Below are 56841 nucleotides of genomic sequence, written 5' to 3'. Positions count from 1 at the left end.
TGTCCGACCCGGCGCGCTCGCGGATGCTGGCCGACATGGCCCGCAGCTGGGCGCTGCAGGCACTGGATTTCTTCGACGAAACCGCGGTACGCCGGCAACTGCACGCCTTCGTGGTGCAGCAGCTGCGGCAGTGGAATGCCGCTGCCACCGCCGGTGAACTGCTGGCCCTGCTGACCGCCGATGGACGCCACCAGCGCGTGCTGGACGAGGGCCTGCAGCGGCTGGGGCGCTGGCTGGAGCAGCCGGAGGTGAAGGAACGCGCCTCGCAGCTGATCGTGCGCTACATCCAGCGCGAATGGCCGACGCTGTCGAGCACGGTGAACTGGGTCAAGCCGATCGACGAGATCGGCGACAGCCTGGCCGAGCGCCTGGCGCGGGCGGTACTGGAAGAACTGCAACAGGTGCTGGCCGAGCCGCAGCATCCGCTGCGCCAGGACTACGAGACCTGGCTGCAGAACTACGTGCAGCGCCTGCGCGAAGACCCGGCGCTGGCCGAGCGCATCGAACAGCTCAAGCAGGACATGATCGACCACCCCGCCCTGCAGGACTACGTGCAGGGGCTGTGGGCGCGCATCCATGCCAGCCTGCGCGCCGACCTGCAACGCGAGGACTCGGCACTGGTCGGCCACCTGCAGCGCAGCCTGGCGTCGCTGGGCAGCAGCCTGCAGGCCGACCCGGCCCTGCGCGAGGCCCTCAACCAGCACCTGCTGGAAGGTGCGCAGCGCCTGACCGGGCGCCTGCGCGAGGGCGTGACCACGCATATCGCGCAGACCGTGAAGGGCTGGGACGAGCGGCACCTGGTCGAGCAACTGGAACTGAGCGTGGGTCGCGACCTGCAGTTCATCCGCTTCAACGGCACCCTGGTGGGCGGGTTGATCGGCCTGCTGCTGCATGCGGCAACCGTGGTGTTCAGGTTCTAGCCCCGGCCAACGCCCACGATCAGCACGCTTGATTCATAAAATGCGAATACATATCATTTACTGATCGGTTGTACGCTTAGCCAAACGGGCACGAAGACGTGCCCATCGCCCGTGTACTGCCCCGACTTCTGGGCTGCCCGTCTGCGCGGGCAGTGCTTCGTCGATGGGACACGCTGGGCGACATGCGCAGGGCGCAAGGGGGCCGCGGACGCGTTCCATCCCTTCTCCTACCTGCAGGAACGCCGTGGACCGCTCGCCCACCCCCGCCAGCCCCCGCACCTTGTTCTCCAACCCGCGCTGGGGCGTGCTGTCACGCGCTTTGGCCGCGATTTTCGGCGGCTATGCGCTGGCCTCGATGACCAGCGTGTTCTGCGCGGTGGCGTTGCCCGGCGCGCGCGGCCAGACCGTGCTGACCGGCATGCTGCTAGCCATTGTGGTGGCTGCCTGCGCGGCGCTGTGGGCCTTCGCCACCCGCAGCGCGCTGCGGGCCTGGGTCGGCATCCTCGCCCCCGCCCTGCTGATGGCGGCGGTCGCACGCCTGTTGGGAGCCTGGGCATGAAGAACGGATTCCGCCAGTCGATGGCCTGGCTGCATACCTGGACGGGCCTGCTGGTCGGCTGGTTGCTGCTGCTGATCTTCATGGCCGGCACGGCCAGCTACTACCGCGAGGAAATCAGTCGCTGGATGCGCCCGGAGCTGCCGTCCAGCAACGTCAGCATCGACGTGGCCGCGCAGCGCGCGGTGGACTACCTGCAGGCCAATGCGAGCCACGCCGAGAACTGGTTCGTCACCCTGCCGCAGCCGCGCAACCCGGCCATGCAGCTGTTCTGGCGGCTGCCACCGGAACTGGCTGACCCCAGTCGTGGCCGTCGCGGTGGCTTCGGCGACGCCACGCTCGACCCGAACACCGGCCAGGCATTGAAGGCGCGCGAGACCCGTGGCGGCGACTTCTTCTACCGCCTGCACTTCGACCTGCACTACATCCCGGTGTACTGGGCGCGCTACCTGGTCGGGTTCTGCGCGATGTTCATGCTGGTGGCGATCATCACCGGCGTCATCACCCACAAGAAAATCTTCAAGGACTTCTTCACCTTCCGCAAGGACAAGGGCCTGCGGTCCTGGCTGGATTTCCACAACGTCAGCGCGGTGATGGCCCTGCCGTACCACGCGATGATCACCTACACCGGCATCGTCACTCTGATGATCATGTACCTGCCGTGGGGGGTGAAAGTTGCCTACCCGCAGGACGAGGACAAGTTCTTCAGCGAAGCCTTCGGCGGCATGCCAGAGGTGACCGCGCCGGCACAAGGCCGCGCCACGCCGCTGCCGATCGCACAGCTGCTGGACAGCGCGCGTGCACACTGGCACGGCGTGGAAGTGGCCGGCTTCACCGTGTCCAACCCGGGCGCTGCCAATGCGGTGATCGACATCCGCCAACGCGACGGCAGGCGTTTGTCCACCGACACCCCGGCGCTGCGCTACAACATGGTCAACGGTGCGCTGCTGGAAGAGACGCCGCCGTCCGGCGGCGCCACCGCCACCCGTGGCGTGCTGTATGGCCTGCACCTGGCGCGCTTCGCCGACTGGGGCCTGCGCGCACTGTTCTTCCTGTCCGGCCTGGTCGGCTGCCTGATGGTCGCCAGCGGCGTGGTGCTGTGGGCGGTGAAGGAGCGTCCCAGGCACGCCAAGAACGGGCGTACCGGATTCGGCCTGCGCCTGGTCGATGCGCTGAACATCGGCACCGTGGCCGGCCTGCCGATCGCCTTCGCGGCGTACTTCTGGGGCAACCGCCTGCTGCCGCTGCAGATCGCCGAGCGCTCCAGTGCCGAGGCCAACGTGTTCTTCTACGCCTGGGGCGGCGCGCTGCTGGCCGCCTTCATCTGGCCGAAGCGGATGATGTGGGCGTGGCAGCTCTATCTGGGTGCGGCCGCGTTCGCGCTGGTGCCGGTGGTCAATGCGCTGACCACGCACGCGCATCTGGGCATCACACTGCGCAGCGGCGACTGGGTACTGGCCGGCGTCGATCTTTCGATGATCGCGTTCGGCGCGATGCTGGCGCTGTGCGGCTGGCGCATGCAGCGCTGGACGCCACCGCTGAGTGCGGCCGAGAAGAAGAAACGTGCGGCCGCTGCGGCTGCACCGAAGGCATCGGTGAACACTGCGGAAGCGGCCGAAGCGGAGGCCAGCGCATGATGCTGCTGGCACTGGCGCTGTCGTTCTCTGCGTTCACCGCGCTGTCGCTGTCGATGGAAAAGCACCAGCACGACCTGCATGGCAAGGCCGCGGCCGCACCCGCACGGCGGATGCAGTGGCGGGTGCTGGGCTGGGCGCTGCTGGCGGCGGCGTTCGCACTGTGCGTGGCCGACCACGGCTGGGCGATGGGCCCGGTGCTGTGGCTGGGGGCAATGACCCTGGCCGGCGTGACGCTGTCGTTCGGGTTGTACCCGTATCGTCCAACATGGATTGCGCCGCTGGCGATCGCGCTGCCGGTGCTGGGGTTGGTGCTGGAATTGCTGTAGCCGCAGGACGGGGACAGCGGCATCCACGCATGGCGTGGATCTACAATGCCCGTATGGATAGCATGCTGCAGCGGATTTCTGGAATCGGCTTTTTTTCCCGGTTGGGTGAAACACTGCCCATAACGGCCGGCGTCGTCGCCGTTCGGTCGCTGGCCGAAGCACTGCGGACCATCGATACCGATGGTTTCGAATGGATGCCCACCACACTGGGCGATTCGGATCCGTTTCACGGCGCCCTGCCCCATCCAGCCGAACTCGCCGACGCCCGACGCGAACTCAACCGCACGTTGATGCGCGCGCTTTCGGCACTGGATCTGCCGGCACTGCGCTGTGGTGCACATGACCTGCAGCTGGTGGCGCGCGATGGGGCGATGTTCGCCTTCCGGCAACGCCTGCTGGAGATGCATCTCGGCCTGCCGGCACACTGGGAGCCTGTGCTTGCGCTGTACGAACAGGGCCATTGGCCCCTGGCCCATGCGCCGGGGCGATTGTTGGTGCTTTAGGCCGATCCACGCATGGCGTGGATCTACGGACCAGACGCGGTAATGCCGGCCGCTGGCCGGCATCCCGCGGACCTTCCACGGTTCTGACGCAGTTGCCGGCCAGCGGCCGGCACTACCGGGCTTACCCCAACCGCTTCAGTTCCCACGCGCGGTGGATGCGCGCGTTGCGCTCGAAATCCGGACCAATCGTGCGTGCGGTGATCTCGCGGCACTGGGCGAACTCGGCGATGGCGTTCTCTTCCAGCTTGAAGCGGCGGAAGTTGTTGGAGAAGTACAGCACGCCACCCGGTGCCAGCCGCGCCACCGCCGCACGCAGCAGCTTCAGTTGTTCGCGCTGCACGTCGAAGTCATCGGCGCGTGCGGAGTTGGAGAAAGTCGGCGGGTCACAGAAGATCACGTCGTACTGGCCACGGTCGCCTTCCAGCCACGCCATCGCGTCGGCCTGGACCAGCAGGTGCTGGTTGCCCCCCTGTCCGTTCAACGCCAGGTTGTCGTAGCACCATTGCAGGTAGGTAGCCGACAGGTCGACGCTGGTCGTGCTGGCGGCACCCGCCACGGCGGCCTGCACGCTGGCCACGCCGGTGTAGCAGAACAGGTTCAGGAAACGCTTGCCACGCACCTGCTCGGCCATCATCCGGCGCAGCGGGCGGTGGTCAAGGAACAGGCCGGTATCGAGGTAGTCGAACAGGTTCACCTGCAGCAGCGCGTTGTTCTCTCGCACCACGATGAACTCGTCGCGCTGCTCGAAGCGGCCGTACTTGCTGCCGCCCTTGCCGCGCTCGCGCGATTTCATCGACACCTGCTCCGGCGGCACGCCGAATACTTCGCGCGCGGCGGCCAGCAGCTCATTGCGGCGGCGGCGCACGTCGTTCTCGGGAATCGCCGCCGGTGCCGCATATTCCTGCACATGCAGGAAGGTACGCCGCCTGCCAGCCTCTTCCTCGTAGACGTCGATGGCCGCCGCGTACTCCGGCAGGTCGGCGTCGTAGGCGCGGAAGCAGGTGATGTCCTCGCGGGCACGCCAGCTCTTGAACTTCTTCAGGTTCTTGCGCAGGCGGTTGGCCACCATCTGCGCGCCTTCGCTCAGCTCGCGGGGCTGTGCCGGATCACGGCCCGGCACAGCGATCGGATCGCAGACGATCAGCGCGCATTCCAGCGCACCGTTGAACATCTGGTACTTCTTGCTGGCGCGCAGGCCGGTGGCAAAGGCCAGTTCGTCATTGCCACACAGCAGGCTGGCGCGCCACTGCGGCACCGCCTTCTGCAAGGCATTGCCCAGTGCACGATACAACGCTGGATCGGCGGCCAGGCGCTCGTCGTACGGCGGGTTGCAGACCACGGCACCGATCTCCTGTTCCGGCGCGGCCAGGTCGGCGACATCGGCGCGGGTGAAACGGATCGCGTGGGCGACGCCGGCGACCTCGGCATTCTCGCGGGCCGCCTGGATCGCAGCCGGGTCGATGTCGCTGCCGTGGATGACCGGCTTCAGCGCGGCCAGGCCGGCCGCTTCGCGCTCACGTGCTTCGCTCTGGATGGACTTCCAGGCCGCCTTGTCGAAGCCCAGCCAACGGCTCGGCGGCAGGCTGCCATGCCGCATCAGGCCTGGGGCAACGTCGGCGGCCATCAGCGCGCCTTCGATCAGCAGCGTGCCGCTGCCACACATCGGGTCCAGCAGCCCACCGCCGGCGGCATGCAGGCGCGGCCATTGCGCGCGCAGCAGCAGCGCGGCGGCCAGGTTTTCCTTCAGCGGCGCCTCGTGGGCGGCACCGCGCCAGCCGCGGCGATGCAGCGGGCCACCGCCGAGGTCGATCGACAGCGAGGCGCGGCCCTTGCGCAGCGAGAGGTTGACGCGCACGTCGGGCAGATCGGTATTGACCGAGGGCCGCTCCAGGCCTTCGTCGCGCATGCGGTCGACGATCGCATCCTTGATCCGCTGCGCGGCAAAGCGTGCATGGGTGATCTTGTCGCCGGACACGTGCGCATCCACCGCCAGGGTCATCTCCGGCGAGATGTGCTCGTGCCACGGCAGTGCACGCACGCCGTCATACAGGGCCTGCTCGTCCGGGCAGTCGAACTCGTCGATCGGCCACAGCACCCGGCTGGCCAGGCGCGACCACATCACGATCCGCAGCGCCTGCGCCAGTTCGCCGTCGGCGTTGACGCCGGCAATGGTGGCGGTGGCCTTGCCAAGGCCCAGGGCCGACAGTTCATCGGCAAGCAGGTATTCCAGGCCCTTGGCGCAGGAGACGAAGAATTTCACGGGATCGGTTCGCAGGTGGTCGGGCGCGGCACAGGGGCCGGGCCGGTCGGAAAGGAGGGCCGTAGGCACGGCCGGCAGGCCCGCGCCGGGGGCGGCGGGGCTGCCATTGTAGTCAATGCGGGCGGGCGCGCCGTGCGCCCTGGCTTCACAGTTGCCGCAGCAGGCGCTCGAAGGCCTGCGCGGAGGCCTCCACGTGGCGCTCCAGGCGGTGACCGTCGTCAACCAGCAGCAACTGCGCCGAACGCGCCTGCGCCCAGGCAATCACGCCGGCAGCCGGTACCACATCGTCATGCCAGGCCTGCACCACCGTGGTCGGCACCGCAGCGGCGTCCAGCGCCGGCATCGGGCCCATGGTGGTCGGTGGCACCATCAGGAACAGGCCGGCTACCGGCACCTGCAGCGAGGCGATGGCGGAGATGTAGGCGCCCAGGCTGGAGCCGGCCAGCACCACCGGCCCCTGACGGGCCGCGATGGCGGCGCGTTCAACCAGACGGCGCAGGCGGGTCGGCACGTCGCCCACCCGGCTGACCTCGCTCATCGCGTCCAGGTCGGTGTAGTCGGGGCGCTCGTGGGTCCAGCCCAGGCGTTGCGCCACCTCGGCCAGCGCGGTGACCTTGGTCGCCTCCGGGCCGCTCTCGAAGCCATGGGAGAGGATGCAGTGGCCGCGGCTCATGCGCGTGCTCCGTGGGCGCGGGCCGGCGAGGAAAGGGAAGGCAGGTTCATGCCGCAATGCTAGCATCGCCGGATGCCCAACCCGCTCCTGCCCGGCCTGCAGCTGCAGCCCCTGCCCTATCACGACCGACTGCCGCTGCGGGATCCCGCCTCGCTGGAAATGGTAGTGATCCACTGCACCGAGCTGCCCGATCTGGCGATGGCCCGCGAGTACGGCGAGCGCGTGCTGTACGACAGCGGCGCCGGCAACAGCGGGCACTTCTACATCGACCGCGATGGCAGCTTGGTGCAGTACGTGGCGCCGGAACGCGTGGCCCATCACGTGCGCGGCATGAACGCGCATACGCTGGGCATCGAGCTGGTCAACCGCGGGCGCTATCCGGACTGGTTCGACAGCCGCCACCAGGCGATGGACGAGGCCTACACCGAGCCACAGCTGGAAGCGCTGGAGCGGCTGCTGCTGGCGCTGGTGGCGCGCTATCCGTCGCTGCGGCGGATTGCCGGGCACGACCAGCTGGATCTGGAGCAGGTGCCGGCCAGCGACGATGCGGCGCTGACGGTGGCGCGCAAGCGCGATCCGGGGCCGCTGTTCCCGTGGGCGCGGATCCTGGCCAAGGTGCCACTGCAGCCGGTTGGGTAAGCGGCAGGGCTGCGCCCTGCACCTGCAGAGGCAACGTCAACGTCAAGAGCTGGCATTCCGGGGGATGGCGGGTTGGATCCGATTGCGGGGGACGCCGTAAAGCCATCCATGGCGGCTTGGCCGCGGCATCCATGCCGCGGACACCTCCGCAACCGGACCCACCCCGCCTTCGACAGTTCTCCGCGATCCTTCGAATCGACACGGGGGCGGCTCCCGTTGCTGCGCAACGGGCTCTGACCCCGATTTTCGGTTGGTGGGGTCAGAGCCGTTCTCCGTTGGAAAACGGATCCGACCCCGCGCGGCTCAGGCGCCGGTCGCCACCGGGCGGCTGCTGTCGCTCACCCAACCACTCCAGGAATCGGCATAGATGCGTGCGCCGCTCAGGCCGGCCGTTTCCATCGCCAGCAGCAGGTGGCAGGCGGTCACGCCGGAACCGCACATCAGCACCACCTGCTGCGGATCGCGGTTGCCGATCACGCCCTGCAGTTCGGCGCGCAACTCCTGTGCGTCGCGCAGGCGGCCGTCGAGCACGTTCAATGCGAACGGGCGGTTGACCGCGCCCGGCACATGCCCGGCCACCGGGTCCAGCGGCTCCACTTCACCACGGAAGCGTTCACCCGCGCGCGCGTCGACCAGCCAGCCCGGCGCATGCTTCAGCCGCGCGGTGATTTCATCGGCGTTGGCGATCTGGGTGGTGTCGAAACGGCCTGGGTAATCAGGCAGCGCGTTCACCCCAGCCTGGCCGCTTTCCAACGCGTGGCCGGCGGCCTGCCACGCGGCGATGCCGCCGTCGAGTACGGCCACCCTGCTGTGACCGATCAGGCGCAGCAGCCACCACAGGCGCGAGGCGGCCATGCTGCCGTCGCTGCCATCGTAGACCACGACCTGGGTGTCGGGGCCGATGCCCCACTGCCCCAGCTTCGCAGCAAAGGCATCGCTGTCCGGCAATGGGTGGCGACCATGGCCGACGCGGCTGAGATCGGACAGATCACGGTTGAGATCGGCATGCACCGCAGTCGGGATATGCCCTGCCAGGTACTGGCCGCCCGCAGCCTGCGGGTCGGCCAGCGAAGCACTCGCATCGACCACGCGCACGGCGGTACTGGCGGTGGCGCGCGCGTCGACCACCCGCACGCCGTCGCCCAGCGCAGCGGCAAGGGTGGCGACATCGACCAGGGTGGTCCACGGCGGATCGATCGGCTTCATTGCACTTGCTCCAGGCGGCGACGCAGGTTGTAGAGAATGGCGGCGGTCGCCCCCCAGATGCGCTGGCCCGGCCAGCCATACTCAAGGACGTGGCGAACCCGGCCGCGATGATTGATTTCGACCTGGCGCAGGCTGTCGGGCGCCATCAGGTAATCCAGTGGCACCTCGAATACCTCGGCCACTTCACTGGGCTGCGGGACCGGCACGAACTCCGGATCGACCACCGCCACCACCGGCGTGACCCGGTAGCCGGTGATCGTCACGAAGGGATCGAGATAGCCCAGCGCCTGCACCTGGCCGGGCGCCAATGCGATTTCTTCCTGGCTCTCGCGCAGCGCGGCCGCCAGCGCGTCGCGGTCATCGGGTTCGGTGCGGCCACCGGGGAATCCGACCTGGCCACCATGGGTGCGCAGTGTTTCGGTGCGACGGGTGAGGATCACCTGTGCGCCGTTGGCGCGCGGCACGATGCCGGCCAGCACCGCAGCCTCCACCGGAGGCCCGGGCGGTAGCAGGTCGACCAGCTCACTGCGGTTCCAGCCGTCGCCCGCAGGTGGTTGGGCCAAGGGGTGCAGCGCCCGCATCAGTCGCTCGTGGTCGGCCAGCGAGCCACGCAGCGATTGCTGCAGTTGTTCGCGCAGGGGCTGCACGCGATGCAGGATGCGGCTGCGTTCCTCGTTGCTCATCGACGACCACCGCGCGATCTCATCGATATGCCGCCCGCAGCCGGTGCATTGCCGGTGCGGATCCAGCATGCACACTCCGATGCAGGGACTTGCGACAACACGCGCCGTTTCTTCCATTGTTTGCACCCGCCAACAGTAGCGCGATCGGGCTGAATTTGCGCGGGACGATACGACGCCCATGGCGCAGCGCTACAGGTCGCGCACTGCGCAAACAAAAACGCGCCGGTGGGGTCACCGGCGCGTTTGGTTTGCTGCTTCGATTTACTTGACGCTGACCAGCTTGATCTCGAACTGCACAGCCACGTTCGGCGGGAACGGAGTGCGCGGATCGGCACCGTAGGCCTGGTCCGGCGGCAGGGTGACTTCCCACTTCGAGCCTGCCGGCATCTGCAGCAGGGTCTCGCGCATGGCCTTCATTTCGACTTCGCTGACCTTGATCGACGGGATCTGCTGGGCCGGGCGGGCTTCGGTCGGGCGCTGGCCGTACGGGAACGGACCGGCCACTTCCAGCTGCACGGTGCTGGCCTGGGTCGGCTTGGCGCCCTTGCCGGCCTCGATCACGCGGTACTGGACGCCGCTCGGCAGGGACTGCACGCCGGCCTTGGCCTTGTTCGCCGCGATGAACTGGTCGCTCTTGGTCTTGTTTTCGGCAGCCGCCTTTTCGTACTCGGCCTTGGCGGCCTGGGCACGGCCCTGCTCGCGCTTCTGGAACGCTTCAACGGCCGGCTTCAGCTGCTCGGCGGTGATCGCCGGCTGCTTCTTGGCGTAGGCATCCTGCAGGCCCTTCACCACCGAGTTGATGTCCAGCTGCTCACCACGACCGGTCAGCTCCGCCAGGTTGTTGCCGTAGTCGTAACCGAAGTAGTAGCTCAGCTTGCCCTTTTCGGACGAGACGTCCTGGGCGAAGGCATTGCCCGTCAGGGCCAGGGCCGCGACGGCGACCGCGATAGAACGCAACTTCATCAAACAGTTCTCCAGGGGTGGTAACTCAGGGACGTTCTGCGCCGCCCTGAGGCGACGGGTTAGGATAACGGGCGCAACGTGTAACCGCTACTCACGATGCAGGCTATGACCCGTCTGCGTTTGCAGAGTTCAATATCACTTCTTTTTAACGTTCCAGGAGTTTCCCCGTGGCCGATGCCCTGATCGCTGTCGCTGACGACGGCGCCATCCGCACCGTGACCGTCCAGCGCCCGGACAAGCTCAATGCCCTCAACGCCGCGACCCTGCAGGCCCTGGCCGATGCCTTCAGGGACGCCGCCGCCGATCCGGAGGTGCGCGTCGTGGTATTGACCGGGGCGGGCCCCAAGGCGTTCGTGGCCGGTGCCGACATCGCGGAAATGAACACTCTCAGCGCCGTTCAGGGACGTGATTTCTCGCTGCTGGGCCAGGCCCTGATGCGCCAGATCGAACGCATGCCCAAACCGGTCATCGCACGCGTGAATGGTTTCGCACTGGGCGGTGGCCTGGAACTGGCGATGGCCTGCCACCTGCGCATCGCCGCAGATACCGCCAAGGTCGGCCAACCGGAAATCAACCTCGGCCTGATCCCCGGCTTCGGCGGCAGCCAGCGCCTGCTGCGCCTGTGCGGCCGCGCCGCCACCCTGGAGCTGTGCCTGCTGGGGGCGCCGATCAACGCCGCGCGTGCGCTGGAACTGGGCATCGTCAACGAAGTCGTGCCGGCCGACGCGCTGGACAACCGGGTGCAGGACGTCGCCCGCCAGCTGGCACGCTCGGCCCCGCTGGCCCTGCGTGGCCTGCTCGACGCGGTGCACGTGGGCGGCGAATGCAGCCTGGAGGCCGGGCTGGAATACGAAAGTGCGCAGTTCGGCCTGCTGTTCGCCACCGAGGACATGCGCGAAGGCACCAGCGCCTTCCTGCAACGCCGCGCGCCGGCCTTCCAGAACCGCTGACGCCATGGCATCCCGACCCAACCCCGCGCAGTTGTTCGCCCGGGTCCAGGCAGACGATCTCGATGGTGCCCTGCAGGCCGGGCTGATGGACTACATCGTCCGTGCCGGCGACGACCGGTTGCTGCCTGACCACCCCGACCTTCCGCAACGCCTGTGCCAGGCCCAGCAGCAACTGCGCGCGGCCTGGGCTGCACGCGAACGCTACCGCGCCCGTGCGGTGCGCCTGGCCCGCCGCGAGGCCGAGCGCGATGCACGCCGCACCCCGGCACCAGCCCCGGACGTGAAGCCTGCCCTGCCCGCTGCGGCAGCCGCGATTCTGGCCCGGGCCAAGGCCCGCGCCAGTGGCAAGGAACAGTAATGGCCACCACGAAAAAGACCGCACGCGCCCCGGCGCGGCGTGGCGGCACGATGCCACGCGCCGACGTGGTGGAGATGTTCACCCGCCTGCGCGAACTCAACCCGCACCCGAAGACCGAACTGGAGTACAGCTCGCCGTTCGAGCTGCTGGTGGCGGTGGCGTTGTCGGCGCAGGCCACCGACGTCGGCGTCAACAAGGCCACGCGCCGCCTGTTCCCGGTCGCCAACACGCCGGCGAAGATCCTTGCGCTCGGCGAGGATGGCTTGAAGCAGTACATCGCCACCATCGGGCTGTTCAACGCCAAGGCAAAGAACGTGATCGCCACCTGCGCGATCCTGCTGGAGAAGCATGGCGGTGAAGTGCCGCGTGATCGCGAAGCGCTGGAAGCGCTGCCGGGTGTCGGGCGCAAGACCGCCAACGTGGTGCTCAACACCGCGTTCGGCGAGCCGGTGATGGCGGTGGACACGCATATCTTCCGCGTCGCCAACCGCACAGGACTGGCGCCGGGCAGGAACGTGCGCGAAGTGGAAGACAAGCTGGTGAAGGTGATCCCGGCCGAGTTCCTGCTCGACGCGCATCACTGGCTGATCCTGCACGGGCGTTATGTGTGCAAGGCGCGCAAGCCGGATTGCCCGGGCTGCGTGATCGCCGACCTGTGCCGGTTCAAGGAAAAGACCACGGCCGAGTGACGGCAGCATCCACGCAGGGCGTGGCTCTACTGCAACCGGGTCGCAATCCGGGCGTCATACGCAAGCGGTTTCAATGGCAGGCCCTGCCGTGACGGGGCCTGCGGCGGATGTCTGCCGCGCGTGAACTGTCACATTTACGCAATCTTTACCTTCTAGCCTGCGCGCATCTTCCCACCTGCCTGCAAGGCTCCTCTCCATGAAACTGCATCACCAACTCCTGACGGTGGCCGTGGCTGCTGCGCTGTATGTGCCGGCTGCACACGCCGAAGTCGCCATCGACGTGATCGGCGGTTCGGAAATCACCTTCGAAGGCCTGGTCCAGGCCGACGGCAACTGGTTCCACAACGATGTGGTCGACCTCAACGGTGGCGACGCCGGCAACGGCAAGAACAGCGAATTCGAACTGCGTCGCGCCGAGCTGGTGCTGAAGGGAAAGGGCCCGGGCAACGTGGAGTGGGTGGTCGGCTATGACGCCAAGGCCGACAAGTTCCTCGACACCAACGTGAAGTACAAGCTGCTGGGCAACGCCAACCACTTCCTGCAGCTGGGCCAGTTCAAGCAGCCCAACAGCCTGGAAGAACTGTCCAGCACCAAGAACAACGATTTCATTTCCAAGGCAGCGGTCACCAATACCTATGCCATCGCCCGCCGCCTGGGCGGCGCGTACAGCTACGGCCAGGACAACTGGTCGGTGACCGCCAGCGCCTTCGGCCGCGAGCTGACCCGCAACCTGGCCCACGGCAGCGGCTACGGCGCGCGTGGCACCTGGGCCCCGATCAATGAAAAGGGCCAGGTCCTGCACTTCGGTCTGAGCTACGTCAACTACGACGCCGACGCCGACACCCTGCGCGTGCGTGCGCGTCCGAATGCCGACCTCGCCACTGCCCGCCTGGTTGACAGCGGCAACCTGACCGACACCGACCGCGTCAGCACCATCGGTGCCGAAGCGATGTACTTCCAGGGCCCGTTCAAGGCCCAGGCCGAGTACTACACCAGCAAGGCCAAGCGCTACGACCACGACAACTACACCAGCGACGGCTACTACATCAGCGGCGTGTGGAACGTCACCGGCGAGACCTGGAGCTACAAGGGCGGCACTCCGGGCACCGGCCTGCCGAACAACCCGGCCGGCGGCCAGTGGCAGCTGGGCGTGCGCTACGACCACATGGACCTCAATGACGGCAACCTCGCCGCCAATCCGGTCGCCGGTCGCCCGCCGATCGTCGATGGCGTGCTGGGTGGCAAGATGGACATCTGGACCGTGGGCGCCAACTGGTACCTGCGTTCCAACTTCAAGCTGATGCTCAACTACGTGATGGTCGACAGCAAGAAGTACAGCTCCACGGCGCGCGGTTTCGTCAACGACGATCCCAACATCCTGGAAGCCCGCGCGCAGTTCTTCTGGTAAGTCCAGCCACCTGCATTGAACCGCGAAGGCACGGCCCCGGCCGTGCCTTCGTCGTTGCAGCGGTACCCGTGCCGCCCTGCCGGCGCAGCGGACGTGACATCCCTCATGACGCGTGTCACGCCCGCGTCATATGACAGACGCGGACGTGTCACGCAACCGTTATGGAATGTGCACCGAAACGTCGGGCAACCGCCCTTCGACCACCACCCCAGGAGTCTCCCCGTGATCCACGCCTTCAAATCGCGCGCCGCTGTCGCCATCCTGGCTGCATCGTCCGTGTTCGCCGCCAACGCCGCCGACATCACCGGCGCGGGCGCATCGTTCATCTACCCGGTCATGTCCAAGTGGTCGGCCGACTACAGCGCCGCAACCGGCAACAAGGTCAACTACCAGTCCATCGGTTCCGGCGGCGGTATTGCCCAGATCAAGGCCAAGACCGTTGATTTCGGCTCTTCCGATGCGCCGCTGAAGCCGGAAGACCTGGCTGCTGCAGGCCTGGCGCAGTTCCCGTCGGTGATCGGCGGCGTGGTGCCGGTAGTCAACGTGGCCGGCATCGCGCCGGGCGCGCTGAAGCTGGACGGCGCCGTGCTGGCCAACATCTTCCTGGGCAAGATCAAGAGCTGGAACGACCCGGCCATCGCCGCACTGAACCCGGGCGTGACCCTGCCCAACGCCAAGGTCACCGTCGTGCATCGTTCGGACGGCTCGGGCACCACCTTCAACTTCGTCAACTACCTGTCCAAGGTCAGCCCGGAGTGGAAGAGCTCGGTCGGTGAAGGCACCTCGGTGCAGTGGCCGGCCGGCATCGGCGGCAAGGGCAACGAAGGTGTTGCCGCCTATGTGAAGCAGATCAAGGGCGGCATCGGCTATGTCGAACTGTCCTACGCGCTTCAGAACAAGCTCTCCTACACCGCGATGAAGAATGCCGCCGGCAAGTTCGTGCAGCCGAGCGACACCTCGTTCGCTGCCGCCGCTGCCAGCGCCGACTGGGCCAACGCCCGCGACTTCTACCTGGTGATGACCAATGCGCCGGGCGCCGAGTCCTGGCCGATCACCGCCACCAACTTCATCCTGGTGCAGAAGACGCCGAAGAATGCTGCCAATGGCAAGGCGACCCAGGAGTTCTTCCGCTGGGTCTACAAGAACGGCGACGCCCAGGCCCGCCAGCTGGACTACGTGCCGCTGCCGGACAGCCTGGTCCGCCAGATCGAGACCTACTGGTCGCAGAACCTGAAGTAAGCGCGTTCCCCTGCAGGAACGGGGGCGGCGGGTCCTCTCTCCCCCGCCGCTCCCACCCGGGCGCGAGATCCTCGAGATCTCGCGCTCTTCTTGTTTTCGGGGATGCACCTGCCTCTGTAGAGCCGAGCCGACGCTCGGCTGCGCTCTGGAGCGTGCGGACCAACGGTCCGCACCTACCGTGGGCAGGGAGCTGTCGCGCATTGACGCTGCAAGGACCAACCCGCCGTCATATCAGTGCGCAGATCCGGGGTTTCCGGGTCCCGGCCGGATCGGCGCCAACCCTGTGAAACCCTTGTCAGAACGTGATCCAGGACACCTCTGTCATGGTCGTAATACGGCTGTAACAAAAACATCATTTCATAGCCGCATCCGCCGACCACGTCGGCTCTTCCCCGCTATGGAGTGACCATGAAACTGCACTCGGCCGGCCTTGCCGCCCTTTCCCTGGCCATCGCCCTGGGCCTGTCGGCCTGCGGTGGCGACAAGCAGGCCGCGCAGCAGCCGGCTGCCGACGGTAACGCCGCTCCGGCCGCCGCCGGTGCCAAGGTGACCGCCGAAGTGTCCGGCGCGGGCGCGTCCTTCATCTTCCCGCTGGTCTCCAAGTGGTCGGCTGACTACAACGCCAGCACCGGCGCCAAGATCAACTACCAGTCGATCGGCTCCGGCGGCGGCATCGCCCAGATCAAGGCCGGGACCGTCGACTTCGGTTCGTCCGACAAGCCGCTGAGCAGCGAGGAGCTGGCCCAGGCCGGCCTGGCGCAGTTCCCGTCGGCCATCGGCGGCGTGGTGCCGGTGGTCAACATCGAAGGCCTGGAAGCCGGCAAGCTGCGCCTGAGCGGCGCCCTGCTGGCCGACATCTTCCTGGGCAAGGTCAAGACCTGGAACGACCCGGCGATCGTCGCCGCCAACCCGGGCGTGAAGCTGCCGGACGGCAAGATCACCCTGGTCCACCGTTCGGACGGTTCGGGCACCACCTTCAACTTCTCCAACTACCTGTCCAAGGTCAGCCCGGAGTGGAAGAGCAAGGTCGGCGAAGGCACCTCGGTGCAGTGGCCGGACGGCGTCGGTGGCAAGGGCAATGAAGGCGTTGCGTCCTACGTGAAGCAGATCAAGGGCTCGATCGGCTACGTCGAACTGGCCTATGCCCTGCAGAACGGCATGCCGTACACCGCCATGCAGAACGCCGCCGGCAACTGGGTCGAGCCGAGCGCGGAAACCTTCGCCGCTGCGGCCGCCAGCGCCGACTGGGCCAGCGCCAAGGACTTCAACCTGGTCATCACCAACGCCCCGGGCGAGCAGGCGTGGCCGATCACCGCCACCAACTTCATGCTGATGCAGAAGCAGCCGAAGGACGCCAAGCGCAACCAGGACACCCTGGCCTTCTTCAAGTGGGCCTTCGAGAACGGCCAGGCCCAGGCCAACGAGCTTCACTACGTGCCGCTGCCGGCCGAACTGGTCAAGCAGATCGAGGCCTACTGGGCGACCGACCTGAAGTGATGGACTCGACGGTGCCCGCCCCGCGCGGGCACCGCTTGTTCCACGCCGTGCCGCCCCGCCCCTTCCTGGCCCAGCCGTCCCCATGAATGCCATCGCCCAGCCTGTAGCCGCCCCGTCCACGCGTGATGCGCGTGATGCCCGCAACGACAAACTGTTCCGATGGGTGCTGGTCGGCACCGTCATCTTCGTACTGATCGCCCTGGCCTGCGCCGCGCTGTCGATGCTGTGGGGCGGTCGCCATGCCCTGCAGATGCAGGGGCTGAGCTTCTTCTTCTCCGCCGACTGGAATCCGGTCGAAAACAAGTTCGGCGCCCTGGCTCCGATCTACGGCACCCTGGTCACCGCCGTCATCGCGATGGTCATCGCCGTGCCGGTCAGCTTCGGCATCGCCTTCTTCCTCACCGAAGTCGCGCCGCGCTGGCTGCGTGGCCCGGTCGGTACCGCCATCGAACTGCTGGCCGGCATCCCCTCGATCATCTACGGCATGTGGGGCCTGTTCGTGCTGGTGCCAGTGATGACCGAGTACGTCACCCCGTTCCTCAACGAGACCCTGGGCGAATGGCCGGTCATCGGCCCGATGTTCCAGGGCCCGCCGCTGGGCATCGGCATGCTCACCGCCGGTTTCGTGCTGGCCATCATGGTCATTCCGTTCATTTCCTCGGTGATGCGCGAGGTGTTCCTGACCGTGCCCACCCGTCTGAAGGAATCGGCCTACGCGTTGGGCTCCACCAAGTGGGAAGTGAGCTGGGACATCGTCCTGCCCTACACCCGTTCGGCGGTCATCGGCGGCATCTTCCTCGGCCTGGGCCGCGCGCTGGGCGAAACGATGGCGGTGGCCTTCGTGATCGGCAACAGCGTGCGCCTGTCGCCGTCGCTGCTGGAACCGGGCACCACCATCGCCGCGCTGATCGCCAATGATTTCGGCGAAGCCACTGAAACCTACCGTTCGGCCCTGCTGCTGCTCGGCTTCGTCCTCTTCATCGTCACTTTCGTGGTGCTGGCCATCGCCCGCCTGATGCTGATGCGCCTGTCCCGCAAGGAGGGCAACTGATGTCCACCACCGCTGATTCGCTGTACCTGCGCCGCCGCATCGGCAACGTCGTTGCGATCACTGCGTCCTGCGCCACCGCCCTGTTCGGCCTGTTCTTCCTGGGCTGGATCCTGTTCACCCTGGCTGCCAAGGGCCTGGCCGGCATCAACTGGGATCTGTTCACCAAGATGACCCCGCCGCCGATGCAGGACGGCGGCCTCGCCAACGCCTTCTTCGGCAGTGCCGTGATGTGTGCACTGGCCATCGGCATCGGCACCCCGCTGGGCGTGCTGGCCGGTACCTGGCTGGCCGAGTATGGCAACGCCCGCAAGGCCGGCACCGTGGTCCGCTTCGTCAACGACATCCTGCTGTCGGCGCCGTCCATCGTGCTGGGCCTGTTCGTCTACACGCTGTACGTGATGCAGACCGGGGGCAACTTCTCGGCGTTCGCCGGCGCCCTGTCGCTGGCCTTCATCGTGCTGCCGGTGGTGGTACGCACCACCGACGAAATGCTGCGCCTGGTGCCCTCGCAGATGCGCGAAGCGGCCCTGTCGCTGGGCATCCCGCAGTGGAAGGTGATCGTGCAGGTGCTGTACCGCAGTGCCTCGGCCGGCATCATCACCGGCATCCTGCTGGCGCTGGCCCGCATTTCCGGCGAGACCGCTCCGCTGCTGTTCACCGCCTTCGGCAACCAGTACTGGAACAACAACATCTTCCAGCCAATGGCTTCGGTGCCGGTGGTGATGAACCAGTTCGCCGGCAGCCCGTATGAATCCTGGCAGGTACTGGCCTGGGCCGGTGCCCTGGTGCTGACTGTCTTCGTGCTGCTGGTCAGCCTTGCCGCCCGCGGCATCCTGCTGCGCAACCGTATCTCCCATGACTGACCTTTCCGTGGATAACGCCATGAACGACCTTTCCAACGCCGTGCCGATGCAGCGCATCGCCGTGCCGTCCTCGCACGAGAGCCTGCACACCCCGGCTCCGGTCAAGCTTGCCGCGCGCGGACTGGACTTCTACTACGACAAGTTCCATGCCCTGAAGGGCATCAACCTGGAAATCCCGGAGAAGCGCGTGACCGCGCTGATCGGTCCTTCCGGTTGCGGCAAATCGACCCTGCTGCGCATCTTCAACCGCATCTACGCGCTGTACCCGAAGCTGGAAGCGCGCGGTGAAGTGCTGCTGGACGGCGAGAACATCCTGTCGCCGAAGTACCCGATGAACCGCCTGCGCAGCAAGGTCGGCATGGTGTTCCAGAAGCCGGTGCCGTTCCCGATGACCATTTTCGAGAACGTGGCCTACGGCATCCGCCACCACGAGAAGCTGAGCAAGGCCGATATGGCCGACCGCGTCGAGCAGGCGCTGCGCCAGGGCGCACTGTGGGACGAAGTGAAGGACAAGCTGGGGCAGAGCGCACTGGGCCTGTCCGGTGGCCAGCAGCAGCGCCTGTGCATCGCCCGTGCCGTGGCCCTGCGCCCGTCGGTGCTGCTGCTGGACGAGCCGACCTCGGCGCTGGACCCGATCTCGACCAGCCGCATCGAGCAGCTGGTGGAAGAACTCAAGCACGAGTACACGATCGTGATCGTCACCCACAACATGCAGCAGGCTGCGCGCGTGTCCGACTACACCGCCTTCATGTACCTGGGCGACCTGATCGAGCACGACCGCACCGAAGTGATCTTCTCGCAGCCGTCGCAGCGGCAGACCGAGGACTACATCACCGGTCGCTTCGGCTGAAACCTCAGTCGAGCGTGGCTCGACTCTCCAGACAACGTCTGTCGAGCATGGCTCGACTCTACAGAGCGGAACAACCATGAACCTTCCCAACGACCACATCGTCAAGAGCTACGACGAGGAGCAGCAGCGCCTGGTGGCCGAAATCGTGCGCATGGGCGAGATGGCCGTCGCCCAGCTCGAAGCGGCGATGGACGTGATCGAGAAACGCGATGAGAACGCCGCCCATCGCATCATCGCCAACGACGAAGCGATCGACGCGCTTGAGCAGCAGATCAGCCACGACGTGATGCGCCTGGCGCTGCGTGGGCCGATGGCGCGCGACCTGCGCGAGATCCTCGCTGGCCTGCGCATCCCGGCCGACATCGAGCGCATCGGCGACTATGCAGCGAACGTGGCCAAGCGCTCGATCGCGCTGGGCAAGGTGCCGCCGCTGCCGCAGATCCAGGGCCTGCGCGCGCTGGGCCGCCTGGCCGCGCAGCAGGTGCGCCGTGCCATCGCCGCCTACCGCGACAACGATGCCGAGGCCGCACTGGCACTGCGCGAGGACGACGCCCGCCTGGACGCCCAGTACACGGCGCTGTTCCGCGAGCTGCTCACGTACATGATGGAAGACCCGCGCAACATCACCCCGTGCACCCACCTGCTGTTCATGGCCAAGAACCTGGAGCGCGTGGGCGACCACGCGACCAACATCGCCGAGAACGTGTGGTTCCTGGTGCACGGCGAGCAGCCGCTGCCACCGCGTGAGAAGCGTGACGAGACCTCCAGCACCGGCCAGCCCTGACGCTGCACTGCAACACCGGAGTCGACTCCAAGGTGGCCGCTGTCCTGTGACAGCGGCCTTCCTTTTTTGCGGTGTTCCGCCCGCGTTGTGGGCGCCGTGCTTGCCCGGCGCAGACCTTCCGGATGCTTCTGTAACAAATCTCACGAAAATTTGAGTTCTTGGCGAGGATTCGTTGAGTAGGATCGCTGCACCATCGTTTCACCCCGGGCACCTGCCCACCACCCAGGAGTAAGACCGATGAGCAGTTCCAACAAGACCCTGTCCCTGCTGACCGCTACCGCCCTGGCCGCCGGCCTGGGCATGACCGCCAGCGCCTCGGCGCTGAGCATGAGCGACCTCGCCCAGGGCTACCTTGTGGCCGGCCAGGCAGCCAAGGCCAGCACCGATGCCAAGGCCGCCGACACCAAGATGGCCGCTGACGCAACCAAGCACGCCGAAGGCAAGTGTGGTGCCGATGGCAAGAGCGGCGAAGGCAAGTGCGGTGCCGACAAGGGCAAGGCTGCCGGCGCAGCGGGCGCCAAGGCCAAGGCCGGCGACACGAAGTCGGCTGAAGGCAAGTGCGGCGAAGGCAAGTGCGGTGGCAAGCACTGACGTCCGCGCCAGCCTCGTCCACCCGCGGTCGCCGCTTCGTGCGGCGGCCGCCGGGTTGGGCCTGCGCCGGGCGCTGCTGCAGGACCTGCGTGACGCCCCGGAAGGCGACTTCGACTTCCTCGAATGCGCACCGGAGAACTGGATCCATGTCGGCGGCCCGGCCGGTGATGCCCTGGCCGAACTGGCGCAGCGCCATCCGCTGAGCTGCCACGGCCTGTCGCTGTCGCTGGGCGGCAGTGCACCGCTGGATACCCAGCTGCTGGAACAGGTCGGCCGGTTCCTGGAGAAGCACCGCGTGCCGCTGTACAGCGAGCACCTGAGCTACTGCAGCGACGACGGCCACCTGTACGACCTGCTGCCGATTCCCTTTACCGACGAAGCCGTGCGCCATACCGCCGCGCGCATCCGCACGGTGCAGGACCTGCTGGGCCGCCGTATCGCGGTGGAGAACGTGTCCTACTACCTGGCACCGGAACCGGCGATGGACGAGCTGGCGTTCACCAATGCGGTGCTCGCCGAAGCCGACTGCGACCTGCTGCTGGACGTCAACAACGTCTACGTCAACGCCTGCAACCACGGCTACGATGCCGATGCCTTCATCGCCGGCCTGCCTGCGCAGCGCATCGTCTGCCTGCATGTGGCCGGTCATCTGGATGAAGCCCCGGACCTGAAAATCGATACCCACGGCAGCGCGGTGATCGATCCGGTCTGGGCGCTGCTGGCACGTACCTATGCACGCATCGGCCCGCGCCCCACCCTGCTCGAACGCGATTTCAATTTCCCGCCTTATGCAGAACTGCAGGGCGAACTGCAGACCATCCGCCGCCTGCAGGCCACGCACGCCGGGATGGCACATGATTGATTCCGCCGACACCCTGCGCGCGCAGCAGCACGCGTTCACCGCACACCTGCGCGACCCGCAGGCGGTACCTGCGCCGGCCGGCCTGGATCCACGCCGGGTCGCGGTATACCGGCACCTGCTGTTCAACAACCTGCTCGGCCTGTTGAGCAACGGTTTCCCGGTCTGCGTGCGCCTGCTTGGCGAACCGGCCTGGAGCGCCCTGGTGCGCCACTACTTCGCCACGCATCGCTGCCAGACACCGCTGTTCACCGAATTGGCCGCTGAATTTGTGCAGTGGCTGCAGGCGCAGCCACAGCTGCCGCACCCGGCATTGGCCGAACTGGCGCACTACGAGTGGGTGGAAACCGCGCTGTACCAGCTGCAGGCCGAACCGCTTCCTGCGCCTGGCGATACTGATCCACTTCGGGTGCCGCTGCGGCGTTCGCCGCTGGCATGGCCGCTGCTGTACCAATGGCCGGTGCACCGTCTCGGTGCAGAGGATGCGCCGACCCAGCCCCTTCCAGAACCCACCGGCCTGCTGGTCCGCCGCGAAGCCGACGGTGAAGTGCGATTCGCCGCGCTCAGCCCGCTGGCGGTACACCTGCTGGCCAGCATCGGCGAACGGCCCGGCCTGGAAGGACAGACGTACCTGCAGCAGCTGGCCACCTCGCACGGCCTGGCCGAAGACGCACTGGCCGAGCCCGGTGCTGCACTGCTGCTGCAGTTCCTGCAGGCCGGCGTGATCGGCCCGGCCGCACCCCCGCCCTGACGCCTCTTCCACTGGAGATCCAACGATGAACCTGCCGCTCCTGGCCGCCGCGCGCGGCCGGCTGGACCGTCTCGCCCCTTGGGTGGCGCCGCTGGGCCTGCGCCTGCTGCTGGCCTGGGAATACTTCGAATCCGGCCGTGAGAAGCTGCACGGCCAGAACTGGTTCGCCGACCTGCAGGACGCCTTCCCGTTCCCGTTCAACCAACTGCCTGCTGCCCTGAACTGGCAGCTGGCCACCTGGTTCGAACTGGTTGGCGCGGCCTGCCTGCTGTTTGGTTTCGGTACCCGCTTCGCCGCCGCCAGCCTGCTGGTGCTGACCGTGGTGGCGACCTATGCGGTGCATTGGCCGATGCAATGGAATTCGCTGGGTGACCTCGCGATGGGGTATGCCATCAGCGACCAGGGCTACGGCAACTTCAAGCTGCCGGTGCTGTTCATGGCCATGCTGCTGCCGCTGATCTTCACTGGCGCCGGCAAGCTGAGCGTGGACGCCTGGTTGGCCCGGTGGCAGCTATCGGTCACGACGGCACGGCCTGCGGTGCGCTAGATGCCGGCCATGATCGGTGCGCCGTGTGCCAACCAAGGTTGGCACCGGAATCCTGAGCGTGCGGTGCCCGGTAGGTGTCGACCTTGGTCGACACACGCCCACGCAGGGAACCCATGCGCAGAAGGCTGGCCGGGCGCTCAGGGTCGCTCTGCTAGAATTCACGCATGACTGACTCCCCCTCCGCACCTGCCGCCGCTCCCGATTCCGCAGTACCCCAGGCGCAGCGCGCGATGTCACAACGCTTCCGCGGCTTCCTGCCGGTGGTGGTGGATGTGGAAACCGGTGGCTTCGACAGCCAGCGCAATGCGCTGCTGGAAATCGCTGCGGTGCCGATCGAGATGGACGAGAACGGCCTGCTCTACCCCGGCCACACCGCCAGTGCCCACGTGGTCCCAGCCGAGGGCCTGGAAATCGATCCGAAGTCGCTGGAAGTGACCGGCATCATCCTCGACCACCCGTTCCGGCTGGCCAAGGAAGAAAAAGCGGCGTTGGACCACATCTTCACTCCGGTGCGTGCGGCGATGAAGAAGTACGGCTGCCAGCGCGCGATCCTGGTGGGCCACAACGCGCATTTCGACCTCGGCTTCGTCAACGCGGCCGTGGCCCGCACCGGCCACAAGCGCAACCCGTTCCATCCGTTCAGCGTGTTCGACACGGTCACCCTGGCCGGTATCGCCTACGGCCAGACCGTGCTGGCGCGTGCGGCCACCGCCGCCGGGCTGGGTTGGGATGCCAACGAGGCACACAGCGCGGTGTATGACACCGAGCAGACCGCGCGGCTGTTCTGCACCATCGCCAACGCCTGGCCGCGGTGAAGCGGCCAACGGCGGAGCCCCTCGTGGCGTGAAGCGAATCATCAGTTGGGCCGGGCGGGTGGACTGCGCAGGGGACGCTGCAAGTACGTCCATGTAAGCTCGGTCGCCGCATCCATGCGGCTCACGCCCCTGCGCAGCCCACCCGTCCGGCCACGGACACGTTGCTGGGTGCCACGGAAAGATCAGAAAAGCAGGAGCAACAGCGGATCGCTGCGCTCGTTGGGGCTGCCGACGACCTCTGTGGTGGGTACTCCTTTGGTGGGTGCCGACCATTGGTCGGCACCGCCGCTTGGTGCGGCACTCCAGTAGATCCACGCCATGCGTGGATGTGATCAACCGATGCTCGTGCGATCGCGGCCGTCGCTCTTGGCACGGTACAGCGCGCGGTCGGCGCGCTGGTACAGCAGTGCCGGGGTGCGGTCGTCGGCATCCAGCTCTACCAGGCCCGCGCTGAAGGTGACACGCAGGCCCGCCACGCCGCCCCAATCGGGATGATCATGGAACAGGCCACGCAGGCGCGCGCACAGCTGTGCGGCTTCCTCCAGGCGGGTGTCGTTGAGCAGCAGCGCGAACTCTTCGCCGCCGGTGCGCGCCGGCAGGTCGGAGTCGCGGCAGGCCGCTGCGATCAATGACGCCACCTGCACCAGCACGGCATCGCCGATGCTGTGGCTGTGGCGGTCGTTGACCTCCTTGAAGTGATCGATGTCGAGCACCACCAGGCACAACGGATGACCACTGCGCTGTGACCGGGCGAAGTCACGCGCCAGCGTTTCGTCGAAGGCGCGGCGATTGGCCAGGCCGGTCAGGGCATCCTCGCGGGCCTGCCGCTCGAAGGCTTCGGCCTGGCGCGCCAGGCGCTCGGCCAGTTCGGTCTTTTCCTGGTTCAGCGCCTGCAGGTGCACCGTCTTGGCCTGCAGGTCGAAGGTCGCTTCGTCCACCCGCCGTGCCAGGCGCAGATTGCTGGCCTTCAGCTGCTGCAGCAGCAGCCGGTACAGGGCCACAAGGCCAGCCAGCAGCAGCATCCCCGCCAGCACCTGCACGCTGCGGCGCTGCCACCAGAACGGCTCCACGGTGAAGCTCCACACCGCCTCCTGTTGGCCCCAGCTGCCGCCGGGATGGGCGGCCGCCACATGCAGGGTGTAGTCGCCCGGCGGCAGTCCGACGAACTCGACGCTGCGCTGCGGGCCGCGCTCGACCCAGCCGGCATCCAGCCCGTCCAGCCGCGTGCGGTAGCGGATCCGGTCGGACATCAGGTAGCTCAGGCCGACATAGCTCACCGCCAACCGGCGCCCCCCGGGAACATGGTTGCGATCCGGCCCTTCCCAATGCACCGGCGCGCCATCCACCTGCACGCTCTCGATCGCGGCTGGCGGCGATGGCCGCTCGCGGAAACGCTGCAGGCGCTGCGGGTCGACCGTGCTCAGGCCGCCTGCGGTGACCACCCAGAACGTGCCGTCCTGGCGCAGGATCGCCGATGGGCTGGAGCTGCCGTTGGCCTGTGCATTGGCCATGCCGTCGATCTCGTTGTAACGCTCCACCGCCACCCGCGGCGTGCGGCCATCGGCCACGGCGTTGAGGGTGGCCATATCGGTGCGCAACACGCCGCGATTGCTGCTGATCCACACATTGCCAAGGCGATCCGGCACCAGCTGGAACACCGCATCCACCGGCATGCCCTGCTCCAGGCCGACCCGTGCCAGCCTGCCATTGCGCCAGCGGTAAAGGCCGCGATCACTGCTGATCCACATCGCGTCGCCCAGCTGGTGGAAGCCGAACACGCTGCGGCCACCGCCCAGCGGCGCCAGATCGATCGACTGCACGTGGTCGCCGCGCAGCACGCGGATGCCTTCGATGGTGCCGATCCACAGGTTGCCCTGATGGTCATGCTCAAGCGCGGTGATCAGGCCGCCGGGCATGCCCGGCACGTTCGAGACCTGCACATGGTCGCCGTCGATGCGCACCACGCCCTTCTGCGTGCCGGCCCAGACCACGCCCTGGGAATCAACGCTGATCGCACGGATGTTGCCACCCGGCATGCCGTCGGCTGCCGCGTAGTTGTGGCGCAGGTGGCCGTCGCGGCCGAGCCGGTAGACCCCATCGCCGAAGGTGCCCACCCACAGATCACCATCCGGCCCCTGCGCCAGGCTCAGGACGGACGGTGCCTTGCCACCGCGGTTGTGCAGCGGCACGGCACGGAACCGGCCATCCGGCGTCTGCAGGTCCAAGCCACTGGCGCTGCCGACCCACAGCTGGCGATCTCGATCCTCGAATACCGTGCGCACGTAGTCGCCACTGAGCCCATCGCGCTCGGTGTAGCTGCTGAACAGCGTTTCGCGCAGGCGATAGAGCCCGCCGTTGGCGCCCACCCAGATGCTGCCTTCGGCATCCTCGCGCAGGCTGACCACGCGTCCGCCCGGCAGGTTCAGGCCGGCCGGCAGTCGCTCCAGGCCATGTGCGGAGATGCGCAGCAGGCCCTGGTTCTCGGTTCCCAGCCACAGGTCACCGTGCCGGTCCTGCAGCATCGAGGTCATGTGCAGCTGGCCCGGCAGGCGGTGCACCAGCACCAGCTGGTCGTCCTCCACCCGGTACAGGCGCTCACCGGCGACGATCCACAACGCGCCATCCGGCGCACGGTAGGGCCACGACAGGCCACTGCCGGCACCCAGCCCCCATGCGGCGGGGGCGCGCTTGAGCACGCCATCGTTGTCGCGCAGCACCAGCCCGTCCAGCGTACCGACCCAGACCCGGTCCTGCGCGTCGACCACCAGCCTGGTGAAGCTCATCGCCATCGGCAGGTCCGCCGCCGGCGCCTGGTAGACAATGCCGCTGTCCGGCGTCAGGTAGCCGATGCCCTTGCCTTCGTACAGCAGCCACAGCCGCCCCTGGCTGTCCATCTGCATGGACTGGATCAACACCTGCGGCGTATCGGCCTGGTGCTCCCAGACCCGCCATTGGCCATCACTGCCACGGTGGCTGACGTTGCCGCGTGAATCGCTGATCCACAGTCCGCCCTGGCGGTCGACGAACAGAGCACCGATGCCGTTGTCGCGCAGGCCCGGGCGCGTGCTGCGGTCGAACACGGTGAAATCCAGGCCGTTGTAGCGCACCAGCCCTTCCCAGGTGGCGAACCACAGATGGCCTTCCGGTGTCTGCGCAATGTCGCGCAGCGAGTTGTGCGGCAGGCCATTGCGCGAGGTCCATACATCAATGGCGTAGTCGCGCAGCGGGGGCGCGCCTTCCTGCGCAGCCAACGGCAGCGCGAGGGCCAGCAGCAGCCACAACAGGCCCTGCCGCAGTGCCCGCCTGAATCCTGATGCGCGGCGCTCCACCCAGCGCCTCTTGTCCCCCTGCCCGCCCATCACCGCAGCGGCGGCGGCCAGGTGCGGCTGCAGGACGCGGCAGCGTGCGGGAACGGCCGGGCAGCGTGCAATGGCATGCCGGCAGGAACGGGCTGGCTCATCGGGGGGAGACTGGGGAGATGCGCAGATGATAGGCCAAACCGCGGCCCCGGCGTCACCGTCCGCAGCGCGCCGACTCAGCCGGCGCGGCCGGGCGCCACCACCTGGGCACTGGCCGGCCACTGCACCACCGCCTCCAGGCCACCTTCGGCCCGGTTGCGCAGCCACAGCCGGGCGCCGTCCTTCTCGGCCAGGGCGCGCGCGATGGTCAGGCCCAGGCCGGCCCCGCCGGTTTCGCGCGAACGCGAGGTCTCCACCCGCACGAACGGATCGAACACCGCCTCCAGCTGCTCTTCGGCCAGGCCCGGGCCGTCATCGGCCACCACCACGGTAATTGCACCGCCGCTCCGCTCAACCCGCACCCGTGCCCGCTGCGCGTACATCACCGCGTTGTCCACCAGGTTGGAGAACAGCCGGTGCATGGCCAACGGACGCAACATCAGCACCGAACCACTGCCCCCTTCGAAGACCACATCACCGCCGCCTTCGGCGGCGTCCTCAACAATGCTCTCCAGCAGCGAATCCAGGTCCAGTGCGGCGCGCTGCTCGGCACTCTCGGCGCTGCGCGCCAGTTCCAGGCCCTCGCGCACCAGCGCCTGCATCGCCGCCAGGTCGCCGATCAGGCGCTCACGCAGGGCCTCGTCGCTGACATTCTCCAGGCGCAGGCGCAGCCGCGTCAGCGGCGTCTGCAGGTCGTGGGTGATCGCCGCCAGCATCTGCGTGCGTTCGGCCAGGTGCCGCTGCAGGCGGTGCTGCATGGCGTTGAAGGCTTCGGCGGCACGCTGCACTTCGCGCGGCCCGCGCAGTGGCAACGGGTCGCGCTGCAGGTCATCGCCAAGGTCTTCTGCGGCTGCGGCCAGTTCCTGCAGCGGCGCGCTGGCCATGCGCGCGACGATATAGGCCAGCACGGCAATCGCCAGCACCAGCAGGGTCAGGAACCATGGGTCCACGGCGAGGATGCCGTTGTGCGCCACCGCCGGCGAGTCCAGTGCCAGCTTCAGCAGCGTGCCGTCGTTGAGGGTCACGTCCACTGCACGGCATCTGGGCGGGATGAACGCGGGGTCGCGTTCGCGCGGCGGCCGCCGGTGGCCCGGCGGCGGCGGCGGCAGCAGCTCCTGCAGTTTGGGAATGCAGGAGCGGAACGAAGCGAAGTGCACGTGCGCGCGCGACACCGGCCCGGGGCGGTCTTCCAGTACTTCCATCAGCGCCGTGTCGGCACGCCCCAGGCGTGCGCCCGGCTGCAGCGCGCGCACGCTCGGCCCGCCGATCGCCAGCAGGCGCTCGCGCAGCTCCGGATTGCCGTCCAGCAGGTTGACGTAGCCCTGCAGGCGGTCGGCGATGCGGTTCAGGTTCTGCCGCTCGAACTCCTGCTGGCGCTTGGAGGTGGCCAGCATGGTCGCGCCGATCGCAGCCACCGCCATGCCCAGCAGCAGGATCACGAACAACCGCCCGACCATCGAGGACAGGAAATGGCGCAGGCGCTTCATCGCGGTTTATTCCAGGTTGACCGACGAGGCCAGCACGTAGCCTTCGTTGCGCACGGTCTTGATCAGTCCATCCGGGCCACCATCGTCGCCCAGCTTGTTGCGCAGGCGGCTGACCTGCAGGTCGATCGCGCGGTCCTGAGCCTCGTAGTTGCGGCCACTGCTGAGCGCGACCAGCTGCTCGCGCGACAGCACCTTGTTGGCGTGGGCGATGAACACCCGCAGCAGGCGGAACTCGGCGCCGGACAGCACCACCACGCGGCCATCCGGATCGACCAGGTGGCGATGCTCCAGGTCGAATACCCAGCGCGAGAAACGCGCGCGGCGTACCGCCAGTGGTTCCAGGTTGGCCGGCAGCGCCTCGGTCCGGCGCAGCACGTTGCGGATGCGCGCCAGCAGCTCGCGCGGCTCGAACGGCTTGGCCAGGTAGTCGTCGGCGCCCATTTCCAGGCCCAGCACGCGGTCGATCGGCTCGGCGCGCGCGGTCAGCATGATCACCGGCGTGTTCGAACGCGCACGCAGGTCACGGCACAGGGTCAGACCATCCTCGCGCGGCAGGTTGAGGTCCAGCACGATCAGGTCCACGTGCTCGCGGTCCAGCAGCTGGCGCATGGCGGTGCCATCGGCCGCAGTGCTCACCTGGTAGCCGGCGCGGCCGAGCTGCTCGGCCAGCAGCGTGCGGATGTCGTTGTCGTCGTCGACGATCAGCAGTCGATGCATCGGGTTTTCAGTCTCCATGTCGCGATCATCCCGTGTCGGCAGCTGAACCGCATCCGGGGCAATGCGTACCAGTGTATCCACCCGCGGGCGGGATACCTGTGGTTACGCCTGTTCACCGACAGTGTTACATACAGACATACCCCGAGGATTGAGCCGTCCATCGCCCGGTCTTCACAATGCCCACCAACGCCGCCTTCGCGGCCTCGAGAGTGAAGCCACGACGTGACGTTCCGCCTGCTGCCAGCGACCCGCCGGAGTCGCCTGATGCTGATCGCCCTGCTCGCCCTGATCGTCGCCGCGACCGCCTGGTGGCTGCTGCGCAAGCCCGCCGCCCCGGCGGTGGCAACCTCGCCGGTCAGCCGCGGTGACATTGAACAAACGGTGGATGCCACCGGCGTGATCGACGCCTACAAGCTGGTCAGCGTCGGCGCGCAGGCCTCGGGCCAGATCAAATCGCTGAAGGTACAGCTGGGCGACACCGTGAAGGAAGGCGACCTGATCGCCGAGATCGATGCCACCACCCAGCAGAACCAGGTGCTCAACGCGCAGGCCTCGCTGGACCAGGTCACTGCCCAGCGCGCGGTGCAGCAAGCCACCCTGCGCCAGGCCGAACTGGAGTTCGCGCGCCAGCAGCAGATGCTGGCCGCCGAGGCCACCTCGCGCCAGGAATACGATGCCGCCGAGGCACAGCTGAAGACCGCCCGCGCCCAACTGCAGTCCTACGAGGCGCAGATCAAGGGCCGCGAAACCGAGCTGGGCACCGCCCGCGCCAACCTGGCCTACACCCGCATCACCGCACCGATGGACGGCACCGTGGTCGCGGTGGTGGCCGAAGAAGGCCGTACCGTGAACGCCAACCAGACCGCACCGACCATCGTCATGCTGGCGCGGCTGGACGTGGTCACCGTCAATGCCGAGATCTCCGAGGCCGACGTGGTCAAGATCAAGCCCGGCATGCCGGTGTACTTCACCACCCTGGGCGACCCGGACCGCAAGTATCACGCCACGCTGCGCCAGATCAATCCGGCGCCGGCCTCGATCGCCAACGAGAATTCGTCCAGCTCCAGCAGCTCCTCCAGCTCCAGCTCCAGCAGCGCGGTCTACTACAACGCGCTGTTTGATGTGGAAAACCCGGACGGCACGCTGCGCATCGACATGACCGCGCAGGTCTCGGTACTGCTCAAGCAGGCCAAGGGCGTGCTGATGGTGCCGGCGGTGGCACTGGGACCGAAGCGCCGTGGCGATGAGCGGATGGTGCGGGTGCTGGACGACGAGGGCCAACCGCAGCCGCGCAAGGTCACCGTGGGCATCAACAACGGCGCCTCGGCCGAGATCCTGTCCGGCTTGAAGGAAGGCGAGCGCGTGGTGGTCGGCGAAGCCGGTGCGGCCGGTGCCAGCACCGGCGGCAACCGCGGCGGCATGCAGATGCGGGTCGGTGGCCCGGGCATGGGGCGCCGATGAGCACGACGGCGCCGCTGCTGCGCCTGCGCGACCTGCGACGTGAATTCCCGGCCGGCGACGATGTGATCGCCGTACTGCGCGACGTCCATCTCGACATCCACGCCGGCGAGATGGTCGCCATCGTTGGCCAGTCCGGCTCGGGCAAGTCGACGCTGATGAACATCCTCGGCTGCCTTGACCGTCCCACTCGCGGCAGCTACCAAGTGGCCGGCCGCGAAACCGGAAAGATGGAGCCGGACGAACTGGCCGAACTGCGCCGCGAGCATTTTGGTTTCATCTTCCAGCGCTACCACCTGCTCGGCGACCTCGACGCGCGCGGCAATGTGGAAGTGCCGGCCGTTTACGCCGGCAGTCCCGGGCCGGTGCGCAACGCGCGTGCCGAGCAACTGCTGCGGCGGCTGGGGCTGGGCGACCGCATGCATCACAAGCCAGGCCAGCTTTCCGGTGGCCAGCAGCAGCGCGTGTCGATCGCACGCGCCCTGATGAACGGCGGCGAGGTGATCCTGGCCGACGAACCAACAGGCGCGCTCGATACGAAATCCGGTGAGGAAGTGATGGCGATCCTCGGCGAACTGCATGCCGAAGGCCACACCATCATCATCGTCACCCACGACATGAGCGTGGCCCAGCACGCGCAGCGCATCATCGAGATCCGCGATGGCGAGATCATTGCCGACCGCGCCAATCCGGATGCGCCGAGTTACCGCGCCCAGCGCGAAGCCAGTACCGGCGTCGCCCACGGCAACAGCTGGCGGGCGGCCCGCGACCGCTTCACCGAAGCGTTCCGCATGGCGCTGCTGGCGATGAACGCCCATCGCCTGCGCACCTTCCTGACCATGCTCGGCATCATCATCGGCATCGCCTCGGTGGTCTCGGTGGTGGCCTTGGGCAACGGCTCGCAGCAGCAGATCCTGCAGAACATCAGCGCGCTCGGCACCAATACCATCGACGTCTACCCCGGCCGCGGTTTTGGCGACATGCGCTCGGCGCGGGTACAGACGCTCAAGGCCAGCGATGCCGATGCACTGGCAAAGCAGAGCTACGTGGACAGCGCCACGCCCAGCGTGTCGACCTCGGTCACCGCGCGTTACCGCAACCAGTCGTCCACCGCCCAGGTCAGCGGCGTCGGCGAGCAGTTCTTCCGGGTCAAGGGCGTGACTCTGCTCAGTGGCAGCTTCTTCGATGCCGATGCAGTCAAGGGCCTGGGCCAGGTGGCGGTGATCGACGAGAACACCCAGACCCAGTTCTTCCCCGATGTCGACCCGGTCGGACAGGTGATCCTGCTCGGCAACGTGCCGGCACGCGTGGTCGGCGTGGCCAAGCGCCAGAGTTTCGGCTTCGGTGGCAGCACCAGCCTCAGCGTGTGGGTGCCCTACACCACGGTGATGTCGCGCATGCTCGGCCAGAGCCATGTCTCCAGCATCACCGTGCGCGTGGACGACAACACACCGATGGATGCCGCTCAGGAAGCGATCACCCGCCTGCTGACGATGCGCCACGGCACCGAGGATTTCTTCCTCAGCAACAGCGCGGAGATCCGCGACACCATCGAACAGACCACGCGCACGATGACCCTGCTGATCGGCGCCATCGCCGCCATCGCGCTGCTGGTCGGCGGCATCGGCGTGATGAACATCATGCTGGTGTCGGTGACCGAGCGCACCCGAGAGATCGGGGTGCGCATGGCCGTCGGTGCACGACAAGGTGATATCCGCCAGCAGTTCCTGATCGAAGCGGTGCTGGTGTGCCTGCTCGGTGGCGTGCTCGGCATCGGCCTGGCCCTGCTGCTGGGCTCGATGATCGGCCGCTTCGCCAGCGACTTCCAGGTGCTGTTCTCCACCGCCTCGATTGTTGCCGCCTTCGCCTGCTCGACCCTGATCGGCGTGGCATTCGGCTTCCTGCCCGCGCGCAACGCCGCGCAGCTCGACCCGGTAGAGGCCCTGGCACGCGAATGAAGATGATGACCCGACTGCCCTTCCCTGCCCCCTCGCGCCGGCTGCTGGCGGGTGCCGTTCTGCTCGCCCTGTCTGGCTGCGCCTCTGTCGGCCGCTATCCGGTGGCCGATCCCGACGTGGCGGCCCAGTATGGGCGTGGCGATGCCACCCTCAACGCACCGGCCGACGACCCGCGCAGCAGCCTGGACACACCGGGCCACGACATCCGCCAGGACACCTGGTGGAGCGGCTTCGGCGACGAGCGCCTGGACCGCCTGGTGGCGCAGGCGCTGGCCGCCAACAGCGACCTGGCCGCCGCCGGCCTGGCCGTGCAGCGTTCGCGCCTGCAGGCCGGCCTGGCCAGCAACGCGCTGTGGCCGCAGCCTTCGTCATCGGGCGTCAGCGGCAATGCCAGCCGCGCCACCGACCAGGCCGACGAATGGCGCCGCAGCTACTCCACCGGCGTATCGCTGGGCTGGGAGGTGGATCTGTGGGGACGCCTGCGCACCCAGCGCGACATCGCCCGCTGGGAAGCCGAAGCCAGCGAGGAAGACCGGCAGAATACCGCCCTGCTGGTGATCAGCGACACCATCACCCAGTACTGGAACCTGGCCTACCTGAACCAGTCGATCGCCACCGGCCAGGCCAACCTGGAGCGGCTGGAGCGCACCCGCGAACTGGTGCAGGCCCGCTTCGACGCCGGTGCGGTATCGCGCCTGGAAGTGCGCCAGGCGCTGCAGAACCTGCAATCGCAGCGCGCCTCGCAGAGCGCGCTGGAACAGCAGCGGGTGGAGGTGCGCAACGCACTGACCGTGCTGCTGGACGGCACGCCCTGGCCCCAGCAGGACGAACCGCAGGACCTGCTGGGCGCACACAGCCCGCGCATTGTCGAGGGGCTGCCGGCCGATCTGCTCGGCCGCCGCCCCGACCTGCGTGCGGCAGAACTCCGCCTGCGCAACAGCCTGAAGACCATCAGGGTCACCGCCACCCAGTACTACCCGGCGCTGAGCCTGACCGGCAGCCTCGGTTCCAGTGCGGCCTCGCTGGGCGATGTACTGCGCAATCCGGTGGCCACGCTGGGTGCCGGCCTTTCGCTGCCATTCCTCAACCTGCAGCGCGCGCAGCTGGATACCGATATCGCCGGCACCAGCTATCAGATCGCCGCGACCAATTTCCGCAAGACGCTGTACACCGCGCTCTCGGAAGTGGACAACGCCCTGTCCGCGCGCGAGCAGCTGGCGCGCCAGGTCGCTGCCTCGCAGGCTTCGTACGAGGAAGCGGTGGAAGTGGAGCGCGCGCAGGAAGTGCGTTATCGCGTGGGTGCTACCGATCTGCGCACCTGGCTGGAAGCGCAGCAGACCCGGCGCGATGCCGAGCTGTCGCTGGCGCGCGTGCGCCAGGGCCAGCTGAACAACGACGTGACCCTGTTCAAGGCACTGGGTGGCAGCGCGGGGTAGCGGCTTCTTAGAGCCGAGCCCATGCTCGGCTGCTTTCCTGATCGGGTATGCGATAGCCGAGCGTGGGCTCGGCTCAACAGATCAACCGCGCTGGCGCACGGCCTCGAACAGGCTGACGCCGGCCGCGACGGAAACATTCAGACTCTCGATCTCGCCCGGCATCGGGATCTTGACCAGGCCATCGCAGTTCTCGCGGGTCAGGCGGCGCAGGCCATCGGCCTCGCCGCCCAGCACCAGCGCGATGTTGCCCTTCAGGTCCAGCTGGTACAGCGACGCGGTGGCCTCACCGGCCAGACCGTAGATCCACACGCCCTGCTTCTGCAGGTCCTTCAGGCAGCGCGACAGGTTGGTTACCGCCACCACCGGGATGAGGTCGGCGGCGCCGGCCGAGGTCTTGCGCACGGTGGCGTTGACCGTGGCCGACTTGTCCTTGGGGATGATCACTGCAGTCGCACCGGCCGCAGCGGCCGAGCGCAGGCAGGCACCCAGATTGTGCGGGTCCTGCACCTCGTCCAGCACCAGCAGCAGCGCCTTGCCCTCGGCCGCAGTGACCAGGCCTTCCAGCTCGTTCTCGCTGTAGGTGGGGGCGGCGGCATAGCGCGCGGCCACGCCCTGGTGGCGCACCGAGCCGCCCACACCGTCCAGCGCCTGGCTGTTCACCTTGCGCACGTCGATGCCCTTGCGGCGGGCGTTTTCCTCGATCTCGGTCAGGCGCGGGTTCTTCGCTCCGGCCTCGACCAGCACTTCGCGGACGTTCTCGGCGTCGTTCTCGATGGAGGAGGCGACGGCGTTGACGCCGACGATCCACTGGCTGTTCTTGCTCATGCGGGCGGGGACCGGAAAGGGGGTGGCTATGGTAGAGCATCGGCGGCGGCCGCGCTTCAAGGCCGCCGAGCATGGGCTCGGCTCTACACAAACCTCACCGGCTGCGCGGTGGCCAGTGCGGCGTGTCGTGGTCGGGGTGCTGGTGGGACACGATCGTGGCCAGGAAGTCCAGGGCCGCGATGTCCTGCTCGGTACGCCGTACCGGCAGGCTGGCCAGGCTGTCGACGAAGGGCAGCTTGCGTTCGACCCCGTACTGGATCGTCGGAGGCAGGCGTTCGGCTTCGTCGAACGCGCCAGCAGCCACCGCCACGCCATCGGGCGCTTCGTAGGTCAATGGCGTACCGCAGTCGGCGCAGAAGCCACGCCGCACCACGTTGGACGACTGGAAATAGCGCGGCTGGCCGCGGGTCCAGCTGAACTGCACACCGCGTACCGACACCAGCGGCGCGTAGTAGGCACCAAAGGCCTTCTGGCACATCCGGCAATGGCAGATCGAGCTGTCGGTCAGCGCGCCACGCACGTGGAAGCGGATCGCGCCGCACTGGCAACCGCCGCTGTATTCGGGTTGGCCTTGCATTGCTGCTTTCCTCCGGAAGATCGTGTCGACCAAGGTCGACACCTACCTGACGAGCGGTGCGTGCCAACCAACGGTTGGCACCTACCGGGTGAGGTGGGTGCCGACCGTTGGTCGGCACGCCTTTCAATATTGCTTCTTGGTCCGCTTGGCCGGCTTGCCCCGCTCAGGCAGCGGTGGCAACCCGTCACCCTCGTCCTCACCCTTGTGTTCCACCAGGCGGAAGTCGATCTTGCGTTCTTCCATGCTGGCCTTCAGCACCAGGATGCGCACGCGGTCGCCCAGCCGGTAGCTGCCGCCGCGGCGCTCGCCGGTCAACGTCTTGCGGGTCGCGTCGAACTTGTAATAGTCCTGCGGCAGCTGGGTCACGTGGACCAAGCCCTGCACCTTCGACTCGTCCAGTTCCACGAACAGGCCGAAGCTGGTCACGCCGCTGATCACGCCGTCGAACTGGCCGCCCACGTGCTTTTCCATCCACGCCGCGCGGTAACGCTCGTCGACCTCGCGCTCGGCCTCGTCGGCACGGCGCTCACGCTCGGAACACTGCAGCGCCAGCGCGGCCATCTCGCGGGCGTTGTAGGTGAACTTGTCCAGCGGCTTGCCGGACAGCGCATGCTTGATCGCGCGGTGCACCAGCAGGTCGGGATAGCGACGGATCGGCGACGTGAAGTGCGCGTAGGCCTCCAGCGCCAGGCCGAAGTGGCCGTGGTTCTCCGGGCTGTAGATCGCCAGGCTCTGGCTGCGCAGCAACACCGACTCCAGCAGCGTCGCATCGGGGCGGTCGCGGATCTTCTTCAGCAGCTTGGTGTAGTCACCCGGGCGCACCTTCGACCACGGTGGCAGGCTCAGCTTGAACTCCTTGAGGAATTCCAGCAGGTCGGCGTACTTGGTTTCCGGCGGCTTCTCGTGGATGCGGTACGGGGCCGGCACATGGCGCGACAGCAGGTACTTCGCCGCCTCCACATTGGCCGCGATCATGCATTCCTCGATCAGCTTGTGCGCGTCGTTGCGCACCAGCATGCCGGCCTGGGTGACTTCACCACGGTTGTCCAGCACGAAGCGTACCTCGCTGCTTTCGAACTCGATGGCACCGCGCTTGGCACGTGCCTTTGACAGCACCTTGTACAGCTGGTGCAGGCGCTGCACCTGCGGCAGCAGGTCACCCATCCAGGCCTTGGTATCGGCATCGTCCTCGCCCACCGCCTTCCACACCTGGGTGTAGGTCAGGCGCGCGTGCGAATTCATCACGGCCTCGTAGAAGCGCGAATGCGTGACCAGGCCATCGCGGTCGATCTGCATGTCGCAGACGAAGCACATGCGGTCGACCTTGGGCATCAGCGAGCAGATGCCATTGGACAACGTCTCCGGCAGCATCGGCACCACGAAGCCCGGGAAGTAGACCGAGGTGGCACGCTTCTGCGCTTCTTCGTCCAGCGGTGTGCCGGGGCGGACGTAGTTCGAAACATCGGCAATGGCCACCACCAGGCGGAAGCCATCGGCATTCGGCTCGCAGTACACCGCGTCGTCGAAGTCCTTGGCATCCTCGCCATCGATGGTAACCAGCGGCGTGCTGCGCAGATCGACACGATCGCCGATCATTGCCGGCTCGACCACCAGCGGCACCGAGGCGGCTTCGTCCAGCACCTCCTGCGGAAACTCGAACGGCAGTTCATGGCCGTGGATGGCGGTCTCCACCACCAGCGATGCGGTCAGCTTGTCGCCGAGCACGGCGATGATGCGGCCGATCGGCGGGCGGCGGCTGTCCGGGGCCTGGGTCAGTTCGCAGACCACCAGCTGGCCATCACGCGCGCCCCCGGTCTGGTCCGGCGGTACCTGCACGTTGCGCTGCACGCGCTTGTCGTCAGGTACCACGTAATTGATCCCCATCTCGACGCTGAAGCGGCCGATCAGGCGGGTCATGCCGCGTTCGAGCACGCGCGCAATGCTGCCTTCGCGACGGCCACGGTGGTCGATGCCGGTCACGCGGGCCAGCACCTTGTCGCCGTGCATGACCTTGCGCATTTCATACGGCGGCAGGAACAGGTCGTCGCCGCCCTCGACCGGGCGCAGGAAGCCGAACCCCTCCGGGTTGGCGATCACCACGCCGGTGACCAGGTTCAGGGTCTGGATCGGGGCGAAGCCGCCGCGGCGGTTCTGCACCAGTTGGCCATCACGGACCATGGCACCAAGCCGGCGCGACAGCGCCTCGGCCCGATCCGGTGCGGTCAGGCCCAGGCGTGCCCCCAGTTCCTCGGCGGTCTGCGGCCCTTCGCAACGCTCCAGCAGGGCCAGGATGGCCTCGCGGCTGGCGATGGGCTGTTCGTATTTCTCTGCTTCGCGGGCGGCATAGGGATCGTCGATCACCTTGCCGGTCGGCGGCAGCTTGCGGCCCGGGGCCGGGCCGGGTGCTGCCGCATCAGCGGTGCGGACCTTGCGGCCGCGTGGCGGCGCACCGCCTTCATTCAATTCGGGGAACCAGCCCGGCAACGGCTTGCCCGGCTTGGTGGTGCGGGCTGCGCCCGCCTTCGGGCCCTTCTTCGGGCCTTGGCTGCGGGACTTGCTCCCGCCCTTGCTTGGTTTTTTGGTAGTCATCGCCCTACATGGTAGCCGTTGACGGCGTGCAGAACGGGTCAGCGCCCGCCTTGGAGGCGTTGGATGAAATAATTTCAGGAAGTCGTTGACAGCTCCCGGATTCATCTTCACAATTGCGCCTCTGGAACGCCCAGGTGGCGGAATTGGTAGACGCACTAGTTTCAGGTACTAGCGGGTAAAACCGTGGAGGTTCGAGTCCTCTCCTGGGCACCAACGAAAAAACTCCTCGCTTCGGCGGGGATTTTTTTTGCCTGCGATCCGGTAGCGGGGTCGGATCCCTTTCCGAAGGAAAGGGCTCTGACCCCAAGCGAGTGAGATGGGGTCGTAGCCCATCTCGCAGGCGAAACCGGATCCACCCCCAGGCCCACAAAAATTGTTGACACCCCCGTAACAACACCCCATAATCTCGCTCCTCGACGCCCAGGTGGCGGAATTGGTAGACGCACTAGTTTCAGGTACTAGCGGGTAAAACCGTGGAGGTTCGAGTCCTCTCCTGGGCACCACGTCGAGAATGAGAAAGACCCGCGAAAGCGGGTTTTTTCATGCCTGTCATCCGGCATTGCCACGCCTCCCCGGGGCGGCCGGCGTCACAGCAGCGGCCGCAGCACCAGCTCCAGCCCGAGCAGCAGCAGGAAACCCAGAAAGCAGGCGCGGAACAGCCGCGCACTGATGCGCTGCCGGATCACCTGCCCCAGCCACATGCCCAGCAGTGCCGGCACCACCGCCAGTGCACTCAAGCCCAGCTGCTGGATGCCGAACGCACCGTGCAGCACCAGGCCCGTGGTCAGTGCAATCGTCGATACGGTGAACGCCAGCCCGAGCGCCTGCACCAGTTCTTCGCGCTGCAACCCCAGTGATTGCAGGTACGGCACCGCCGGCATCACGAACACGCCGGTGGCGCCGGTCACTACGCCGGACAGCGCGCCCACCAGCGGCCCCAGCCAGCGCTCGCGCCGCTGCGGCACGCGGAACACCGGCGCAAGCAACGCATAGGCGGCATAGACCATCAGGGCCACGCCCAGCGCAACGCGCGACCCGCTGCGATCGACCCGTACCAGCAACGCTGCCGAACCCAGCGTCACCACCACCACGGCCAGCATCATCGGCCACAGGCGCCGCACGATGTGGCCCAGTGACGGCCCGGACAGCAGCTGCCACGCATTGGTGACGAAGGTCGGGATGAACAGCATCGACGCCGCCGCCACCGGCGACAGCGCGCCACCGAGCAGGCCCATCGCCACCGTCGGCAGCCCCATGCCCGTCACGCCCTTGACCACGCCGGCCAGCACGAACACCACCACCAGCAGCCCATAGAAGTACATCGATTCATTCATGCCTTCATTGGATCGGGCCGTCGCCCGGCGCACAATGCGGTCTTCCCGGCCCTGCCTTCGGCTGATCCGAAGGCTCAGCCGTTGCGACGAGGGCATCACATGCGGATGGACATCGCCGACCTGCGCCTGTTCCTGGCAATCGCCGAGGCGGGGAGCATCACTGCCGGCGCAACGCAGGCGAACCTGGCCCTGGGTTCGGCCAGCGAGCGGCTGCGCACGATCGAAGCCGATGCCGGCATCCTGCTGTTGAACCGGCATCCACGTGGCGTCAGCCTGACTGAAGCCGGCGCCGCCCTCGCCCACCATGCACGCCTGATCCTGCAACAGCAGGCGCAGCTGCGCGGCGAACTGCAGGCATTCGCGCAGGGGGCGCGCGGCACCCTGCATCTGTATGCCAACACCGCAGCACTGACCAGCTACCTGCCCTCGCGGCTCGCACCGTGGTTGGCCGAACGACCCCACCTGCACGTCGAACTGCTGGAACGCACCAGCCCCGAAGTCGTGCGTGCAATCAGCGCTGGCCAGGCCGAGGCCGGCATCATCAGTGATGCGGTCGACGCCACCGGCCTGCAGCAGCATGTGGTGGCCGAAGATCCGCTGGTGATGCTGCTGCCTGCCGATCACCGGTTTGCATCACTGCGCAGCGTGACCTTCGCCGATGCCGCCGGCGAGACCTTCGTTGCCCTCGCCGATGGCAATGCGCTTCAGTTCTACATCGAAGACCAGGCCCGCGACATCGGGCGCCGCCTGGATGTGCGCATCCGCATGAAGACCTTCGAGGGTGTCTGCATCATGGTCGGCCACGGCATCGGTGTCGGCATCGTGCCGCGGAGCATCGCGCGCCAGCATCGACGCAGTACGCATACCGTTGCGGTGCCGCTTGCCGATGCGTGGGCACAACGCCGCCTGTGCGCCTGTTTCGCCGGGTGGGCGCAGCTGTCACCGGCGATGCGCAGCCTGCTGCACCACCTGGGCGTGCGACCGCAGAAAAAAGTGTGAAATGTTGTTGACACACTCTCTGCCGTGCCGCACAATTCTTCTCCTGAGTCGCCCAGGTGGCGGAATTGGTAGACGCACTAGTTTCAGGTACTAGCGGGTAAAACCGTGGAGGTTCGAGTCCTCTCCTGGGCACCACGACTCAAGATGATCAAACCCGCGAAAGCGGGTTTTTTCGTTTCCGGGATTCGGGAACCCACACGACCCCGGGATCCATCCACGCATGGCGTGGATCTACCAAAAGAAAAACCCCGCCTTGCGGCGGGGTATTCTGCGTTTCAACGCCAATGGTCGATCAATGCCCACCGCCCGCGGACGCCGCACCCGCGCCTGCGCCGAACGGCGGCTTGGCCAGCCACAGGAAGGTGATGATCGCCAGGAAGATCCAACCCAGCAGGAAGAAGATGTCGTTGAAACCCATCTGCGATGCCTGGTGGTTGATCATGTTGTTCAGTACCGCTGCGCCGTGCTGCAGGTCGCCCTGCCCCATCGCCGCCACTTGGTCCTGCATGCCCGGCTGATAGGCCGAGATATGCTCGGTCAGGTCGGCATGGTGCACCTGGGTACGCCGCGCCCACAGCCACGTCGTCAGCGAGGCCGCGAAGCTGCCGCCCAGCGTGCGCAGGAACGTCGCCAGGCCAGAGCCCGCCGCGATCTCGCGCCCATCCAGGTCCGACAGCAGGATCTGCAGCACCGGCATGAAGAACAGCGCCACGCCAATGCCCATGATCAGCTGCACGCCGGCCACGTGCATGTAGTCCACCTGCAGGTTGAAGTTCGAGCGCAGGAAGCTGGTCATCGACAGCACGATGAAGGCCACGGTGGCCAGCATCCGCATGTCGAAGCGCGACGCATACTTGCCCACGAACGGCGTCATGATCACCGGCAGGATGCCGATCGGTGCGGTCGCCAGGCCTGCCCAGATCGCGGTGTAGCCCATGTCACGCTGCAGCCACTGCGGAATCAGCAGCGCCACGCTGAAGAACGCCGCGTAGGCCACCACCATTGCCAGCGTGCCGGCACGGAAGTTGCGGTGCCGGAACAGCTTCAGGTCGACGATCGGATCCTTGTCGGTCAGTTCCCAGATCAGGAACACCGTCAGCGTCACCACCGCCACGCAGGCCAGCACCACGATCTTCATCGACGAGAACCAGTCCTCGTCGTTGCCCAGGTCGAGCACCAGCTGCAGCGCGCCGACACCAATCACCAGCGTGATCAGGCCGACGTAGTCCATCTTCGGCTTCTCGATCTGCTCCGGGCGTCCCTTCAGCTGGCTGCCCACCACCAGCGCGGCGAAGATGCCCAGTGGCACGTTGATCAGGAAGATCCATTCCCAGCTGTAGTTGTCGGTGATCCAGCCACCGAGGATCGGGCCGCAGATCGGCGCCACCACCGTGATCATCGCCAGCAGTGCCAATGCCTGCCCGCGCTTCTCACGTGGATAGATCGAGACCAGCAGCGACTGCGTGATCGGGTACATCGGGCCGGCCACGAAGCCCTGCAGCGCACGCGACACCACCAGCATGCCCATGCTCTGCGCAAGGCCGCACAGCAGCGAGGTGATGACGAAGGCCAGGGTCGCCCAGACGAACAGTTTGCGTTCGCCGAAGCGGCGGCTGAGCCAGCCGGTCAGCGGCAGCGCGATGGCCGTGCTGACCGCGAACGAAGTGATGACCCAGGTCGCCTGCTGCGAACTGGCACCGAGGTTACCGGCGATGGTCGGCAGCGAGACGTTGGCGATGGTGGTGTCGAGCACCTGCATGAACGACGCCATCGCCAGGCCTACGGTGCACAGGGCGACGCTGGGCGGCAGGAACCCGGAGGCCGCAGCCGGCGCCGCCGGTGCGCCCGGAGCGCCGGGCGCGGCTGGAGCTTGTGCGGACATGGCGACCTCAGCCCACCTTCGCCTGCTGCTGCGGCAGGTTGCCCTGGATGATCGTGTGGATCACCTCGTCGGCATCATGCAGCTGCTTGGCATACACGTCGGTGTCGAACACCGTGCCCTTGGCCGGGGTGCTCGGCAGCACTTCGCCCTTCTGGTCGCGCAGGCTCACTTCGGCCTTCATCGACAGGCCGATGCGCAGCGGGTGCTCGGCCAGCTGCTTGGCATCGATGGCGATGCGCACCGGTACGCGCTGCACGATCTTGATCCAGTTGCCGCTGGCGTTCTGTGCCGGCAGCAGCGAGAACGCCGAGCCGGTGCCCAGGCCCAGGCTCTGGATGCGCCCCTTGTACTTCACGTCGCCGGCGTACAGGTCCGACTTCAGCTCCACTTCCTGGCCCAGGCGCATGTGGCGCAGCTGGGTTTCCTTGAAGTTGGCCTCGACCCACATCTGCTCGGTCGGCACCACGGCCATCAGGGCATTGCCCGGCTGCACGCGCTGGCCGACCTGCACCGAACGACGGGCGACGTAGCCGGAGACCGGTGCAACGATGCCGGCGCGGGCGTTGTTGAGGAAGGCCTGGCGCAGCTGCGCAGCGGCGGCCTGCACATCCGGCTGGGTGGCGATCACGGTGTCGTCGACCAGCGCGCGGTTGCGCTCGACGGTCTCGCGCGAACCGGCCACGGCCGCTTCGGCCGCGGCCAGCTCGTCGCGGGCGTGGGCCAGTTCTTCGTTGGAGATGGCGCCGGTGGCGGCCAGGTCCTTGCGGCGGGCGTAGTCTTCGCGCACGCGCTTCAGGGTCACCTGGCGGGCGTTCAGGTCCGCCTGCGCGCCTTCTACGCTGCGGTACAGGCCGCGGGTCTGGCGCACGGTCTTGGCCAGGTTGGCTTCGGCCTGCTGCAGCGCCACTGCGGTGTCGGACGGGTCCAGCTGCACCAGCAGCTGGCCGCGCTCCACGCGCATGCCGTCATCGGCATTGATGGCGACCACGGTGCCGGCCACCAGCGGGGTGATCTGCACCTGGTTGCCCTGCACGTAGGCATCGTCGGTCTCTTCGAACCAACGGCCGAACATGAAGTACCACAGCGCCAAAGCGGCAAGCAGCAGCACGACGATCACGAACAGGCCGCGCAGCAGGTGGCCGCGGCGGTTGGGGGCGGCCGGGGCCGCGGTGTCTTGGGTCTGGCTCATGTCGGAGATCTTCAGGAATGCGAGGAATCGGAATGGGAGGCGATCGGTGCGCGGTCGGCGTCAGTGGGCTGGAAACCACCGCCCAGCGCCTTGCTCAGGCGCACCGAGGACTGCACCTGCTGCGACTGCAGGCCGGCCAGCTGCTGCTGCGACTGCAGCAGGGTGGACTGCGCGGTCAGCACGTCCAGGTAGCTGCCGATGCCGGCGCGGTAGCGCTGCTGGGCCAGGTCGAAGGCAGCGCGTGCGGTGTCCACCGCCTGCTGCTGCGACTGCGCCTGCTGTGCCAGCGAGCGCACCGCGTTGACCTGGTCGGCCACATCACGCAGCGCATCGAGCACGGTCTGGTTGTAGTTGGCCACCGCCAGGTCGTACTGCGCATCGGTATTGGCCAGGTTGGCGCGCAGCTTCCCGCCCTCGAAGATCGGCAGGCTCAGCGCCGGGCCGATATAGGCAAAGGTGGAGCTGCTCTTCAGCAGGTCGCCCACGTTCGGGGCGACCACGCCGGCCAGCGCGGTCAGGTTGAAGCTCGGGTAGAACTTGGTCTTGGCAACCTTGATCTGCTTGTCGGCCGCTTCAACGCGCCAGCGTGCGGCGACGATGTCGGGGCGGCGGCCAAGCAGCTCGCTGGGCAGCACGCCCGGCAGCTGCAGTGCCACCGGATTCAGCGGCCGCGGGCGCTGGATCGACAGGCCACGGTCCGGGCCCTTGCCGACCAGCGCGGCCAGCGCGGTGCGGGCGGCGTCGATACGCTGCTGGGCGGCCTGCACCTGCTGCTGCGCGGCCGGCACACGGGCCTCGGCCTGGCGCACCTGCAGATCACTGTCGATGCCGGCGCTGCGGCGCTGGCGGGTCAGTTCAAGTGACTTCTGCGAACGGGTCAGCTCTTCCTCGGCCACGTCGTTGAGCTGCCACGCGTAGGCCAGGTCGGCATAGGCCTGGGTGATGCCAGTGGACAGGTTCAGGCGTGCAGCCTGCGCTTCAACGGTGGCGGCGTGCGCACCGTCCACGGCGGCTTCCCAGGCGGCGCGCTTGCCGCCCCACAGGTCCACGCCGTAGCTGAAGTCGAAGGCGACCTGGCTGCTGCCGCCGTAACGGCCACCCATCTCGCTGCCGACCATCGATTCGGGCAGGCGCAGGCCGGTGTAGCCACCGGACACCGACAGGCTCGGCAGTTCGTCGGCACGTGCGGTGCCGACCTGGGCCTGGGCCTGGCGCAGGCGGGCATCGGCGGCGTCGAGGCTCGGGTGGCTGGCCAGGCCCTCTGCGACCAGCGCGTCCAGCTGCGCATCACCCAGTGCCTTCCACCAGTCCTGCGCCGGGAAGCCAGTGGCGCTCAGGTCGGTGTCGGCCAGGGTGCGTTCGCTGTGCAGGCTGTCCACGTCAAGCACGTGGCCCTGCGGGTTGAGGCCACGACTGCTGGCACAGGCGGCCAGGGCCAGGGCCAGCGCTGACACCAGCAGCGCGCGCCCGGACCGGCGGAAAGTGGAATGCGGGATCGGGTTCATGGGGTCGTCAGTGAATCGCGGATTCGGGTAAGGAGGGACAGCAGCAGCGTGCGCTCGTCGGCGGAAAGATCACGCAGGGCGTAATCCATCACCGCGTCGCCACGCAGCTTCAAGCGCGCCCACAGCGCGCGGCCTTCGTCGGTCAGCACGATCTGCAATGCCCGCCGGTCCTGCGCATGCGGTTCGCGGCGGACGCAGCCCAGCGCTTCGAGCTTGTCCAGCAGCCGGGTCACCGCGCTGGGCACCTGATCGATGGCCTGGGCCAGTTCGTTGGCGGTGCACGGCGCCATGTTCGAAAGCACCTTCAACCCGATGTAGTGGGTGAAGCCGATGCCCAGATCTTCTTCAGCCATGGACGCGTCGAGTTGGCGGACCAGGCCGTCGCGCACCTGGCGCAGCAGCAGGCCGAAGCTGGGGGGAGTGGTTGCAGGACAGATCATGGGGGAGCATTCTCTTCCAAAAAAAATATTTCTCAATGGAAATATTCGATCTGGCATCGAATGCTGTGTTGCAGCAGTGGGCTGGATCGGTGAAGGCGCCTACCTTAATGACCTAGTCAGGTGGCCCGGTAGTACAATCCAGCCAATGGATGACACATTTCAGCCAGCAGACATGATGAACAAGGCAGAAATCCCTACTCCCAAACGCCTGCTCAGGGACGAAGCACTGGACTGGTTCGAGCGCAACGACGGTCCCCCGGTGGTCGGTTTCCGTTTCGACAGCCCGCAAGGGCTGGTCCGTGAAGTGGATTGGCATCATCACCAGCGCGCGCAGCTGATCTGCGTCGAGCGCGGCCTTCTGACCACCCGTACCTCGCACGGCACCTGGTCGCTGGCGCCGGGCTCGGCCGGCTGGATGCCACCGCTGGAGCCGCACACGGTCACCCTCGACGGCCCCCTGCGTGGCTGGGGCATGGCGCTGGCGGCTCCGGTCTGTGCCACCCTGCCCTCCGATCCCTGCGTGCTGGGCCTGTCCAAGCTGGCGCAGGCGCTCGCCGAGCGCATCTGTGACTGGCCACCGGGCTACGACACCACCTCCGAACGCCAGCACATCATCGAGGTGCTGGTGGACGAGATCCGCACAGCGCCACGCCAGCGCATGCACTTGCCGATGCCGCATGACCGGCGCCTGCTGAAGATCGCCTCGCAGCTGCTGGCCGACCCGTCCGACGAACGCAGCCTGGCGGAATGGGCGCACTGGGCCGGCCTGTCACCGCGCAGCCTGACCCGCCACTTCCGCGACGAGACCACGCTCAGCTTCGCTCAGTGGCGGCAGCAGGCCCGGCTCTCCGAAGCCCTGCGCCAGTTGACCGATGGCCGCAGCGTCGCCGACATCGCCCATGCACTGGGCTTCAGCAGCGCCAGCGCCTTCGTCACCGTGTTCCGCCGCCACTTCGGGCTGCCACCGGGGCGCTACCTGGCGCGGGCCGGCCACGGCCTGGAAACCGGGCTGGACCCTGCACGCGGCTTGGCATCCCCCGCCGCATCCGGATAATCACAGGATTGCGAGCGGCGACCGCCGTCGCCGCCTCCCGACATAGGTAACAACGCCGCATGACCGAACTTGCCCGCCCCGTGTTCCACGGATTCGAACAACTGCCGCTGCGCGAGTACGCCGAACGCGCCTACCTCGACTACTCGATGTACGTGGTCCTGGACCGTGCCCTGCCGTTCATCGGCGACGGCCTGAAGCCGGTGCAGCGCCGCATCATCTATTCGATGAGCGAGCTGGGCCTGAATGCCGCGTCCAAGCCGAAGAAGTCCGCGCGCACCGTCGGTGACGTCATCGGTAAGTACCACCCGCACGGCGACAGTGCATGCTACGAAGCACTCGTGCTGATGGCGCAGCCGTTCTCGTACCGCTACCCGCTGATCGAGGGCCAGGGCAACTTCGGCTCCAGTGACGACCCGAAGTCGTTCGCGGCGATGCGTTACACCGAATCCAAGCTGACCCCGATCGCCGAAGTGCTGCTGGGCGAACTGGGCCAGGGCACCACCGACTGGGCACCGAACTTCGACGGCACCCTGCAGGAGCCGACCTGGATGCCGGCGCGGCTGCCGCACCTGCTGCTCAACGGCACCACCGGCATCGCCGTGGGCATGGCCACCGACGTGCCGCCGCACAATCTCAACGAGATCGTCAGCGCGCTGCTGCACCTGCTGGACAATCCCGACGCCAGCGTGCGCGACCTGTGCGAACACGTGCAGGGCCCGGACTACCCGTCCAGCGCCGAGATCATCACTGCGGCCAATGACCTGCGCAACATCTACGAGACTGGCAACGGCAGCGTGCGTGCACGCGCGACCTTCACCAAGGAAGCCAGCAACATCGTGATCACGGCGCTGCCGTTCCAGGTGTCGCCGTCGAAGGTGATCGAGCAGATCGCCGCACAGATGCGCGCCAAGAAGCTGCCGTGGCTGGAAGACATCCGCGATGAATCCGACCACGCCAACCCGGTGCGCGTGGTGCTGGTGCCGCGTTCGAACCGCGTCGACGCCGACCAGCTGATGGGCCACCTGTTCGCCACCACGGACCTGGAGCGCAGCTACCGCGTCAACCTCAACGTGATCGGGCTGGACGGCCGTCCTCAGGTGAAGAACCTGAAGATGCTGCTCAGCGAATGGCTGACCTTCCGCAGCAACACCGTCACCCGCCGCCTGCAGCACCGCCTGCAGAAGGTCGAGCGCCGCCTGCACCTGCTGGAAGGCCTGCTGGTCGCCTTCCTCAACCTGGACGAGGTGATCCACATCATCCGTACCGAGGACGAACCGAAGGCGGCGCTGATCGCGCGCTTCGGCCTGTCCGAGGAACAGGCCGAGTACATCCTGGAAACCAAGCTGAAGCAGCTGGCCCGCCTGGAAGAGATGAAGATCCGCGGCGAGCAGGACGAGCTGGCCAAGGAACGCGAGAAGATCCTCGGCATCCTCGACAGCAAGGCCAAGCTGAAGAAGCTGATCCGCGACGAACTGACGGCCGACGCCAGGAAGTTCGGCGACGCGCGCCGTTCGCCGCTGGTGCAGCGCCAGGCCGCGCAGGCCATCGACGAGACCGAGCTGGTGCCGAGCGAGCCGATGACCGTGGTGCTGTCGGAGAAGGGCTGGATCCGTGCCGCCAAGGGCCACGACGTCGATGCATCTGCCCTGTCCTACCGTGAAGGCGACGGACTGCAGGGCGCGGTGCGCGCACGCAGCACCCAGCAGGTCGCGTTCCTCGACAGCGAGGGCCGCGCCTACTCGACGCCGGTGCACACCTTGCCCTCCGCGCGTGGCAATGGTGAACCGCTGACCGGCCGCTTCTCGCCGGCACCGGGCACCAGCTTCGTGACCCTGGCCAGCGCCGAGCCGGACACCCGCTTCGTGCTGGCCTCCAGCCACGGTTATGGCTTCGTCACCCGCTTCGAGAACCTGATCGGCCGCAACAAGGCCGGCAAGGCGATGCTGAACCTGTCGTCCGGCTCGTCGGTGCTCACCCCGTCGATGGTCGCCAACGTGGCCACCGACCGCATCGTGGCGGTGACCAGTTCCGGCAACCTGCTGGCGATCGCCGCCAACGACCTGCCGGAACTGGACAAGGGCAAGGGCAACAAGATCATCGAGATCCCGAAGGCCAAGCTCGCCACTGAACGCGTGGTCGCCATCGTGGCGATCAGCCCGGGGCAGACCCTGCAGGTGCGCAGCGGTCAGCGCACGATGGGGCTGAAGTTCAACGAGCTCGACGCCTACCTCGGCGCCCGCGCCACCCGCGGCCACCTTCTGCCGCGCGGCTGGCAGAAGGTGGAAGGGTTGTCGGTGGAGTGAGGAGCACGGGGGTCGGATCCCTTTCCACCGGAAAGGGCTCTGACCCCGGACACGAAAAAGCCGGGGCATTCCCCGGCTTTTTCGTTGTCGGCTGGCAGGCGGTGGAGCGGCTGGCGGGCGAAGGCTGGCTGGCGGTGCTCCGGTGCTGGCGGGCGACAGAACGCTGTACTTCTTCTGGTAGAGCCGACCGCTGGTCGGCTGCATTTCGCAGAGCAGCCGACCAGCGGTCGGCTCTACCGGAACGCAGCCGAGCATTGGCTCGGCTCTACAAAAAGCGGTGCCGGCTCAGTGCGCCGCGGCGCCGGTGCCGTCGATCTTGCTCAGCTGGTACAGCTCCAGGCCGATGCGCTTGATCAGGCCCAGCTGCTGTTCCAGCCACCAGGCGTGGTCTTCCTCAGTGTCCTTCAGCTGCGCCAGCAGGATGTCGCGGCTCACGTAGTCGCCCTTCTCCTCGCACAGCTTCATGCCGGCGGCCAGATTGTTCCGAACGGCGTATTCAGTGTCGAGATCCTTCTGCAGCATCTCTTCGACGGTTTTGCCCGGCTCGGTGGCGTGCGGGCGCATGTCCGGGTCGCCGCCCAGGAACAGGATCCGGCGCAGCAGCGCATCGGCGTGCTGGGTTTCCTCTTCCATCTCGTGGTTCAGGCGTTCGTACAGCGCGAACAGGCCCTGGTCCTCGTAGCGGCGGGAATGGATGAAGTACTGGTCGCGGGCAGCGAGCTCGCCGCGCAGCAGTTCCTTCAGGCAGGCGATGACGTCCGGGTTGCCTTTCATGGGGGGCTCCTGTGAATCGATGCGGCATAGGGTGCCGCATTTCAAAATACGGTGATCTAATCGGAATCAGTCGCAGTTGCGCCTGCGGCTACAATCGGCCCACGAGTTCGGAAAGGACGTGCGATGCGACGTACATGGCGTTGGGTGCTGGGCGTGTTGGTCGCCATCGTGCTGGTCACCGCACTGGTCCTGTGGCTGCTGCTGCGCGGCAGCCTGGCCGACCTGGACGGCGAGCATGCGCTGCCCGGCCTGGCCAGGCCGGTCACCATCGAGCGCGATGCGCTGGGCGTGGTCACCATCACCGCCACCAGCCAGGCCGACGCGATGCGCGCATTGGGCCGCGTGCATGCGCAGGAACGCTATTTCGAGATGGACCTGATGCGCCGTAGCGCCGCCGGCGAACTGTCCGCACTGTTTGGCCCGAAGGCGATCGATGCCGACAAGCGCATGCGCGTGCATCGGCTGCGCGCGCGCACCGAGGCGAACATGCAGGCTGCGCTGGGCGACAACGTCGACGCCGTGAGCGCCTATGTCGGTGGGGTCAATGAGGGCCTGGCCGGCCTCTCCGTGCGGCCATGGGCCTACCTGCTGCTGCGGCAGTCGCCGCAACCGTGGCAGGCCAGCGACAGCGTGCTGACCGGGCTGGCCATGTACGCCGACCTGCAGGACCCCGGCAACCAGACCGAGCTTGCACTGAGCCGCATCCGCGCAGTGGTGCCGCCGGCGCTGTACGCATTGATCGCCCACGACGGCACGGAATGGGATGCGCCGCTGTTCGGCGAACCCACCGGCAACGCCACGCTGCCCGATGCCAGCCAGCTGGACCTGCGCACGCTGAAGGGAAAGCCGGGCACCGGGCAGGAAGAGGCCGATGTCATCGGCAGCAACAACTTCGCCGTGGCCGGCGCGCTCACCGCCGACGGTCGCGCGATCGTCGCCGACGACATGCATCTCGGCCTGCGCGCGCCGGGTCTGTGGTTCCGCGTGCGCCTGCGCTACCCCGACCCGCAGGCCGCGGGCGGCCAGGTCGACGTCACCGGCTTCTCGCTGCCGGGCCTTCCGGCCGTGATCGTCGGCAGCAACGGGCACGTCGCCTGGGGCTTCACCAACAGTTACATAGACACTGCCGATTACCGCACTGAACCAGCCAACGCCGCAGTGACCGTGCATGAAGAGCGGATTGCGGTGGCCGGCCAGGCCGACGTGGTGTTCCCGGTGCGCGAATCCGCCTGGGGGCCGATCCTGCACACGCATGCCGATGGCAGCGGCGACGCGCTGCGCTGGGTCGCCCACCTGCCCGGCGCGGTGCGCCTGGACTTCGGTGACCTGGCCCGCGCCGGTGACCTGGACGCGGCCCTGCAGTTCGCCGACCACGCCGGCATTCCCGCACAGAACCTGGTGGTCGGCGACCGCAGCGGACGCATCGCCTGGCGCCTGATCGGCGCCCGCCCGGATCGCGGTCCGGGCTGCGCGCCGGCCGGCTTCAACGCCGCCCACAACCAGGACTGCGCCCCCTGGCCGATCCGCAGCGACGCCTCGCCGGCATTGATCGACCCACCGAACCATCGCCTGTGGACCGCCAACGGCCGCGTCCTCGACGGCGAGGCACTGGCCAATGTCGGCAACGGTGGTTATGACCTTGGCGCCCGTGCGCGGCAGATCCGCGACCTGCTGGCGATCCAGGAGCGCTTCGACGAACACGACCTGCTGGCGATCCAGCTCGACGATCGCGCGGTGTTCCTGCAGCGCTGGTGGGCGCTGCTGCACGACGTCATCGAACGCAGTGACGACCCTGCACTGAAGCGCTTGAAGGAGGCCAGCCATCAATGGGGCGGCCGTGCCTCGGCCAGCTCTGTCAGCTACCGGGTGGTGCGTGAGTTCCGTACGCAGGTGATGAAGACACTGTCCGATGCACTGCTGGCACCGGCCAATGCGCAGCTGGGCGATGACTATCTGGAGCCGCGCCTGGCGCAGCTGGAAGGGGTGGCCTGGCCGATGCTGCAGCAGCGGCCGGCCAATCTGCTGCCACCGGCCTTCGACAGCTGGGATGCACTGCTGATCGACGCCGCACGCCGTACCGAAAGTGAGCTGACCAGGCAGGGACCGCTGGCCAAACGCAGCTGGGGCGAACGCAATACCGCGGCGATCTGCCATCCCATCGCACGGGCGCTGCCGGACATCGCCAAACGCTGGCTGTGCATGCCGGCCGACCACCTGCCCGGCGACCGCGACATGCCGCGCGTGCAGACGCCGAACTTCGGCGCTTCCGAGCGCATGGTGGTTTCGCCGGGCCACGAGGCCGACGGCATCGTGCACATGCCCGGCGGCCAGAGTGGGCATCCACTGTCGCCCTACTGGGGTGCCGGCCACGAAGACTGGGTGCATGGCCGGCCGACGCCGTTCCTGCCGGGCAAGGCGCAGCACACCATGACGCTGGTGCCAGCGCGGTAGTGCCGGCCGCTGGCCGGCATCCATGCAGGTGCATCCAGCATCATGAGGTTGCCGGCCAGCGGCCGGCACTACCGTTCAACGCTCAGCCCCTGCGCCGCTCGATCAGGTTCAACAGTGGCCCGGTCATCGCCGTTGTCACCAGCGCCATGATCACCAGCACCGCGAACAGCCGGTCACCGAGCAGGCCAAGTTCGTAACCCAGGTTGAGCACGATCAGCTCCATCAGGCCACGGGTGTTCATCAGTGCACCCAGCCGCCACGCCTCACGGGTGGGCATGCCGGCACTGCGTGCGGCACTGAAGGTGCCCAGCAGCTTGCCGGTCGTCGCTACCGCGATCACCACCACGCACAACAGGACATCGCTGGCCTGCAACGCATCGGCGCGCATGCGCAGCCCGGTCATGGCGAAGAACAGCGGCAGCAGCAGCGTCACCGCGAACGGTTCGACGCGCGCCATCAGCAGCTCGCGCAACTGCACATTTGACGACACCGCCACGCCAGCCGCGAACGCACCGAACAGCGCATGGATGCCGAGCATCTCGGTGACCAGGGCACTGGCCAGCGACAGCAGCAGGATGCCGAGCAGCCAGCGTCCCTCACGACCCGGCGCGATCTGCTGCCGGGCGAACCACGGCTTCACCAGCCCCAGCATCAGCGCCACGAAGGCGACTACGCACAGCAGGTTTAGGCTGGCCGGCAGCCATCCGCTGGCCTGTGCAGCCGCCACGATCAGCGCCAGCATGCACCACGCGGTGGCATCACCCAATGCAGCGCAGGCAATCGCGGTCTGCCCCAGTGGCGCCTGCGTGATACCGCGGTCGGCAAGGATACGCAGCAACACAGGGAAGGCCGTGATGCTCATCGATATGCCAACGAAAAGTGCGAATGCGGTGAAGCCCACGCCCTGCGGACCGTGCTGCGGGTACAGCCAGATCGCCAGGGCGACGCCAAGCACGAACGGCACCGCAATGCCGGCATGGCTGACCGTAAAGGCAAAACGCCGGCGTCCACGCAGCGCCGCCAGGTCCAGCTCGGCACCGGCCACCAGCAGGAACATCAGCACACCCAACTGGCTGAGCATGCCCAGCGGGCCCAGCGAGCTGGGCGGGAACAGGGCTCCATGCAGCGGCGGCAACAGGCTGCCGAGCATCAATGGGCCCATCATCAGGCCGGCGGCCATCTCGCCGATCACCGCCGGTTGTCCAAAGTGCTTGAGCAGCGCGCCTGCGCCCTTGGCCACCAGCAACAGCACCAGCAGCTGCAGCAGGAACAGGCCCAGCGGCGACGCCAGATGCTGCACCCAGGTGGCTTCGGCCGTGGCCGTGGCCGTGGCCGTGGCGCGGGCAACAGCCTCGGGCGCCGCCGGCCCGGCATAACGGGCCAGCAGCACGCCAGCCAGCAGCGGGACCCCGGCCCAGGCCAGGTAGCGCCATCCCCACTTCGTCGGTGGCGCCGGGCCCCCGCTGTGTACGTCCATGAACATTCCCCAATGTGCAGGGGGGCGATCATACAAAAAGGGGACGGAGGGGATTAAGTCGTTAGTGGCACAAGCGCCCCGGTCCCGCTCCGTCCCTTTTTCGGGGCTTACGCCAGTGCCTGCTCGTGCACGCCAGCGATCGCGCGCCCCGACGGATCTGCAGCTGCGGCGAAGCTGGCATCCCACGCGATCGCCGCCGGCGACGAGCAGGCAATGGACTTGCCACCCGGCACGGTCTCGGCGGCCGCACGGCTCGGGAAGAACTGCTCGAACAGATGACGATAGTAGTAGGCCTCCTTGGTCTGCGGCGGGTTGTGCGGGAAGCGCTTGTCGGCCGCTGCCAGCACACGGTCGCTCACCTGAGCTTCGGCATGCGCCTTCAGCCCGTCGATCCAGCCATAGCCAACGCCATCGCTGAACTGCTCCTTCTGCCGCCACAGGATGCTGTCCGGCAGGTAGCCTTCGAACGCCTCGCGCAACACCGCCTTCTCGATGCGGCGGCCACCAAAGCCCGCACCGACCATCTTGTGCGCGGCGTCGAAGCGCATCGCCACATCGAGAAATTCGCGATCCAGGAACGGCACACGCGGCTCCACGCCCCAGGCCATCATCGACTTGTTGGCGCGCAGGCAGTCGTAGTTGTGCAGCGCGTCGAGCTTGCGTACCAGTTCGTCGTGGAATTCACGCGCATCCGGCGCCTTGTGGAAATACAGGTAGCCACCAAAGATCTCGTCGCTGCCCTCGCCGGAAAGCACCATCTTCACCCCCATGGCCTTGATCCGCCGTGCCAGCAGGAACATCGGCGTCGATGCGCGGATGGTGGTGACGTCGTAGGTTTCGATATGGCGGATCACTTCCGGCAGTGCATCAAGGCCCTCCTCGAACGTGTACTCGAAGCCGTGATGCACGGTGCCCAGCGCTTCGGCGGCGATTGCAGCGGCGGCCAGATCGGGAGAGCCCTTCAAGCCGATTGCGAACGAGTGCAGGCGCGGCCACCAGGCTTCGGTCTGCCCCCCATCCTCGATGCGACGGCGTGCATAGCGCGCGGCCACCGCCGCCACCAGCGACGAGTCCAGGCCACCAGACAGCAGCACGCCGTACGGCACATCGCTCATCAGCTGGCGTTCCACCGCATGCTCGAAGGCCTGGCGCAGTTCGGCCAGATCGGCCTGGCGACCCTGCACGTCAGCGTAGTCGCGCCACGGCTGCTGGTAGTAGCGCACCAGCTCACCGCTGGCACTGTCGAAATAGTGGCCCGGCGGGAACTGCGCGACGTCGGCACAGGTATCGACCAGTGCCTTCATTTCCGAGGCCACTCGCAGACGTCCCTGGGCATCGTGGCCCCAGTACAGCGGCACCACGCCGACCGGGTCGCGCGCCACCAGCACACGACCGGCACCACGGTCCCACAGCGCGAACGCGAAGATGCCGTTGAGCTGCTCCAGCCACTGCGCCGGCGATCCGCCTTGGCGGTAAAGCGCGTTGATCACCTCGCAGTCCGAACCCGTCTGGAAGTCGTAGGCGGTGGTCAGCGTGGCCTTCAGTTGCTGGTGGTTGTAGATCTCGCCGTTGACCGCCAGCGCCAGCTGGCCGTCGGCCGACAGCAGCGGTTGCGAGCCGCCGGCCGGGTCGACGATGGCCAGCCGCTCGTGGACCAGTAGCGCACCTTCGTCAAGATACACGCCGCTCCAGTCCGGGCCGCGGTGGCGCTGGCGCTGCGACAGTTCCAGCGCATGGCGGCGCAGGGCCGGAAGATCGTCACCGGCCTGCAGGCCGAAGATTCCGAAGATCGAACACATGGGGGAGCTCCTGTTGGGGGAATTTCACGGGTGGGAGGGTGTTCGACCGGCCATCCAGGCCCGGGTGGGGCTGCGCCCGGGCACAAAAAAAACCCGCATCGACCGATGCGGGTTTTCTGGTGTCCGGGCGTGTGTTGCTGTCTATCTACCCAGGGCGCAGTCCCGCATCGGCCGCGCACGATTATTCGCGCGCAGATTATTGCGGTTGTTGTTATTGACGGCGGTGGCCAGGCGGATCGACATGGCATCGACCCTACCCCGGTTTCCGGCACGGCGCAACCGTTGCGTTGGCAACCAGGTGAAGGTGTGCCGACCAACGGTCGGCACCCAGCAGTCGGCCCACAGGGGTAGCGCCGGGCCGTGCCCGGTGCCATGCCTCACACCAGCAGCCGCTCCACCAGCCGCTGGTACAGCCCGGGCAGCGCTTCCAGTTCGTCCACGCGCACGTTCTCGTCCACCTGGTGGATGCTGGCGTTGACCGGCCCCACTTCGATGCACTGCGCGCCCAATGGCGCGATGAAGCGCGCATCGGAGGTGCCGCCACCAGTGCTTTCCTCAGGGGCACGACCGATGTGCTCGGCCAGCACCGCGCGCGCGGTGGCGCGCAGCGTGCCTTCCGGGGTGTAGAACGGTTCGCCGCTGCGATGCCACTTCAGCGTGTACTGCAGGGCATGCCGATCCAGCAGCGCGGTGATCTCCGCTTCCAGTTTCGGCGCATCCCAGTGCGGGTTGTAGCGGATGTTGAAATCCACTTCGAGCTCGCCGGGAATCACATTGTTGGCGCCCGTACCGGCATGGATGTTGGAGACCTGCAGGCTGGTCGGCGGGAAACTCTCGTAGCCGTCATCCCAGCGCCGTGCGCTCAACTCGGCCAGGGCGGGCGCGGCCTGGTGGATCGGGTTGCGCGCCTTCTCCGGGTACGCCACATGGCCCTGTACGCCCTGCACCCGCAGCTTGGCCGACAGGCTGCCACGACGACCCACGCGCAGCAGGTCACCGAGCGTCGCGGTCGACGACGGCTCGCCGGTGATGCACCAGTCGATGCGTTGGCCGCGCTCGGCGAACAGCCGTGCGACGTGGCGCACGCCATCGATGGCATCGCCCTCCTCGTCGCTGGTCACCAGCACCGCCAGCGTGCCGGGGTGATCGGGATGCGCGGCAACGAACTGCTCGGCCGCCACCACGAACGCCGCCACGCTGCCCTTCATGTCGGCGGTGCCGCGACCATACAGCACGCCATCACGGATCGTCGGCGTGAAAGGATCACTGGTCCAGGCCTCGCGCGGCCCCGTCGGCACCACGTCGGTATGGCCCAGCAGCACCAGTACCGGCGCGCCCTTGCCATGGGTCGCCCACAGGTTGTCGACCTCGCCCAGCCGCAGGTGATCGCACTGGAACCCGGCCTGCTTCAAGCGTGCCGCCAGCAGTGCCTGGCAGCCGGCATCATCGGGCGTCACCGAGGGCCGTGCGATCAGCTCGCAGGTCAGGTCGAGGACCGCGCTCACGCGTCA

The 56841-nt window shown here is 67.4% G+C and carries 49 protein-coding genes and 3 tRNA genes (2 of these 52 cut by a window edge); 31 read left to right on the top strand and 21 right to left on the bottom strand.

Annotation, left to right across the window (positions count from 1 at the left end; translation table 11 throughout):
• The 5 genes from AC5P8U_RS10760 to AC5P8U_RS10740 all read left to right on the top strand — a co-directional run.
• Window positions 1-920 carry the 3' portion of a DUF445 domain-containing protein gene (locus AC5P8U_RS10760; protein ID WP_188241126.1) on the top strand. Its footprint begins 367 nt before the window's first position, so the window shows 920 of its 1287 coding nt (coding positions 368-1287); its start codon lies off the left edge, out of view; it ends in the stop codon at window positions 918-920.
• A 244-nt stretch (window positions 921-1164) separates the two neighbouring features.
• Window positions 1165-1479 (top strand): DUF3649 domain-containing protein, encoded by a 315-nt coding sequence (locus AC5P8U_RS10755; RefSeq protein ID WP_053498676.1) that lies wholly within the window; start codon window positions 1165-1167, stop codon window positions 1477-1479.
• Window positions 1476-3113, top strand: coding sequence for a PepSY-associated TM helix domain-containing protein (locus AC5P8U_RS10750; RefSeq protein WP_072166774.1), 1638 nt, complete (start codon window positions 1476-1478; stop codon window positions 3111-3113). Before AC5P8U_RS10755 ends, AC5P8U_RS10750 begins: the two co-directional genes overlap by 4 nt.
• The gene (locus tag AC5P8U_RS10745) at window positions 3110-3439 is read left to right on the top strand and encodes a DUF3325 domain-containing protein (protein ID WP_005415908.1); all 330 of its coding nucleotides are present in this window, start codon (window positions 3110-3112) and stop codon (window positions 3437-3439) included. The genes AC5P8U_RS10750 and AC5P8U_RS10745 overlap by 4 nt, the downstream gene beginning before the upstream one ends.
• A gap of 29 nt (window positions 3440-3468) precedes the next feature.
• Window positions 3469-3942 carry a hypothetical protein gene (locus tag AC5P8U_RS10740; protein ID WP_088497693.1) on the top strand — a complete coding sequence of 158 codons (474 nt, stop codon included), beginning with the start codon at window positions 3469-3471 and terminating at the stop codon, window positions 3940-3942.
• A gap of 121 nt (window positions 3943-4063) precedes the next feature.
• Here AC5P8U_RS10740 and rlmKL read toward each other — a convergent pair whose 3' ends face one another.
• Together rlmKL and AC5P8U_RS10730 are read right to left on the bottom strand one after the other, a co-directional pair.
• On the bottom strand, window positions 4064-6202 hold the full coding sequence (gene rlmKL / locus AC5P8U_RS10735) for a bifunctional 23S rRNA (guanine(2069)-N(7))-methyltransferase RlmK/23S rRNA (guanine(2445)-N(2))-methyltransferase RlmL (protein WP_188241127.1): 2139 nt from the start codon (window positions 6200-6202) through the stop codon (window positions 4064-4066).
• 145 nt (window positions 6203-6347) lie between these two features.
• A complete protein-coding gene (locus AC5P8U_RS10730) occupies window positions 6348-6875 on the bottom strand; it encodes an alpha/beta hydrolase (protein WP_024958728.1) in 528 nt (175 codons plus the stop codon).
• A gap of 72 nt (window positions 6876-6947) precedes the next feature.
• Here AC5P8U_RS10730 and AC5P8U_RS10725 point away from each other — a divergent pair, with 72 nt between their 5' ends.
• Window positions 6948-7514, top strand: coding sequence for an N-acetylmuramoyl-L-alanine amidase (locus tag AC5P8U_RS10725; RefSeq protein ID WP_188241128.1), 567 nt, complete (start codon window positions 6948-6950; stop codon window positions 7512-7514).
• A 303-nt stretch (window positions 7515-7817) separates the two neighbouring features.
• Here the strand turns inward: AC5P8U_RS10725 and AC5P8U_RS10720 are convergent, their stop codons facing one another.
• The 3 genes from AC5P8U_RS10720 to AC5P8U_RS10710 form a co-directional block, all read right to left on the bottom strand.
• Window positions 7818-8720 carry a sulfurtransferase gene (locus AC5P8U_RS10720; protein WP_447897260.1) on the bottom strand — a complete coding sequence of 301 codons (903 nt, stop codon included), beginning with the start codon at window positions 8718-8720 and terminating at the stop codon, window positions 7818-7820.
• Window positions 8717-9520: a CoA pyrophosphatase gene (locus tag AC5P8U_RS10715; protein ID WP_188241130.1), complete on the bottom strand. Its 804-nt coding sequence runs from the start codon at window positions 9518-9520 to the stop codon at window positions 8717-8719. The genes AC5P8U_RS10720 and AC5P8U_RS10715 overlap by 4 nt, the downstream gene beginning before the upstream one ends.
• 144 nt (window positions 9521-9664) lie before the next feature.
• Window positions 9665-10366: an FKBP-type peptidyl-prolyl cis-trans isomerase gene (locus AC5P8U_RS10710; RefSeq protein WP_005408797.1), complete on the bottom strand. Its 702-nt coding sequence runs from the start codon at window positions 10364-10366 to the stop codon at window positions 9665-9667.
• Between the two features lie 167 nt (window positions 10367-10533).
• Between AC5P8U_RS10710 and AC5P8U_RS10705 the strand changes: the two genes are divergently transcribed.
• From AC5P8U_RS10705 to rnt, 15 genes are all read left to right on the top strand, one after another.
• Window positions 10534-11316, top strand: coding sequence for an enoyl-CoA hydratase-related protein (locus AC5P8U_RS10705; RefSeq protein WP_049411256.1), 783 nt, complete (start codon window positions 10534-10536; stop codon window positions 11314-11316).
• A 4-nt stretch (window positions 11317-11320) separates the two neighbouring features.
• Window positions 11321-11674, top strand: a complete 354-nt coding sequence (locus tag AC5P8U_RS10700; RefSeq protein ID WP_005415900.1) for a hypothetical protein — start codon at window positions 11321-11323, stop codon at window positions 11672-11674.
• Window positions 11674-12363 carry an endonuclease III gene (gene nth / locus AC5P8U_RS10695; RefSeq protein WP_053501078.1) on the top strand — a complete coding sequence of 230 codons (690 nt, stop codon included), beginning with the start codon at window positions 11674-11676 and terminating at the stop codon, window positions 12361-12363. The genes AC5P8U_RS10700 and nth overlap by 1 nt, the downstream gene beginning before the upstream one ends.
• Before the next feature lie 196 nt (window positions 12364-12559).
• On the top strand, window positions 12560-13771 hold the full coding sequence (locus AC5P8U_RS10690; protein WP_049411264.1) for an OprO/OprP family phosphate-selective porin: 1212 nt from the start codon (window positions 12560-12562) through the stop codon (window positions 13769-13771).
• A gap of 222 nt (window positions 13772-13993) precedes the next feature.
• Window positions 13994-15010, top strand: coding sequence for a phosphate ABC transporter substrate-binding protein PstS (pstS, locus tag AC5P8U_RS10685; protein ID WP_072166779.1), 1017 nt, complete (start codon window positions 13994-13996; stop codon window positions 15008-15010).
• A gap of 408 nt (window positions 15011-15418) precedes the next feature.
• Window positions 15419-16507: a phosphate ABC transporter substrate-binding protein PstS gene (gene pstS, locus AC5P8U_RS10680; RefSeq protein ID WP_072166780.1), complete on the top strand. Its 1089-nt coding sequence runs from the start codon at window positions 15419-15421 to the stop codon at window positions 16505-16507.
• 82 nt (window positions 16508-16589) lie between these two features.
• Window positions 16590-17558: a phosphate ABC transporter permease subunit PstC gene (gene pstC, locus AC5P8U_RS10675; RefSeq protein ID WP_012479635.1), complete on the top strand. Its 969-nt coding sequence runs from the start codon at window positions 16590-16592 to the stop codon at window positions 17556-17558.
• Window positions 17558-18421, top strand: coding sequence for a phosphate ABC transporter permease PstA (gene pstA / locus AC5P8U_RS10670; RefSeq protein ID WP_005415894.1), 864 nt, complete (start codon window positions 17558-17560; stop codon window positions 18419-18421). The genes pstC and pstA overlap by 1 nt, the downstream gene beginning before the upstream one ends.
• A 19-nt stretch (window positions 18422-18440) precedes the next feature.
• Window positions 18441-19271 carry a phosphate ABC transporter ATP-binding protein PstB gene (gene pstB, locus AC5P8U_RS10665; RefSeq protein ID WP_049411272.1) on the top strand — a complete coding sequence of 277 codons (831 nt, stop codon included), beginning with the start codon at window positions 18441-18443 and terminating at the stop codon, window positions 19269-19271.
• 76 nt (window positions 19272-19347) lie between these two features.
• Entirely contained in the window at window positions 19348-20055 is a 708-nt protein-coding gene (phoU, locus tag AC5P8U_RS10660; protein ID WP_005415893.1) for a phosphate signaling complex protein PhoU, read from the top strand.
• Between the two features lie 237 nt (window positions 20056-20292).
• The gene (locus AC5P8U_RS10655; protein WP_069137970.1) at window positions 20293-20646 is read left to right on the top strand and encodes a hypothetical protein; all 354 of its coding nucleotides are present in this window, start codon (window positions 20293-20295) and stop codon (window positions 20644-20646) included.
• A complete protein-coding gene (locus AC5P8U_RS10650; protein WP_072166781.1) occupies window positions 20633-21508 on the top strand; it encodes an HvfB family MNIO-type RiPP peptide maturase in 876 nt (291 codons plus the stop codon). The genes AC5P8U_RS10655 and AC5P8U_RS10650 overlap by 14 nt, the downstream gene beginning before the upstream one ends.
• On the top strand, window positions 21501-22256 hold the full coding sequence (locus tag AC5P8U_RS10645) for an HvfC family RiPP maturation protein (protein ID WP_151355296.1): 756 nt from the start codon (window positions 21501-21503) through the stop codon (window positions 22254-22256). Before AC5P8U_RS10650 ends, AC5P8U_RS10645 begins: the two co-directional genes overlap by 8 nt.
• A gap of 25 nt (window positions 22257-22281) precedes the next feature.
• Window positions 22282-22803, top strand: coding sequence for an HvfX family Cu-binding RiPP maturation protein (locus AC5P8U_RS10640; protein WP_072166783.1), 522 nt, complete (start codon window positions 22282-22284; stop codon window positions 22801-22803).
• Window positions 22804-23033: 230 nt separating this feature from the next.
• A complete protein-coding gene (gene rnt / locus AC5P8U_RS10635) occupies window positions 23034-23618 on the top strand; it encodes a ribonuclease T (protein ID WP_188241231.1) in 585 nt (194 codons plus the stop codon).
• Between the two features lie 332 nt (window positions 23619-23950).
• Here the strand turns inward: rnt and AC5P8U_RS10630 are convergent, their stop codons facing one another.
• The 3 genes from AC5P8U_RS10630 to AC5P8U_RS10620 form a co-directional block, all read right to left on the bottom strand.
• Complete coding sequence (locus AC5P8U_RS10630; RefSeq protein ID WP_088497688.1) at window positions 23951-26977, bottom strand: ligand-binding sensor domain-containing diguanylate cyclase; 3027 nt, start codon at window positions 26975-26977, stop codon at window positions 23951-23953.
• 176 nt (window positions 26978-27153) lie between these two features.
• Window positions 27154-28563, bottom strand: a complete 1410-nt coding sequence (locus AC5P8U_RS10625) for an ATP-binding protein (RefSeq protein WP_072166784.1) — start codon at window positions 28561-28563, stop codon at window positions 27154-27156.
• A 6-nt stretch (window positions 28564-28569) separates the two neighbouring features.
• Window positions 28570-29298, bottom strand: coding sequence for a response regulator (locus AC5P8U_RS10620; protein WP_005415886.1), 729 nt, complete (start codon window positions 29296-29298; stop codon window positions 28570-28572).
• 204 nt (window positions 29299-29502) lie between these two features.
• Here AC5P8U_RS10620 and AC5P8U_RS10615 point away from each other — a divergent pair, with 204 nt between their 5' ends.
• Genes AC5P8U_RS10615 through AC5P8U_RS10605 form a run of 3 tightly spaced genes read left to right on the top strand, consistent with a single transcriptional unit; the run spans window position 29503 to window position 34132 of the window.
• Complete coding sequence (locus AC5P8U_RS10615) at window positions 29503-30741, top strand: efflux RND transporter periplasmic adaptor subunit (protein ID WP_447897259.1); 1239 nt, start codon at window positions 29503-29505, stop codon at window positions 30739-30741.
• Window positions 30738-32696, top strand: a complete 1959-nt coding sequence (locus tag AC5P8U_RS10610; RefSeq protein WP_227838069.1) for a MacB family efflux pump subunit — start codon at window positions 30738-30740, stop codon at window positions 32694-32696. Before AC5P8U_RS10615 ends, AC5P8U_RS10610 begins: the two co-directional genes overlap by 4 nt.
• Complete coding sequence (locus tag AC5P8U_RS10605) at window positions 32693-34132, top strand: efflux transporter outer membrane subunit (RefSeq protein ID WP_447897258.1); 1440 nt, start codon at window positions 32693-32695, stop codon at window positions 34130-34132. Before AC5P8U_RS10610 ends, AC5P8U_RS10605 begins: the two co-directional genes overlap by 4 nt.
• An 81-nt stretch (window positions 34133-34213) precedes the next feature.
• Here AC5P8U_RS10605 and rlmB read toward each other — a convergent pair whose 3' ends face one another.
• From rlmB to rnr, 3 genes are all read right to left on the bottom strand, one after another.
• Window positions 34214-34957 carry a 23S rRNA (guanosine(2251)-2'-O)-methyltransferase RlmB gene (gene rlmB / locus AC5P8U_RS10600; RefSeq protein WP_088497684.1) on the bottom strand — a complete coding sequence of 248 codons (744 nt, stop codon included), beginning with the start codon at window positions 34955-34957 and terminating at the stop codon, window positions 34214-34216.
• A gap of 94 nt (window positions 34958-35051) precedes the next feature.
• Window positions 35052-35534, bottom strand: coding sequence for a GFA family protein (locus AC5P8U_RS10595; RefSeq protein WP_439426712.1), 483 nt, complete (start codon window positions 35532-35534; stop codon window positions 35052-35054).
• A 123-nt stretch (window positions 35535-35657) separates the two neighbouring features.
• On the bottom strand, window positions 35658-38123 hold the full coding sequence (gene rnr / locus AC5P8U_RS10590; protein ID WP_088497682.1) for a ribonuclease R: 2466 nt from the start codon (window positions 38121-38123) through the stop codon (window positions 35658-35660).
• Window positions 38124-38251: 128 nt separating this feature from the next.
• Here rnr and AC5P8U_RS10585 point away from each other — a divergent pair.
• A tRNA-Leu gene (locus AC5P8U_RS10585) sits at window positions 38252-38336 on the top strand.
• A 205-nt stretch (window positions 38337-38541) separates the two neighbouring features.
• Window positions 38542-38626: transfer RNA gene (locus AC5P8U_RS10580), tRNA-Leu, on the top strand.
• Window positions 38627-38710: 84 nt separating this feature from the next.
• Here AC5P8U_RS10580 and AC5P8U_RS10575 read toward each other — a convergent pair.
• Window positions 38711-39457 carry a sulfite exporter TauE/SafE family protein gene (locus AC5P8U_RS10575; protein ID WP_088496950.1) on the bottom strand — a complete coding sequence of 249 codons (747 nt, stop codon included), beginning with the start codon at window positions 39455-39457 and terminating at the stop codon, window positions 38711-38713.
• Window positions 39458-39556: 99 nt separating this feature from the next.
• Between AC5P8U_RS10575 and AC5P8U_RS10570 the strand changes: the two genes are divergently transcribed.
• Together AC5P8U_RS10570 and AC5P8U_RS10565 are read left to right on the top strand one after the other, a co-directional pair.
• Window positions 39557-40456, top strand: a complete 900-nt coding sequence (locus AC5P8U_RS10570; protein WP_439426711.1) for a LysR family transcriptional regulator — start codon at window positions 39557-39559, stop codon at window positions 40454-40456.
• Window positions 40457-40506: 50 nt separating this feature from the next.
• A tRNA-Leu gene (locus tag AC5P8U_RS10565) sits at window positions 40507-40591 on the top strand.
• A 157-nt stretch (window positions 40592-40748) separates the two neighbouring features.
• On the opposite strand, the gene emrB is transcribed toward AC5P8U_RS10565, so the two are convergent.
• From emrB to emrR, 4 genes are read right to left on the bottom strand one after another with little or no spacing between them, the layout of a single operon-like run.
• On the bottom strand, window positions 40749-42338 hold the full coding sequence (gene emrB / locus AC5P8U_RS10560) for a multidrug efflux MFS transporter permease subunit EmrB (RefSeq protein WP_072166793.1): 1590 nt from the start codon (window positions 42336-42338) through the stop codon (window positions 40749-40751).
• Window positions 42339-42345: 7 nt separating this feature from the next.
• The gene (gene emrA / locus AC5P8U_RS10555) at window positions 42346-43527 is read right to left on the bottom strand and encodes a multidrug efflux MFS transporter periplasmic adaptor subunit EmrA (protein WP_061480663.1); all 1182 of its coding nucleotides are present in this window, start codon (window positions 43525-43527) and stop codon (window positions 42346-42348) included.
• 11 nt (window positions 43528-43538) lie between these two features.
• Window positions 43539-45032, bottom strand: a complete 1494-nt coding sequence (emrC, locus tag AC5P8U_RS10550) for a multidrug efflux transporter outer membrane subunit EmrC (RefSeq protein ID WP_447897257.1) — start codon at window positions 45030-45032, stop codon at window positions 43539-43541.
• Window positions 45029-45472: a multidrug efflux system transcriptional regulator EmrR gene (emrR, locus tag AC5P8U_RS10545; protein ID WP_005415875.1), complete on the bottom strand. Its 444-nt coding sequence runs from the start codon at window positions 45470-45472 to the stop codon at window positions 45029-45031. The genes emrC and emrR overlap by 4 nt, the downstream gene beginning before the upstream one ends.
• Window positions 45473-45644: 172 nt before the next feature.
• Here emrR and AC5P8U_RS10540 point away from each other — a divergent pair, with 172 nt between their 5' ends.
• Together AC5P8U_RS10540 and parC are read left to right on the top strand one after the other, a co-directional pair.
• Window positions 45645-46526 carry a helix-turn-helix domain-containing protein gene (locus tag AC5P8U_RS10540; RefSeq protein ID WP_180884620.1) on the top strand — a complete coding sequence of 294 codons (882 nt, stop codon included), beginning with the start codon at window positions 45645-45647 and terminating at the stop codon, window positions 46524-46526.
• 59 nt (window positions 46527-46585) lie between these two features.
• On the top strand, window positions 46586-48829 hold the full coding sequence (gene parC, locus AC5P8U_RS10535) for a DNA topoisomerase IV subunit A (protein WP_111007612.1): 2244 nt from the start codon (window positions 46586-46588) through the stop codon (window positions 48827-48829).
• Window positions 48830-49114: 285 nt separating this feature from the next.
• Here the strand turns inward: parC and bfr are convergent, their stop codons facing one another.
• Entirely contained in the window at window positions 49115-49603 is a 489-nt protein-coding gene (bfr, locus tag AC5P8U_RS10530) for a bacterioferritin (protein ID WP_111202195.1), read from the bottom strand.
• A 123-nt stretch (window positions 49604-49726) separates the two neighbouring features.
• On the opposite strand from bfr, the gene AC5P8U_RS10525 reads away from it, so the two are divergent.
• A complete protein-coding gene (locus AC5P8U_RS10525) occupies window positions 49727-52054 on the top strand; it encodes a penicillin acylase family protein (protein WP_495214140.1) in 2328 nt (775 codons plus the stop codon).
• A gap of 82 nt (window positions 52055-52136) precedes the next feature.
• On the opposite strand, the gene AC5P8U_RS10520 is transcribed toward AC5P8U_RS10525, so the two are convergent.
• The 4 genes from AC5P8U_RS10520 to AC5P8U_RS10505 form a co-directional block, all read right to left on the bottom strand.
• Window positions 52137-53537, bottom strand: a complete 1401-nt coding sequence (locus tag AC5P8U_RS10520; RefSeq protein ID WP_447897397.1) for a cation:proton antiporter domain-containing protein — start codon at window positions 53535-53537, stop codon at window positions 52137-52139.
• A gap of 101 nt (window positions 53538-53638) precedes the next feature.
• Window positions 53639-55330: an asparagine synthase B gene (gene asnB, locus AC5P8U_RS10515; protein WP_088496944.1), complete on the bottom strand. Its 1692-nt coding sequence runs from the start codon at window positions 55328-55330 to the stop codon at window positions 53639-53641.
• A gap of 377 nt (window positions 55331-55707) precedes the next feature.
• A complete protein-coding gene (gene dapE, locus AC5P8U_RS10510; protein WP_447897398.1) occupies window positions 55708-56835 on the bottom strand; it encodes a succinyl-diaminopimelate desuccinylase in 1128 nt (375 codons plus the stop codon).
• Window positions 56832-56841 carry the 3' portion of an arsenate reductase gene (locus tag AC5P8U_RS10505; RefSeq protein WP_172412123.1) on the bottom strand. Its footprint extends 362 nt past the window's final position, so 10 of the gene's 372 nt are visible here — the last part of the coding sequence; its start codon lies beyond the right edge, outside the window — the gene reads right to left on this strand; it ends in the stop codon at window positions 56832-56834. The genes dapE and AC5P8U_RS10505 overlap by 4 nt, the downstream gene beginning before the upstream one ends.

The sequence above is a fragment of the Stenotrophomonas sp. YJH_SMC_81 genome (genome assembly GCF_059370875.1).
Note: the sequence above shows the minus strand (reverse complement) of the source record. Positions and strands in the feature narration are given on the sequence as shown.

What these genes read in the sequence shown, in the direction of transcription:
- AC5P8U_RS10750 (WP_072166774.1), top strand. Translation starts at nt 1,476, where the DNA reads ATGAAGAACGGATTCCGCCAGTCGATGGCCTGGCTGCATACCTGGACG.
- AC5P8U_RS10745 (WP_005415908.1), top strand. Translation starts at nt 3,110, where the DNA reads ATGATGCTGCTGGCACTGGCGCTGTCGTTCTCTGCGTTCACCGCGCTG.
- AC5P8U_RS10740 (WP_088497693.1), top strand. Translation starts at nt 3,469, where the DNA reads ATGGCGTGGATCTACAATGCCCGTATGGATAGCATGCTGCAGCGGATT.
- AC5P8U_RS10730 (WP_024958728.1), bottom strand. Translation starts at nt 6,875, where the DNA reads ATGAGCCGCGGCCACTGCATCCTCTCCCATGGCTTCGAGAGCGGCCCG.
- AC5P8U_RS10725 (WP_188241128.1), top strand. Translation starts at nt 6,948, where the DNA reads ATGCCCAACCCGCTCCTGCCCGGCCTGCAGCTGCAGCCCCTGCCCTAT.
- AC5P8U_RS10720 (WP_447897260.1), bottom strand. Translation starts at nt 8,720, where the DNA reads ATGAAGCCGATCGATCCGCCGTGGACCACCCTGGTCGATGTCGCCACC.
- AC5P8U_RS10715 (WP_188241130.1), bottom strand. Translation starts at nt 9,520, where the DNA reads ATGGAAGAAACGGCGCGTGTTGTCGCAAGTCCCTGCATCGGAGTGTGC.
- AC5P8U_RS10710 (WP_005408797.1), bottom strand. Translation starts at nt 10,366, where the DNA reads ATGAAGTTGCGTTCTATCGCGGTCGCCGTCGCGGCCCTGGCCCTGACG.
- AC5P8U_RS10700 (WP_005415900.1), top strand. Translation starts at nt 11,321, where the DNA reads ATGGCATCCCGACCCAACCCCGCGCAGTTGTTCGCCCGGGTCCAGGCA.
- nth (WP_053501078.1), top strand. Translation starts at nt 11,674, where the DNA reads ATGGCCACCACGAAAAAGACCGCACGCGCCCCGGCGCGGCGTGGCGGC.
- AC5P8U_RS10690 (WP_049411264.1), top strand. Translation starts at nt 12,560, where the DNA reads ATGAAACTGCATCACCAACTCCTGACGGTGGCCGTGGCTGCTGCGCTG.
- pstS (WP_072166780.1), top strand. Translation starts at nt 15,419, where the DNA reads ATGAAACTGCACTCGGCCGGCCTTGCCGCCCTTTCCCTGGCCATCGCC.
- pstC (WP_012479635.1), top strand. Translation starts at nt 16,590, where the DNA reads ATGAATGCCATCGCCCAGCCTGTAGCCGCCCCGTCCACGCGTGATGCG.
- pstA (WP_005415894.1), top strand. Translation starts at nt 17,558, where the DNA reads ATGTCCACCACCGCTGATTCGCTGTACCTGCGCCGCCGCATCGGCAAC.
- pstB (WP_049411272.1), top strand. Translation starts at nt 18,441, where the DNA reads ATGAACGACCTTTCCAACGCCGTGCCGATGCAGCGCATCGCCGTGCCG.
- phoU (WP_005415893.1), top strand. Translation starts at nt 19,348, where the DNA reads ATGAACCTTCCCAACGACCACATCGTCAAGAGCTACGACGAGGAGCAG.
- AC5P8U_RS10655 (WP_069137970.1), top strand. Translation starts at nt 20,293, where the DNA reads ATGAGCAGTTCCAACAAGACCCTGTCCCTGCTGACCGCTACCGCCCTG.
- AC5P8U_RS10645 (WP_151355296.1), top strand. Translation starts at nt 21,501, where the DNA reads ATGATTGATTCCGCCGACACCCTGCGCGCGCAGCAGCACGCGTTCACC.
- AC5P8U_RS10640 (WP_072166783.1), top strand. Translation starts at nt 22,282, where the DNA reads ATGAACCTGCCGCTCCTGGCCGCCGCGCGCGGCCGGCTGGACCGTCTC.
- rnt (WP_188241231.1), top strand. Translation starts at nt 23,034, where the DNA reads ATGTCACAACGCTTCCGCGGCTTCCTGCCGGTGGTGGTGGATGTGGAA.
- AC5P8U_RS10630 (WP_088497688.1), bottom strand. Translation starts at nt 26,977, where the DNA reads ATGGGCGGGCAGGGGGACAAGAGGCGCTGGGTGGAGCGCCGCGCATCA.
- AC5P8U_RS10625 (WP_072166784.1), bottom strand. Translation starts at nt 28,563, where the DNA reads ATGAAGCGCCTGCGCCATTTCCTGTCCTCGATGGTCGGGCGGTTGTTC.
- AC5P8U_RS10620 (WP_005415886.1), bottom strand. Translation starts at nt 29,298, where the DNA reads ATGGAGACTGAAAACCCGATGCATCGACTGCTGATCGTCGACGACGAC.
- AC5P8U_RS10610 (WP_227838069.1), top strand. Translation starts at nt 30,738, where the DNA reads ATGAGCACGACGGCGCCGCTGCTGCGCCTGCGCGACCTGCGACGTGAA.
- AC5P8U_RS10605 (WP_447897258.1), top strand. Translation starts at nt 32,693, where the DNA reads ATGAAGATGATGACCCGACTGCCCTTCCCTGCCCCCTCGCGCCGGCTG.
- rlmB (WP_088497684.1), bottom strand. Translation starts at nt 34,957, where the DNA reads ATGAGCAAGAACAGCCAGTGGATCGTCGGCGTCAACGCCGTCGCCTCC.
- AC5P8U_RS10595 (WP_439426712.1), bottom strand. Translation starts at nt 35,534, where the DNA reads ATGCAAGGCCAACCCGAATACAGCGGCGGTTGCCAGTGCGGCGCGATC.
- rnr (WP_088497682.1), bottom strand. Translation starts at nt 38,123, where the DNA reads ATGACTACCAAAAAACCAAGCAAGGGCGGGAGCAAGTCCCGCAGCCAA.
- AC5P8U_RS10575 (WP_088496950.1), bottom strand. Translation starts at nt 39,457, where the DNA reads ATGAATGAATCGATGTACTTCTATGGGCTGCTGGTGGTGGTGTTCGTG.
- AC5P8U_RS10570 (WP_439426711.1), top strand. Translation starts at nt 39,557, where the DNA reads ATGCGGATGGACATCGCCGACCTGCGCCTGTTCCTGGCAATCGCCGAG.
- emrB (WP_072166793.1), bottom strand. Translation starts at nt 42,338, where the DNA reads ATGTCCGCACAAGCTCCAGCCGCGCCCGGCGCTCCGGGCGCACCGGCG.
- emrA (WP_061480663.1), bottom strand. Translation starts at nt 43,527, where the DNA reads ATGAGCCAGACCCAAGACACCGCGGCCCCGGCCGCCCCCAACCGCCGC.
- emrC (WP_447897257.1), bottom strand. Translation starts at nt 45,032, where the DNA reads ATGAACCCGATCCCGCATTCCACTTTCCGCCGGTCCGGGCGCGCGCTG.
- emrR (WP_005415875.1), bottom strand. Translation starts at nt 45,472, where the DNA reads ATGATCTGTCCTGCAACCACTCCCCCCAGCTTCGGCCTGCTGCTGCGC.
- AC5P8U_RS10540 (WP_180884620.1), top strand. Translation starts at nt 45,645, where the DNA reads ATGATGAACAAGGCAGAAATCCCTACTCCCAAACGCCTGCTCAGGGAC.
- parC (WP_111007612.1), top strand. Translation starts at nt 46,586, where the DNA reads ATGACCGAACTTGCCCGCCCCGTGTTCCACGGATTCGAACAACTGCCG.
- bfr (WP_111202195.1), bottom strand. Translation starts at nt 49,603, where the DNA reads ATGAAAGGCAACCCGGACGTCATCGCCTGCCTGAAGGAACTGCTGCGC.
- AC5P8U_RS10525 (WP_495214140.1), top strand. Translation starts at nt 49,727, where the DNA reads ATGCGACGTACATGGCGTTGGGTGCTGGGCGTGTTGGTCGCCATCGTG.
- AC5P8U_RS10520 (WP_447897397.1), bottom strand. Translation starts at nt 53,537, where the DNA reads ATGTTCATGGACGTACACAGCGGGGGCCCGGCGCCACCGACGAAGTGG.
- asnB (WP_088496944.1), bottom strand. Translation starts at nt 55,330, where the DNA reads ATGTGTTCGATCTTCGGAATCTTCGGCCTGCAGGCCGGTGACGATCTT.